The sequence below is a fragment of the Pseudonocardia sp. GCM10023141 genome, assembly GCF_042653605.1.
Genome location: NZ_JBHSIR010000079.1, coordinates 1 through 46,975, shown reverse-complemented (window position 1 = coordinate 46,975; position 46,975 = coordinate 1). Strand labels below are relative to the sequence as shown.

Sequence of the window (46,975 nt, the reverse complement as noted above, 5' to 3'; positions counted from 1 at the left end):
GGCGCGCCGAGGCATCTGCCCAGGTCAGAGGCACAATCGGTAGCTACTTCTTCAGGTCGAAGTAGCTAGAGCCGGGATGCGGCCAGCACGAGGCCTGCGACGGCCGCGGAGCGGCTCTGCGGTGGCCACGCGATCACCGTGGTGACCGTCGGCGCGTCCAGCACGGGTACGACGGCGACGTCGTCGCGTAGCTGGCCGCGGCACGCGTCCGGCAGCAACGCTGCAGCGCGGCCGAGTGCGATCAGCTGCAACAGCTGCGTATGGTCTCGAACCTGCGGACCGGGGCCGTCGGGGTACGTGCCGTCGCGGTCGGGCCAGCGCGGCAACGGCAGGCCGGACAGCTCGATGATCTCGGCCATCCGGACATGGGGCCGGCGGCTGAGGGGATGCCCGGCCGGCAGGACCAGCACCTGTCCCTCCGTGCAGAGGTCCTCGGTGTCGAACCCGGCCGTCGCGTCGAACGGCCGATGCAGCAGGGCCACATCGGCCCGGCCATCGCGCAGCAGCCGTTCCTGCTCGCCGATCCCGCACAGGAGCACGTCGACGGTGCCAGCACCGGGTTCGGCGGCGTAGGCGTCGAGCAGCTTCGCCAGCAGCTCGATGGACGCCCCCGCCTTCGTGGCGAGCACCACCGCGGCGTCGCCCGTACCAGCGAGCGCGGCGCGCCGGGTACGACGCTCGGCCGCCTCCACGGCTGCCAGCGCCGCCCGGCTCTCCCGCAGTAGCACCGCGCCGGCCTCGGTCAGGGTGACGGCGCGGCTGGTGCGTTGCAGCAGGACCACCCCGAGGCGCCGTTCGAGCTGGCTGATCGCCCGCGACAGCGGGGGCTGTGCCATCCCGAGCCGTTGCGCGGCCCTTCCGAAGTGCAACTCCTCGGCAACGGCGAACAGAGGATCGCGCTGGTGACCGGCGCCAACAAGGGAATCGGGTACGAGGTCGCGGCCGGCCTGGGCAGCCTCGGCTGGCGGGTCGGTGTCGGCGCCCGGGACGAGCAGCGTCGCGAGGAAGCCGTGGCGAAGCTACGTGCCGCCGGCGGTGATGCGTTCGGCGTGCCGCTCGACGTGACCGACGACGCGAGCGTCGCGGCGGCGGCCGGGCTGATCGAGGAGCGCGCCGGCGGCCTCGACGTGCTCGTCAACAACGCCGCGATCACCGGTGGCGCGCCGCAGACACCGATCACGGTCGAACCCGCGACGGTGCGCGCCGCCGTGGAGACCAACGTGATCGGCGTCATCCGCACAACCAACGCGATGCTGCCGCTGCTGCGCCGCTCGGCGACGCCGCGGATCGTGAACATGTCCAGCAGCGTCGGCTCGCTCACCATGCAGACCACTCCCGGCGCCGAGACGGGACCGCTGTCGGCTGCCTACGCGACGTCGAAGACGTTCCTCAACGCCGTCACCGTCCAGTACGCCAAGGAACTGCACGACACGATCATCCTGATCAACGCGGCCTGCCCCGGCTTCACCGCGACCGATCTCAACGGCTTCCGGGGTGTCCGCACCCCAGAACAAGGTGCGGCGATCGCGATCCGGCTCGCGACCCTCCCCGCCGACGGCTCGACTGGCGGGTTCTTCGACGACGCCGGAATCGTGGCCTGGTGACCTGAGCGCGCTGGTGGTGACGCCGGGTCTAGTTCTGCCGCACGTCCACCGGGAAGGTGGCCAGCAGCGCCAGTGGCACACCCTGGCGGCGCAGCACGTGCCCCCACAGCCCCGTGTCGCGCTGGGTGAGCACGTCGTCGGGGAGTGCCGGCACGACGATCCAGTCGCCGCGCTCGATCTCCCCGACGAGCTGACCCTCGTCCCAGCCGGAGTAGCCCGCGAAGACCCGAAGGCCCCGCAGCCGGTCGGTGAGCGCCACCGGATCAGTGTCGAGGTCGACGAGCGCGACCGGGCCGCGGACGGGGACGAGGCCGGCAACCCTGGCGGGGTCCTGCCCGGTGCGCACGGCCGCGAGGCACAGTGCCGTCTCGCCCTCCACCGGGCCGCCGACGAACACGGCGTTCGGGTCACTGGCCAGCGCCGCCCACGCCGGCAGGACGTCGCGCACCGCGACCTCGCTCGGCCGGTTCAACACGACGCCGAGGCTGCCGCGTTCCCGGTGTTCGACGATGTAGACGACGGTGCGCTTGAAGTTGGGATCGAGAAGGCCCGGCGCGGCCACGAGCAAGCTCCCGGGCCCCACCGCGGAACCATCGCCGGATGCAGCACCGGAGCGGGCGTCCACCACGGCACCATCGTTGCATCCGCCGGCACGCGTAGCCTTCGCCCGTGCCGTTTTCGCGACCGGCGATCCCGGCCGACACCCCGACTCCCGACGACGATGATCGGGCCGCACCCGTGACCCCTTCCAGCGACTCGACGCCCGAGTCCACACCGGACCCGACCGACGAGGGGAAACACCCCGAACGGCTCGGACTCGCCCGGTTGTTGCGCACCCGCGGCTACCGCCGGCTGCTCGCCGTGCGCTTCGCCACACAGTGGAGCGACGGCATGTTCCAGGCCGCGCTCGGCGGTGCCGTGCTGTTCAACCCGGAGCGCCAGGCCGACCCGCTGGCCGTCGCGGTCGGGCTGGCGGTGCTGCTGCTGCCGTACTCGTTGATCGGACCGTTCGCGGGAGCGCTGCTGGACCGGTGGGACCGGCGGCGGGTCCTGCTGCTCGCGAACCTCGTGCGCGCCGCCCTGATCGTGGTCGTCGCGCTCGTCGTGTTCTTCGGCGTCGCCGGGCCACCGCTCTACATCGGCGCGCTCGCGGTGGCGGGGGTCAGCCGGTTCGTGCTGGCCGGGCTCTCGGCGTCGCTGCCGCACGTCGTCCCGCGGCGCAACATCGTCGAGGCCAACACGCTCGCGGTCACCGCGGGATCGGCCACCACGGCGATCGGCGCGGCCACGACGATCGGGTTGCGGCTGCTGTTCGGCAGCGGCGACGCCGGGTCGGCACTGACCACGCTCGTCGCGATCGTCGGATCGTTGCTGGCAGCGGGCCTCGCGTCCGGCTTCCGGCGCAAGCAGCTCGGCCCGGACCGTACCGACGAGGACCCGCGCGCGTTCATCGCCGTCGCCCGCGGTTTCGCCGACGGGGCCCGGGCCACGATCCGCACGCCGTCGGTGGCCGCGTCGTTCTTCGCGCTCGGTGCCCACCGACTCGTCTTCGGCATCTCGACGCTGCTGACGCTGCTGCTCTACCGGTACGCGTTCACCGATTCCGGGTTCATGAAGGCCGGGCTGGCCGGCATCGGCGAGGCCGTGGTCGTGGCCGCTGCCGGGTTGGGCTGCGCGGCGCTGCTCACCCCGTGGCTCGTGCGGCTGTGGGGCCGACCACGCACGGTGCGGGTGGCGCTCGCGGTCGCCGCCGTCACCCAGGTCGTGCTCGCCGTGCTGCTGAGCATGCCCGCGGTGCTGGTGTCGGCGTTCGTCATCGGACTCGCCGGCCAGGTGATCAAGCTCTGCACCGATGCCGCCGTGCAGAGCGAGGTGGGCGACGAGGTGCTGGGGCGCGTCTTCGCGCTCTACGACGTCGTCTTCAACGCCGGTTACGTGCTGGCGGTCACCGCGGCGGCACTGCTGAGCCCGCTCGACGGGATGGCGCCGTGGCTGTTCGGCGCCGCCGCGATCGTCTACGTCGCCGGCTTCCTCGCCCACGACCAGCAGCTGCGGCGCACCGCCCGCGCCTGAACCGCGGGTGACGCACCTCACCTCTTGACGGGGTCGAGGCCGCGCTCTAGCGTTCCCGCCAATTGTTAGTCAGTCTTCCTAACTATTGGAGGCGCGGCGATGGCCGGCTCGTCCAGCCTGCTCCGAGCGATCAACGTGCGGGCCGCGCTCGCACACCTGCTCGAACGCGGCCGGCTCACCCGAGGTGAGTTGCGCGACCTCACCGGGCTGTCGAAGCCGACGGCGTCGGAGGTGATCCGGCAGCTGCAGGACGCCGGCCTCGCGATCGTCGCCGGGCACACCAGCGGCGGCCCCGGGCCCAACGCCGAGATCTACGCCCCCGAGCCGAACGCCTCGTTCCACGCCGCCTTCTCCGTGCGCGACGTCGGCGGCCGCGACGAGCCCAACCTGCTGGCCGCGATCGCCGACCTGACCGGAACGGTGCGCGCGCGGCTGGCCACCAGCATCGACTTCCGCACCACCACCGCCGTCGAGGCCCTGTCCACCACGCTCGCCACGCTCATCGCCGACGCCGGGGTCCCCGCCGACCGCCTCGACCACGTCCAGCTCGGCGTTCCCGGTTCCTACGATCCGCTCACCGACGTCATCCGCTACGTCGACGTCCCCGGATGGTCGGCGCCGGGGCTGATCACCCGGATCCGGACCGAGCTGGATGTGCCCGTCGACGTCGAGAACGACGTGAACCTCGCGGCCATCGCCGAGCGGGCCCACGGGATCGCCGCCGACACCAGCGCGTTCGCGCTGCTCTGGTTGGGCAGCGAGGGCCTGGGCCTGGCCACCGACCTCGACGGGACGCTGCTGCGCGGCGCGCGTGGGGGAGCGGGCGAGATCGGGTACATGCCGGTCGGGCTGCCGGATCCCGCCAGCACCGGCAGGCGGCGGGACTTCACCGATCTCGTCGGCGGTGACGCCGTGCTGCGGCTCGCCGCCGACCACGGGCTCGTCGCCGCCAGCTCGCCCGCCGCGATGCGCATCGCCGCCGACGGTGGCCACGAACCGTTCCTCGACGAGCTCGCCGAGCGGATCGCGTTCGGGCTCGCCGCCGTCGTCGCCGTGCTCGACCCGCCGCTGCTGGTGCTGGCGGGCGAGGTCGGACAGGCCGGCGGGGAAGCGCTCAGCACCGCCGTCGCCCGCGCCGCGAGCACGGCCAGCCCGCTGCACTGCGAGATCGCACCCAGCGGCGTCTCCGACGACGCCGTGCTGCTCGGGGCCCTGCGTTCGGGGCTCACCACCACCCGCGAGCGGCTGCTCGACACCGCGAGCGGGGCGACCGGCCCGATGCACGACCCGACGCAGGCGGCCCGCCTGCTCCGATCCACGTGAGGAGCCCTGTATGAACCGACGCGCTCGTCTCGTCACCACCGCCATCGCGGCCGTCGCCGCCGTGGCGCTGGCAGGCTGCACCGCCACCGGTGCCACCTCGACAGCGCCCGCCGCGCCCGGTGCCAAGGCCTCCGGCGCGGTGGAGCTCTGGAACTTCTACACCGACCGGGAGGCACAGGTCTTCGAATCCGTCGTCAAGGACTTCCAGGCCAGCCACCCCGACATCCAGGTGACGGTCAAGGGCGGGCAGGACGACGAGCAGATGGGCCGGGCCGTCTCCGCGGGTGAGGGGCCCGACATCGGGCTGTCCTACGACACGCTGGTGGTGGGCAACTCCTGCCGCACCGGCGCGTTCCGCGACCTCACGCCCTACATCCAGCGCGACAACATCGACCTCAACAAGATCCCGGCCACCGTGCGCGCCTACACGGAGTACGACGGCAAGCGCTGCACGATGCCGGCTCTGACCGACACCTACGGCCTCTACTACAACAAGGCGATGCTCGGCTCCCGCACACCGCCCAAGACGTGGAGTGAGCTCACCCAGCTGGCCAAGGACCTCACGAAGCGCTCGCCGAGCGGCGAGATCGAGGTGGCCGGTTTCGTCCCGCTGATGGGCTTCTACGAGAACCAGCCGTCGCGGTTCGGCCCCGGCGTCGAGGCGAAGTGGCTCAACCCCGACGGCACCTCGGCGATCGGCTCCGACCCGGGCTGGAAGCAGTTCCTGACCTGGCAGAAGGAGTTCGTCGACTGGTACGGCTACGACAACCTGCAGAAGTTCGTGGCCGGACTCGGCCAGGAGTTCAGCGCCGACAACGCCTTCCAGACCGGCAAGGTCGCGATGAACATCGACGGGGAGTTCCGCGTCGCGTTCCTCAAGGACCAGGCACCGAACCTGCAGTTCGGCACCGCACCGCTGCCGACGCCCGACGACAAGGCCGCGAACTACGGCGCGGGCTTCATCACCGGCAACATCATCGGTATCACGCGCAGCTCCAAGAACCCCGAGGCGGCGTGGGAGCTGGTGAAGTACCTGACCACCGACACCGGCGCGCTGGTCAAGCTGTCCAACGGACTGCGCAACGTGCCCACCACCACCGACGCGCTGTCCTCGCCGCAGCTGCAGATCGACCCGGCGTTCCAGACGTTCATCGACATCCTCAAGAACCCGAAGAGCAGCTCGACCCCGCCCACGGGCAACGGCAACGCCTACATCCAGTCCTTCACCGACTGGGCGCAGGAGTGGCAGAGCGGCAAGGTCACCGACCTCGGCGCGAGCCTCAAGCAGCTCGACACGCAGATCGACGCGGCGCAGAAGGTCACCGGCTGATGCTGAAGCAGGTCGCGGCGACGCGGCACCTGCCCCGGCTGCGCCGCTTCGGGGTGCTCGCGAGCTTCATGACGCCGGCGTGGCTGGGGCTGCTGATCTTCTTCGTCTACCCGCTGGTGGCAACGCTGTACTTCGCGTTCAACCAGTTCGACATGTTCACCGCGCCGAGGTGGTTCGGGCTGGGCAACTTCGCCTACATGCTCGTGGACGCCAACGTCCAGAAGGCCGCGGTCAACACCCTGTGGCTGGTGGTCGTCATGGTGCCGGTGAAGATCCTCGCGGCGCTGGCCGTGGCGCTGCTGCTGGCACGGCTGCGGCGCTCGGCGTCGATCTGGCGGACGGTGTTCTACCTGCCGGCGCTCGTGCCGCCGGTGGCCGCCACCGTCGCGTTCGTCTTCCTGTTCAACCCGGGCACCGGTGCCGTCAACACGGCGCTGGGCTGGATCGGGATCCAGGGTCCGCTCTGGTTCAACGACCCGAACCTCGCCAAGCCCTCGCTCGTGCTGCTCGCGGTGTGGGGGCTCGGCGACTGGATGATCATCCTGCTCGCCGCCGTCCTCGACGTCCCGCAGGAGCGCTACGAGGCCGCCGAGCTCGACGGCGCAGGCGCCTGGGCGCGGCTGCGGCACGTGACGCTGCCCGGGATCTCACCGGTGCTGCTGTTCTCGGCGCTGGTCGGGGTCATCCAGACGTTGCAGTTCTTCACCCAGGCCGCGGTGGCGGGCGCCGTCGCGTCGGGGAGGGCGACGGTCGGGCAGGGCCGCGGCGCCGAGTTCGGCTACCCGGACCACTCGACGCTGACGTTCCCGATGTGGCTCTACGAGACCGGGTTCGGCCAGTACGCGCTGGGCTACGCGAGCGCGCTCGCGCTGGTGCTGTTCCTGTTCTCGCTGCTGTTCACGGTGCTGCTGCTGCGCCGCTTCAAGAGCTATGTCGCCGACGGGAGCGTGCAGTGACCACCAGCGCAACGACCACCACGGCGCCACCGGTGGCGCCGGTGCGCACCAAGGCGGTCGCACCGGGCGGGACGCATCGCAAGGACCGCGTGCTCGTCGCGATCGGGCGGCACTCGCTGCTGATCGCACTCGGGATCATGGTGCTGGCCCCGCTCGTGTTCGTCGGGCTGACGGCGTTCATGACCAACGAGCAGGCGCTCACCAGCAACCTGTGGCCCACGTCGTGGCACCCGGAGAACTTCGTGGAGGTGTTCCGGAAGGCGCCGCTGCTGCGCTACATCGGCAACACGGTGCTCTACGCGGGCCTCGGGACGCTGTTCATGCTGCTGTCGAGCGTGCCGGCGGCCTACGCGCTGGCCCGCATGAGGTGGAAGGGCCGCAACACCACGTTCCTGATGGTGCTGTGCGTGATGATGCTGCCCCCGCAGGTCACGATCGTGCCGATCTACCTGCTCTGGTCCAACGTGGGTCTCACCGGCACCCTGTGGCCGCTGGTGCTGCCGATGCTGTTCGGCGACGCGTTCTCGATCTTCCTGTTGCGCCAGTTCCTCGTGACGATCCCGGTGGAGTACACCGACGCGGCGCGCGTCGACGGGTGCAGCGAGTGGCAGGTGCTGCGGCGGGTGATCCTGCCGATGGCGCGACCCGCGGTGGCCGCGGCGGCGATGTTCCAGTTCTTCTACTGCTGGAACGACTACTACGGCCCGCTGATCTACACCAACCACATCCAGGGGAACTGGACGCTGTCGCTGGGTCTCGCGACGTTCCGCAACCTCTACCAGGTGCAGTGGAACCTCGTGATGGCCGCGACGTTGGTGGTTCTGGTGCCGGTGCTGGTCGTGTTCTTCCTGGCCCAGAAGGCCTTCGTACAGGGCGTCACGATGACAGGGGTGAAGGGTTGAAGATCGCGGTCGTCGGCGGCGGTTCGACGTACACGCCGGAGCTCGTGGACGGGTTCGCCCGGCTCGCGACGCAGCTGGGGGTCGACGAGCTGGCGCTGGTGGACCCCGACGCCGGGCGGCTGGGCCTGATCGGCCCGCTCGCGGAGCGGATCTTCGCGCGGCACGGCAGCCCGGTGAAGGTGAGCTGGACCGCCGAGCTCGACGAGGGCGCCGCCGACGCGTCGATGGTGCTGATCCAGCTGCGCGTCGGCGGGCAGGCCGCCCGGATCTCCGACGAGACGATCCCGCTGGCCTGCGGCTGCATCGGCCAGGAGACGACCGGGGCAGGCGGGCTCGCGAAGGCGCTGCGCACCGTCTCGGTGGTGCGGGCGATCGCGCGACGGGCCGCGGCCGTCGCCGCGCCGGGAGCGTGGATCGTCGACTTCACCAACCCGGTCGGCATCGTCACCAGGGCACTGCTCGATGACGGCCACCGCGCCGTCGGGCTGTGCAACGTGGCGATCCACCTGGCGCGCCGGTTCGCCGCGATGCTCGATGTCGCACCGGACCGGGTCGTGCTCGACCACGTCGGGCTCAACCACCTGACCTGGGAGCGGGCGGTGCTGGTCGACGGCGTCGACCGGCTGCCCGAGCTGCTGGCCGGCAGGCTCGCCGAGATCGCGGCCGAGGTGGAGCTGCCGCCAGCCGTGCTCGCGCTCACCGGCACCGTGCCGTCGTACTACCTGCGCTACTTCTACGCCCACGACGAGGTGCTCGCCGAGCAGCGGGCCGGTGACATCCGGGGCCGCACGGTCGCCGGGATCGAGGCGGAGCTGCTGCGGCTCTACGCCGACCCGGCGCTGGACACCAAGCCGGACCTGCTGACCCAGCGCGGCGGGGCCTTCTACGCCGAAGCCGCGGTGGGGCTGATCGCCTCGCTGCGCGGCGCGACCGGGCCGCACTCCGCCAACGTCCGCAACGGCACCACGCTGCTCTTCCTGCCACCGGAGGCGGTCATCGAGACCACCTGCACGGTCGGCGTCGACGGGGCCGTCCCGCTGCTCTCGGCGCCGCTCGCGCCCGAGCAGCGCGGGCTCGTCGCACACGTCGCCGCCTACGAGGAGCTCGCACTCGAGGCCGCGATCCACGGCGGGCGCGACCGCGTGGAGCGGGCGCTGCTGGCCCATCCCCTCATCGGCCAGTACGACCGGGCGCAGCGGCTGGCCGACGAGCTGCTGGCCGCCAACGCCGAGCACCTGCCGTGGGCCCGATGACGCAGCAGTTCCTCGCCGTCGACGGGGGCAACTCCAAGACCGACGTGGTGCTCGCCGACACCGCGGGCACCGTGCTGGGCTACGCGCGCGGTCCCGGCAGCTCCCCCCACGTACTCGGGCTGGCGGGCTCCATCGAGCTGCTCGACGACCTGGTCGCCAAGGCGCTCGGCGGCACGCGAGCGCCCGTGGACCGGGTCGAGGTCTACCTCGCGGGCGCCGATCTGGCCGTCGAGGTGGCGGCGCTGACCACCGCCGTCGGGGCCCGTGGCTGGGCCCGGGAGCACCGGGTCGACAACGACACCTTCGCGCTGCTGCGGGCCGGGGTGGACGCGGCGGACGCGGCCGTCGGCGCCGTGGCGGTGGTGTGCGGCGCCGGGATCAACGGGGTCGGCCGCACCGGTGACGGCCGCACCGCCCGGTTCCCGGCGCTCGGAGAGATCTCCGGTGACTGGGGCGGCGGCGAGCACATCGCCGAGCTCGCCCTCTGGCACGCCGCCCGCGGCGAGGACGGGCGCGGCGACCCCACGGCGCTGCAGCCGGCCGTCGCGGAGCACTTCGGTCGCGAAACGGTGGCGGCGGTGAGCATCGGGCTGCACCTCGGTGAGATCCCGCGCGACCGCGTCGACGAGCTGTGTCCGCTGCTGCTCGACGTCGCCGCGACCGGTGATCCGGTGGCCACCGCGGTGGTCGACCGCCTCGCCGACGAGATCGTCGCGTTCGCGCGCGTCGCGATCACCCGGCTCGACCTGGCCGGCACGGCCGTGCCGGTGGTGCTGGGCGGGGGAGTGCTGCGCGCGGGCTGGACGCTGCTGGCCCCGCGCGTCGAGGCGGGGATCCGGGCGGTGGCGCCGCGGGCACGGCCCCGGCTCGTCGAGGACGCGCCGGTGGTGGGGGCGGCGCTGGCGGTGCTGGACTCGCTGGGGGCACCGGAGGCGGCGCACCTGGCCCTGCGAGCGGCGGTGCGGGAGGTGGTGGGGGGCTGACGCCGGCTCGCTCGCCACCGCGCCAACCCCGTGGCCACCGCGCCAACGTCTCGACATCGGCGCCGAGGCCAACTGGTCGGCGCCGTCCGCTGCCGCGCGGCGATGCGGGTCAGCCGACCCCGTTGGCCCCGGCCCAGGCGCGCAGCTCCGCCTCCGCCTCCGCCGCCGTGAGCGGGCCCTTCTCCATCCGCACCGCCAGCAGGTGCTTGTACGCCTTGCCCACCAGCGGCCCGGGCGGGATGTCGAGCATCTTCATGATCGCGTTGCCGTCGAGGTCGGGCCGGATGGAGTCCAGCTCCTCCTGCTCGCGCAGCTTCACGATGCGGTCCTCGAGCCCGTCGTAGGTGCGCTGCAGCGCGGTGGCACGACGCCGGTTGCGCGTGGTGCAGTCCGACCGGACGAGCTTGTGCAGGCGCTCCAGCAGCGGGCCGGCGTCGGTGACGTAGCGGCGCACGGCCGAGTCCGTCCACTCGCCGTTGCCGTAGCCGTGGAAGCGCAGGTGCAGGAAGACCAGCTGTGCGATCTCGTCGACGACGGCCTTCGGGTAGCGCAGCTCGCGCAGCCGCCTGCGCACCATCTTGGCGCCGACGACCTCGTGGTGGTGGAAGCTCACGCGGCCGTCGGGCTCCTTGCGCCGGGTGTCGGGCTTGCCGATGTCGTGCAGCAGCGCGGAGAGGCGCAGCACCAGGTCGGGGCCGTCGGTCTCGCGCGCGATCGCCTGCTCCATCACGACCAGCGAGTGCTCGTAGACGTCCTTGTGCTGCATGTGCTCATCGATGGCCAGCCGCATGGCAGGCACCTCGGGCAGCACGTACTCGGCCAGCCCGGTGTCCACCAGCAGCTCGATGCCGCGGCGCGGGAAGCCCCCGAGCATCAGCTTGGACAGCTCCACCTGCACCCGCTCGCGCGTGATGCGCTCCAGCTGGCCCGCCATCGCGGTCATCGCCTCGACGACGCGCGGTGCCGGGGTGAACCCGAGCTGCGCGACGAACCGGGCCGCCCGCAACATCCGCAGCGGGTCGTCGGAGAAGGACACCTGCGGCGTGCCCGGGGTGTCGAGCGTGCCGGTGGCCAGCGCGGCGAGCCCGCCGTGCGGATCGACGAAGCGGTGCTCGGGTGTGGTCAGCTCCACGGCCATCGCGTTGACGGTGAAGTCGCGGCGCACCAGGTCGGCCTCGATGGTGTCGCCGAACGCGACGACGGGGTTGCGGGTGACCCCGTCGTAGGCGTCGGCGCGGAACGTGGTGACCTCGACGGTCTCCCCACGGCGGCGCGCACCGACGGTGCCGAACGCCATCCCGGTGCCCCACACCGTGTCCGCCCAGCCCTCCAGCAGCGCCAGCACGGCGTCGGGACGGGCGTCGGTGGTGAAGTCGAGGTCGCTGATCCCGCGGCCCAGCAATGCGTCGCGGACGCTGCCGCCCACGAGGAAGAGCCGGTGGCCCGCCGCAGCGAACCGGGCGGCCAGGTCGAGCGCGACCGCCGGGACCTTCACCATCTCCACCACCGCAATCTCCTGAGCGCGGACGAGGTCGGCCGGGATGGCCCCGGAACGGCCGGTGGAGCCTGACGCCAATGCTGTAACGGACACGACGGGCCAGTCTAGGGCGTGCCTGCGCGATCGTCTGAAGGGGTTTGCGTGAGTGCCGTGCGCGCCCTCCCCACGCCGAGCGCGGTGCGGTCCCGGCGGTACACCCGCCGTCCTCGTTACCATCGCCACATGTCCACCTCCCGCGGCCGCTCGGGCGGGCGCCGCGCGGGGCGTCCGTCAGACCGCCGGCGCCGGCTGCGAACCGTCGACGAGACGTCAGCGGGCGGGCTCGTCGTCGACCACGCATCCGGCACCGCCGCCGTGATCGGGCGGCTCGACCGGCGCGGACGGTTGCTGTGGTCGCTGCCCAAGGGCCACATCGAGGCCGGTGAGACCGCGGAACAGGCGGCGGTGCGCGAGGTCGAGGAAGAGACGGGCATCATCGGCCGCGTGGTCGCACCACTGGGCACCATCGACTTCTGGTTCGTCGCCGAGGACCGGCGCGTGCACAAGACCGTGCACCACTTCCTGCTGCAGGCGCTCGGCGGCGAGCTGTCCGATTCCGACGTCGAGGTCTCCGAGGTGGCATGGGTGCCGCTCGGCGAGCTCGAGTCGCGCCTCGCCTACGCCGACGAACGCCGGCTGATCAGGCGGGCCACGGAGCTACTGGAGGAAACGGCGTGAAGCCGGTCGCGGCCGTGGTCGCGATTCTGGTGCTCCTGCTGGCGAGCCTGCTGGCCGGCCCGTTCGTCGCCACCGCGGCAGCAGCACCGGCGCCCGTCGACGACCGCGGGCCGCTGCGACTCGACCTCACCGACATGTCGCCGCGCGTCGTCACCGCCGACGGGCCCGATCACCTCACCGTCACGGGCACGCTCAAGAACACCGGCACCATCCCGTTCGACGACCTCGTGGTGCGCGTGCAACGCGGTGATCCGCTGCAGACCGAGGGCGAGCTGCGCGACGCACTCGACGGCAACAGCCCCACCGATGCGGTCGCGCCCAACTTCGTGCCGCTGACCGACGAGCTCGCACCGGGCGCGAGCATCCCCGTGAGCCTCACCGTGCCACTGCGCGGGGATCGCAAGCTCGGCCTCGCGCTCACCGACGTCGGGGTCCACGAGATCCTCGTCAACATCAACGGGACCCCGCGAGACGGCGCCGAGGCGCGGCTGGCGGCGATCCGGCTGCTCCTGCCGGTCCTGTCCCTGCCGCCGGACCCGTCGTCGGACCGGCCGGACACCCCCGCGTCCACGCCTGCGGTGCCGTTCTCGATGCTCTATCCGATCGCCGACGTCCCCAAGCGGCTGCCGACGCTGCCCGGCGAGCCCGTCCTGCTCGCCGACGACACCCTCGCCGCCTCCTTCGCGCCCGCAGGACGGCTGGGCGGCCTGGTCACCGCTCTGGCCGAGCAGGCCGCTCCCGGGTCCCGGGTGCGGGCCGCCACCTGCGTCGCCGTCGATCCGGACCTGGTCGAGACGGCGTTGGCGATGAAGGGCACCCCGACCGCGCCCGGCTACCAGTTCCTGGGCCCGGACGGGGTGGCCGTGCCCGGTACGGGTGCCGCGGCGGCGAGCGCGTGGCTCGACCGGCTCGGTGCCGTCGCCCGCGGCGGGTGCCTGCTCGCGCTGCCCTACGCCGACGCCGACCTCGTGGCCCTGACCAGGGGCGGTCTCGGCACCACGGCAGCGGCCGCCATCGACGACGGCCGGAAGGTGCTGGCCTCGGCCCTCGGTGCGGCGGTGCTGCCGACCACCACCTGGCCCGTGGACGGCGTCGCCGACGAGCCGACGCTCGACATGATCGCCGGAGCCGGTAGCTCCGCGGTGGTCCTGTCGGCCGACGGCCTCGAGCAGAACCGCACGCGGCGCAGCAGCGGGGTCGTGCCGATCGCCGGCACCACATCCCCCCTGACGGCGGTGCTGACCGATCCCTTGCTCACGCTCGCGGCCGCGGGCCCCGATCCGACCGTGCCGGTCCGCAGCGCCGGGGTGGGGGCGGCAGCGCTGCCGAGCACGCCCGCGGGCTCGGGCACCCCGCTGGCCACGCAGGACACCATCGGCGCGCTGACCTTCCGCGCGCAGGACGCTGCGCCGGAGTCGGGCGCCGTCGTGCTGGCCCCGCCCCATGACTGGGCCGCCGAGGGCACCGGCGCCGCCGCGATGCTGAAGGCCGTCGGCCAGCTGATCGACGCCGGCAGGCTCGCGCCGCGATCGCTCGGAGATGCGGTGGCCCAGGGCGCGCCGAGCGGCACCGCTGCCCGCCCGCCCGTCTACCCGACGAGCTCCGGTGGCCAGGAGATCCGGCAGCCGGTGATCGCGTCGATCCGCACCGGCGGCGAGGACCTCACCGATCTGCGGTCCGCGGTCGTGGACGGATCCGGCGTCGGCATCCCCGTCGACGACGTCTTCGTCCCGCTGCGCCGCGGCCTCGTGCGCCCGGCCTCCGCCGCGCTGCGCGGGCTCCCGGAAGCCGCCCAGGCCGCGGCCGACCGGGCGGCCAACCGGATCCGTGACATCCGCGGCACCGTCCGGGTGCTCGAACCCCCCACCCCGTACTCACTCGGCACCTCCGACGCTCCACTGCCGCTGACCATCGTCAACGGGCTACCGGTCACGGTCCGGGTGATCATCGAACTGTCCAGCACCTCGGGCCTGAAGATGGCCGCCGTACCGGTCGTGGAGGTGCCCCCGGCCGGTCGCCGCCAGGTCTCGGCCAACGCTCAGGTCACCCGTTCGGGGCAGTTCACGGTCTACGCGTCCGTGCGCTCACCGAACGGTGGGCTGCTCGGTCCGTCGAGCCAGTTGTCGGTGCGCTCCACCGCCTACGGCACCATCACGGTATGGCTGACAGCGAGCGCGGGCGTTCTCCTCGTCCTGCTCGCGGGCCGGCGGGTGCTGCGCCGGATCCGTGGGGAACCGGGCCGGCACTCGGGAACGAGCCGGACGACATCGCCGAACCCGACGCCGATCGACCCCAACGCGCGGATCAACCCGGAACCGGCGGCAGGCCCGGCGGCCCCGGGCAGCCGCCCGCCCCAGCCCCCGGACAGCCCCGGCCACCGCACGGGCGACCCGTTCCCGCCCCCCACCCCGCAGCAGGGGCTCCCAACGCAGCAGGGCCCCGGCCCGCACCAGGGCCCACGTCAGGGCAGCGCCCGCCCTGGCCTGCGGCCACTGGCCACCGGCCCGACCAGCCCCGGTTCGGGCAACGGCCACCCGGCCCCGAACGGGGCGGTCCGCCACCGTGGTTCCGGGCTCCCGGCGGCCCCGCAGGTCCCCAGCAGGGGTGGCCCCATCCCGGCGGGCCCCCGCCCGGCGCGCGACCAGGCGGCCCCCCGCCCGCAGGTCCCCATCCTCCCGATCCCCGCCTCGCCGATCCCCGGTACGGCGCCGACCGCCGACCGCGTCCCAGCGGTGGAGGACCTGGCCGCGACCGACCGGTTCCCGGCCAAGCAACCGGGCGGTTCCCACCCGGAGCCGCCCCCGGTGGACCCCCGCACGCCCACGCACCCCTGAGGGAGCGGGTCGCACGCCCGGCATGGGACGCGCCCACCGAGCTCATCCCGATGATCCCGGCTGCCCCCGAGGGTCAGCCCTCGATGGTGTCGGAGCCGTCCATCGGCCGCACCAGCAGCCTGATGGCCGTGGCCAGCCTGGTCAGCCGGATCACGGGGTTCGTCCGATCGGTGCTGCTGTTCACGGTGCTGGGTGCGGGTGTCGTCAACGACTCCTACACCGTGTCCAACACGCTGCCGGTGATCGTCTACGAGCTGCTGCTCGGTGGCGTGCTGAGCAGCGTGATGGTGCCGCTGCTCGTGCGCGCCCAAGGTGAGGACGACGACGGCGGCGAGGCCTACACCCGTCGCCTGATGACGATCGGTGGCGTTTCACTGCTCGCCGCCACCGGTGTCGCGATCGTGGCTGCACCCCTGTTGACCAGGCTCTACCTGGGTGGCAGCACCATCGCCAACGCCGATCTGGCCACGGCGTTCGCCTACCTGCTGTTGCCGCAGATCTTCTTCTACGGCGTCGGCGCGCTGGTCGGTGCGGTGCTCAACAGCCGCAACGCCTTCGGCGCGTTCGCCTGGGCCCCGGTGGCGAACAACGTGGTCGTGCTGGCCGTGCTCGTCGTCTACTTCGCGATGCCGGGAGAGATCTCGCTCGATCCGGTGCGGATGGGTGACCCCAAGCTGCTCGTGCTGGGGCTGGGCACCACGCTGGGCATCATCGTGCAGGCGATCGTGCTGGTGCCGGCCATGCGGACGGTCGGATTCCGGTACCGCCCGCTGTGGGGCTGGGACCCGCGCCTGACGAAGGCGGGTGGTCTCGCGCTCTGGGCGCTGGCGTACGTGATCGTCGGCCTGCCCGGCTACATGATCACGACCCAGGTCGCGGCTGCCGCCACCAAGGGCTCGATCGCGATCTACAACGCCGCGTGGCTCGTGCTGCAGGTGCCCTACGGCGTGCTGGGCGTGTCGTTGCTGACGGCGCTGATGCCCCGGATGAGCCGGGCGGCGGCGGAGGGCCGGTTGGACGACGTCGTCTCCGACCTGTCGCTGGGCAGCAGGCTCTCGGCGATCTTCCTGGTGCCCATCTCGGTGCTGATCACGGTGTTCGGCACCGCCACCGGCATCGCACTGTTCGGGCTGCGCGGCTCGAACCTCGACAGCGCGGTGCTGCTCGGCGCCACCGTGGCGTTCTCGGCGTTCGGGTTGCTGCCCTACGCCATCACGCTGCTGCAGCTGCGCGTCTACTACGCCCTCACCGACAGCCGCACCCCGACGTGGATCCAGCTGTTCTCCCTGATCATCCGGATCCCGATGCTGCTGCTGTGCCCGGTTCTGCTGCGGCCGGAGGACGTCGTGCTCGGGCTCGCCGCCGCCAACGGGCTGTCGTTCATCGCGGGCGCGGCGCTCGGCCAGTTCCTGCTGCACCGCAGGCTCGGCCACGTCCGCACCGGCGAGGTCCTCTCCACGGTCGGCCGCACGCTGCTGGCGTCGCTCATCGGCATGTTCGTGGTGCGGGCGCTCGTCCAGCTGCTCAGCGGCCCGCTGGGGCAGCTCCCGCCGCTCGCGTCGGCCTGGATCCAGCTGATCGCCGCGGTCGTCATCGGCGGTCCGATCATCGTGGTGGTGATGCGACTGCTGCGCGTGCAGGAACTGACCCCCCTGATCGGGCGACTCGAACGACTCGTCGACCGTGGGAAAGCTCGGCGCGGGGGTCCTGGCTGACGTAGGCTCGCCTCCGGAGCGGGGGCCCGAGGTGGCGAGTGTTCGGGGGAGGTCGAGGCGGTGAGTGAGCTGGTGAGCCCACCGTCAGGTGCTGCGGCGCCCGACCATGCCGTCACCGATGATCCGGCAACCGATCACCCGGCACCCGGATCCACCGGGTCCGTCGTTCCCGAGCAGGTGCGCCCCGACGACGTCGCCACGGTCCGCGTGCCGCCCCCGGTCGGCACCCTGCTCGCCGGGCGCTACCAGCTGCGCACCAGGATCGGGTCCGACAGCGCCGCCGGTGCCGAGTTCTGGCGCGCGGAGGACACCGTCCTGCGTCGCGACGTCGCGATCACGGTGCTGCGCAGGCTCTCACCCGAGGACGGCGCGCTCGGCGGCGCCGAAGATCCCACCGGCGACGCGCGGGCGAGCGAGATGGTCGTGCGCGCACTGCGGTCCGGCAGCTTCGACCACGGCGGCTGCGCCCGCCTGCTCGACGTGCTGGGTGCCGGCGCACCCGGCATGCCCACCGGGGTGCTCGGGGCCGCCGTCACCGAATGGGTGCCCGGCCGCAGCCTCGCCGAGATCGTCGCCGAGGGGCTCCTCAAGCCGCTCGCGGTCGCCCGCGCGATCGCCCCGCTCGCGGCCGCGGCGGAGGAGGCCCACCGGCACGGCCTCGTGCTCGGCTGCGACCACCCGCATCGGGTCCGGATCACCTCCGAGGGCAGCGCACAGCTGTGCTTCGCGCTGCCGCGGCCCGACGTCACCCCCGCCGACGACGTGCGCGGGCTCGGCGCGGTCCTCTACACGATGCTCACGGCTCAGTGGCCGCTCTCGAGCGCCGATGCCGCCCGAGCAGGCCTCGCGGGCACCGACGGCGCGCTGCTGCCTCCCTCGGAGGTCCGGCCGGGAGTACCCGTCGAGCTCGACACGCTCGCCATGGGCGCGCTCGGCCCGCCCGAACAGGCCGGCCACGTCCACACGGCCGCCGCCGTGCACCGCCTGCTGTCCGAGGTCGTGACGCAGGGCGAGGAGGCCACGCTCTTCCCTCCTGTCCACGACGGCGTCCCGGCCGGGCCGGGTGACATCTGGCAGGAGCGCAAGCGTGGCCGGGCCGCGCCCGACAAGTTCCGCAGGCGCAAGCTGGTCACCGGCATCGCCGTGCTGTCCGTGCTGGTGCTGTTCGTGCTGGGGTTCATCGGTGTCCAGGTGGCGTCGCTGTTCTCCGACGGCGGCACCCCGGTCATCGTCGTGAGCAACCAGCCCGTCGGGCCTGCCGGTCAGGCGCCCGCGGACGGGCCGGGAGCCGCCGGTCGCGCCGCCACGGTCGCCACCGCCGAGGTGTACAACCCCACCGGTGACAGCGACAACCCGGGCCGCATCTCCCGTGTGATCGACGGCGACAACCGCACCAGCTGGCGTACGCAGGAGTACTGGCAGCAGTTCCCCGCGCTCAAGCCGGGCGTCGGCATCATGCTGTCGTTCGCGTCCGCGGTGCAGCTGTCCCAGCTCACCATCAACTCGCCCAGCGCGGGCTCCGTCATCGAGGTGCGGTCGGCCCCCACGGCCGACGCGGCGCTCACCGACACCCAGCCCATCACCACCACCACGCTGCAGAACGGCGTCACCACCGTCTCGCTGGCCGAGAGCCAGCCGGTGAGCCACGTGCTGCTGTGGATCACCAAGCTCGGCAGCAGCGACGGGAAGAACCTCACGGAGATCAACGAGGTGCGGTTCGAGCGCGCCGGCAGCTGACCGGCCCACACGAGTTCTCCCGAACGCCCACGGGCAGGCCCGCACCCGTCCTACCCTGGCCCCGTGCTCCCGGCGGCCCCCACCGACGAGGAGCTGCTGGCCGCCCATCGCGCGGGCGATCCGGAGGCGTTCGGCCTGATCGCCTGCCGCCACGCCGAGGGGATGTGGGGCGTGGCGGTGCGCACGCTGCACCACCACGAGGACGCCGCCGATGCCGTGCAGGAGGCGCTCATCTCGGCCATGCGCCGGGCGAGCACCTACCGGGGTGAGGCGCCCGTGCGCACCTGGCTGTACCGGATCGTGGTCAACGCGTGCATCGACCGGATCAGGGTCGAACGGCGCCGGCCCACCGTCCCGCTGTTCGACACGGACACCCCGGCGGGGCGCTCCGACCCCGCCACGGAGCTGGCCACCAGGATGGCCGTCGGTGACGCGCTCACCGCCCTCCCGGAGGAGCAGCGGATGGCGGTCGTGCTCGTCGACGTGCAAGGCTGGTCGGTCGCGGAGGCAGCCGAGATCATGGCCGTACCGATCGGCACCGTGAAGAGCCGCTGCGCACGGGGGCGGCTGCGGCTCGCGGCGCTGCTCGGACACCTGCGGGAGGAGCAGTGACACCGATGTCGTCCGACCCGCTGGACCTCGTCCGGCTCGCCGAGCTCGACGCCGGCCTGCCCGACGACAGCACCGCGGCCGAGCAGCACGCGGCGGCGATCGCCGATCCTCGTGCGGCCGCCGTCCTGGAAGCGCTGGCCGCCACCCGATCCGAGCTCGCCGCGCATGCCGCCGGACCGGTGCCGCCCGCGGTCGCGGCGCGATGGGCCGCCGCGGTGGCCGCAGAGCGCCCGAAGCCGCCGGTCGCGACACCCGCTGCCGGCGACCGGCGCCTGCGTCCGCGTCCGGCCCTGCTCGCGGCCGCGGTGCTGGTGGTCGCCGCCGTGGCGGTGGCGGTGCTGCAGGGCGGGTCGGCGCCGGCCGGGCCGACGATCGCGCGCACCGAACTCGTCGCCGCGGCCCGGTCGGCCGTCGGCGTCGGTGATGCGGGGGAGCTGGCCGACCCCACCCGCCGGGCGGCCTGCCTGCGATCTGTCGATGCCGACGGGCCGTTCGAGGCACCGCTGCTCGGTGGCCGCACCGTGGTGCTCGACGGGCGGGCCGGGGTGCTGCTCGTGCTCGGCACCGGACGCCGCACCGACCTGCGGATCGTCGTGGTCGACCGGGGCTGCCGCACGCTGCTGGCGCAGGAGCTCGTGCAGCGGTGACGTCAACCGCCTACCGGTGCGGATCGGAATGCTCGCTGCTGGGATCGTGTTATAGCCCGCGTAAGCAACGAGAGGACGGGATCGAGTGACCACCGACGAGGTGCGTGAGCTGATCATCATCGGATCGGGTCCCGCGGGATACACGGCGGCCGTCTACGCAGCACGTGCGCAGCTGCGGCCGCTGGTGTTCGAGGGAACCCAGTTCGGTGGTGCGTTGATGACCACCACCGAGGTCGAGAACTACCCGGGCTTCGTCGACGGGATCATGGGTCCCGACCTGATGGAGCAGATGCGTGGCCAGGCCACGCGGTTCGGTGCGGAGCTGCGCGCTGAGGACGTCGAGGAGGTCTCGCTCACCGGTGAGATCAAGACGGTCGTCGCCAACGGCGTCACCTACCGCGCCCGCGCCGTCATCCTCGCGATGGGTGCCGCAGCGCGCTACCTGAACGTCCCCGGAGAGCAGAAGCTGCTCGGCCGCGGCGTCAGCGCCTGTGCCACCTGTGACGGCTTCTTCTTCCGTGACCAGGACATCGCCGTGATCGGCGGCGGTGACTCGGCGATGGAGGAGGCCACCTTCCTCACCCGCTTCGCGCGCTCGGTCACCATCGTGCACCGTCGCGAGGAGTTCCGGTCCTCCCGCATCATGCTCGAGCGCGCCCGCAACGACCCCAAGATGCGGTGGGCGCTCAACGCCGAGGTCGTCGAGGTGCTGGGCGACGGCAAGGTGTCCGGGCTGCGGCTGCGCGACACGGTCACCGGCGAGGAGCGCACGCTGGATGTCACCGGCATGTTCGTCGCGATCGGCCACGACCCCCGCAGCGGGCTCGTGAGCGATGCCGTCACCACCGATGCCGCCGGCTACGTCCAGGTCGAGGCGCCGAGCACCTACACCGGTATCGCCGGTGTGTTCGCCTGTGGCGACCTCGTCGACCACACCTACCGCCAGGCCATCACGGCAGCGGGTTCGGGATGTTCCGCGGCCATCGACGCGGAGCGCTGGCTGGCCGACACGCCGGTGTCGAGCGAGTTCGTCGGTGGCGGGTACGCGCCCGAGCCGGTCGCCGTCGCCACGAGCTGAACAGCTTTCACTCACGCAGGTCGCTCTATCGGAGAAAACGGAGTTCACATGGGTAACAACACGGTCGACGTGACGGACGACTCGTTCGACGCCGACGTCCTCAAGAGCGACAAGATCGTCATCGTCGACTTCTGGGCCACCTGGTGCGGCCCGTGTCGGATGGTCGCCCCCGTTCTCGACGAGATCGCGGGTGAGCACAAGGAGTCGGTGACGGTGGCGAAGCTCGACATCGACGCCAACCCGGAGACGGCTCGGGACTACCAGGTCCTGTCCATCCCCACGATGATCGTCTTCAAGGACGGCAAGCCGGTCAAGCAGATCGTCGGCGCCAAGCCGAAGGCCGCGCTGCTCCAGGACCTGGCCGACTACATCAGCTGATCCAACGGTTCACCAAAGGATGCCCCGCCCGGTTCCACCGGCGCGGGGCATCCTCGTTTCGGCGGCACTATCACGTCCCGAACACGCCCGGACACGGCCCGCTGTCCCCCACTCGGGGAGTGGCAGGGCACAATGTGGCGAGCAGGGGGCCGTGACGACTGACGAGCGAGGGGTGCATGCAGCTGCTGCGCCGAGGTGACAGCGGTCCCGCTGTCGTCGAGATCCGGGCCATGCTGCGACAGTTCGGCCTGCTGGCCGATGCCGCGGCACCGCCGATCGACGACCATTTCGACGCCGCCGTCGAACACGCCGTCCGCTCCTTCCAGCAACAGCGCGGGCTCATCACGGATGGTCTCGTCGGCGCGTCCACCTACCGCGCGCTGCGCGACGCGGGCTGGACGCTGGGCGACCGCATGCTGGCCCTGCTGATCTCGGCACCCATGAGCGGTGACGACGTCGTCGTCCTGCAGGAGCGGCTGCTGGAGCTCGGCTACAACCCCGGCCGCCCGGGTGGTGTCTTCGACGAGCAGACCGAGCGCGCGCTGCGCCGGTTCCAGCGGGAGTACGGGCTCGTGCCCGACGGCCTCTGCGGGCCCGCCACGCTCCGCTCGCTGCGCCAGCTGGGACGCAAGGTCACCGGCGGTCGCCCCCACCTCATGCGCGAGCAGGAGTTGCTGCGCCAGGCCGGCCCGCGGCTGCGCGGCAAGCGGATCGTCGTCGATCCCGGACACGGCGGGCTCGACCGCGGTGTGGTCGCCGCCGGCGTCGCCGAGGCCGATCTGATGTGGGATCTCGCACGCCGGCTCGTCGGCCGCATGACGGCCACCGGCATGGACGCGATGCTCTCGCGCCAGGAGCACACCTGCCCGGCCGAGGCCGAGCGCGCCGCGTTCGCCAACACCGCGGGTGCCGACCTCGTGTTGTCGCTGCACACCGACGCCAACCACAGCATGCATGCCAACGGCATCGCCACGTTCCACTTCGGCAACGGCTCGGGCGCCACGTCCACCGTGGGGGAGGCGCTCGCCGGCCTGATCCAGCGCGAGCTGCTCACCCGCACCGCGATGCTCGACTGCGGCAGCCAGGGCCGTACCTGGGAGCTGCTGCGCCTGACCCGGATGCCCACTGTCCGCGTCGAGGCCGGCTACCTCACCAACATCGGCGACCGCACGCGGCTGCTCGACCCGAACTTCCGCGATGTGCTGGCCGAGGGCATTCTCGTGGCCGTCAAGCGCCTCTACCTGCTCGGGCAGGACGATCAGCCGACCGGAACGTTCACTTTCTCGGATGTACTGGCCCGTGAGCTCGAAAGAGGCGGCGCGCAAGCAATGTGACGCGGGCGCGGAGATCGACTCTCAGCGCCGCTCTCAGGACGCCCTGAGTGCGGCGTAGGAGGCGGAGCCGGCCCGGCTCGGTACCTCCCCAACGGGGGCGGCCGTCTGCAGCGGAATCGTGATCGTGCCGAGCAACTGCTCCAGCGCGGCCTCCACGTCTTCCTTCCACGTCATCGCCGAGCGCAGCTCCATCCGCAGCCGCGGCCACCGCGGGTGCGGGCGGATCGTCTTGAACCCGACACCGCGCAGGAAGTCGGCCGGCACGAGGCAACCGGGCTCGGTGCCGGGGCGCTGCTCGCCGAAGACCTCGATGGCCTTGACCCCGCGGCGCGTGAGGTCCTTCACCACGGCCTGGGCGAGCATGCGACCGAGGCCCTCACCGGAGAACTCCGGCATAACCTGCATCGTGGTGAGCAGCACGGCGTCGGCGCTGACCGGACCGGTCGGCATCTCCGCCGCGCGCGGCACCGCGGACGGCGGCGCGTACATGACGTATCCGGCGGGGACACCGTCCATGTGGACCACGCGCCCGCAGGAGCCCCACTCCAGCAGCACCTCGGAGACCCAGGCCTCCTTCTCCAGCTCGGTGGAGCCGAAGTCGGCCGCCTGCTTGCCGAGCTGCTCGGAGAGCTCCCAGAAAACGCACCGCCTGCAACGTTTGGGAAGATCGTCCAAGTTGTCCAGGGTGAGCGCCGCCACGTGCCAGGACAAGTGCAACCTCCGGCGGCCGAGCAGGTTTTGAGGATGCCGCCGCGACGCGCCGACACCCGACGATAGATCGATCCAGCTCCGAATGACACCCGTCCTGCTGCGACCGGCGTCTCATCTACGACGAACAGCAGGTCATTCGCCCATCCCGGTTACACTCGGTCGGTTCCATTCACTCGATGAAGCAGGAGATCTGCCGTGCACGAGCCGGTCCAGCCACTGTTCCCGTCCCGCGCCGTCACCCCGGCTACGGCGGCAGCAGCGGCGGCGGCGGCTCCGGCCGGGGTTCCGGTGGCTCCCACCGAACGCTTCGCCGCCCGCACGGCAGGCATGACCGCCTCGGAGATCCGGGCCCTGTTCGCGGTGGCGAGCCGGCCCGAGGTCGTCTCGCTGGCGGGTGGCATGCCCAACCTCGCCGCGCTGCCGCTGGAGTCGCTCGCGGCCGAGGTGGCCGATCTCGTGGCCCGCGACGGCCAGGTGGCGCTGCAGTACGGCTCGGCACAGGGCACGCCCGAGCTGCGCGAGCAGATCTGCGAGGTGATGGCGCTCGAGGGGATCCAGGCCGACCCCGACGACGTCGTGGTCACGGTCGGATCGCAGATGGCGCTCGACCTCGTCACGCGCATCTTCTGCGACCCCGGCGACGTCGTGCTCGCGGAGGGGCCGTCCTACGTCGGTGCGCTCGGCAGCTTCGCCGCGTACCAGGCCCGGGTCGTGCACGTCGCGATGGACGAGCACGGCCTGGTCCCGGAACTGCTCACCGACGCGCTGCGAACGCTCGCCGCGCAGGGGATCACGCCGAAGTTCCTGTACACGATCCCCAACTTCCACAACCCGGCCGGCGTCACGCTCGCGGTGGAGCGCCGCGCGGAGGTCCTCGAGATCTGCGCGCGGTTCGGCGTCGGGGTGGTGGAGGACAACCCGTACGGGCTGCTCGGGTTCAGCGGCCGCACGTACCCGGCGCTGCGCTCGATGGACCGCGACGTCGTGTACCTCGGCTCGTTCTCCAAGACGTTCGCGTCCGGGCTGCGCGTGGGGTGGGCGCTCGCGCCGCCCGCGGTGCGCGACCGACTGGTGCTCGCCGCCGAGTCGGCCACCCTGTGCCCGCCGAGCTTCACGCAGATGCTGGTGTCGCGCTACCTCGCCGGGCACGACTGGCGCAGCCAGATCAAGACGTTCACCGAGGCCTACCGCGATCGCCGCGACGCGATGCTGAGCGCGCTCGAGACGTACCTGCCCGACGGTTTCACGTGGAACATCCCCGACGGCGGGTTCTACGTCTGGGTCACGGTTCCCGAGGGGATCGACACGAAGGCGATGCTGCCGCGAGCGGTCACCGCCCGCGTGGCCTACGCGTCGGGCACCGGCTTCTACGCCGACGGCTTCGGGAGCCGGCAGCTGCGGCTGTCGTACTGCTACCCGACGCCGGAGCGCATCACCGAGGGCGTTCGTCGGCTCGCCGGTGTACTGGAGGCCGAACTGGACGTGATGCGCACGTTCGGTACCCCCACCCGCACCACCCTCGGTCCGGGGCGCAGCGGCCCGCAGGCGCCGTCCCCACACACGCCCTGAGAGGCGATCGGGCCGCCGGCCGACCCCGGGCACCCCGCCGTTGCTCATCGCTCCACGGAACCTCGTGGCCGCCCGTGCCGGGTCGCGGGGTTCCGTGGGGCGGGTGATCGGCCCCGTGCAGCACAATGCGTCACGTGAGTGAACGAACCGTTGCGGTGCTGGCCGGAGGACTGTCCCACGAGCGCGAGGTGTCGCTGCGATCCGGACGGCGGCTGGCCGCCGCGCTGCGCAAGGTGGGCGCCGTCGTGTTGGAGTGGGACGTGGACGCGGCACTCGTCGAGCGCCTGCGCACCGATCCCCCCGACGCCGTCGCGATCGCGCTACACGGCGGCGAGGGGGAGAACGGCTCCGTGCAGGCGGTGCTGGAACTGCTCGACATCCCGTTCGTCGGCACCTCGGCGCGGTCCTGCCGGCGGGCGTGGGACAAGCCGACCGCGAAGGCGGAGCTCGCCCGGTCCGGCCTCGACACACCGGACTGGGTCGCGCTGCCGCACACGACGTTCCGCGCGCTCGGTGCCCAGGCGGTGCTCGATGCGATGGTCGACCGGCTCGGGCTGCCGCTGATGCTCAAGCCCGACCAGGGTGGCTCGGCGCTCGGCGCCCAGGTGGTCGCCGATCGCGCAGACCTCCCGGCGGCGATGGTCAGCTGCCTGGCCTACGCCGACACGGTGCTCGCGGAGCGCTTCATCGTCGGCACGGAGGTCGCGGTGTCGGTCGTCGAGGACCGTGGCGAGCCACGGGCGCTCCCGCCGGTCGAGGTCGACGCGGTCGGCGGCGTGTACGACTACACGGCCCGCTACACGCCGGGCGCCACCACGTTCCACTGCCCGGCCCGGCTGGACGCCACCGTGCTGGCCGCGTTGGAGGAGGCCGCTCTTGCGTCCCACCGCCTGCTCGGGCTGCGCGACGTCTCCCGCATGGACGCGGTGGTCGACGCGGACGGGCGCGTGCAGATCCTCGAGGTGAACGTCTCCCCGGGACTGACCGAGACCTCGATGCTGCCCATCGCGTCCGCCGCCGCCGGCACGGACCTGGGGGAGCTCTACGCCGCGCTCGTCGAGCGGGCGGTGGAGCGGGGCTGACCGCGGTGTTTCACGTGAAACGCCGCCGTGCGATGTTTCACGTATAACCGGCCGGTGCTGTTTCACGTGAAACACGACCGGCTTCCACCACGACCCACCGCGCCAACCCAGTAGCCACCGCGCCGATGCTGCGACGTTGGCGCCGCGGCCACCTGGTTGGCGCGGCCGCCCGATTCGGGACTGCGGAACGATGGCGCCAACTCCGTGGCAGCTCGACACGCACCCGACCCCCCATGTCAGCAGGGTGGCCCTCCAGAAGTGCGGGGCGGGTTCCCGGATCGCAGCATGGTGGCCATCCTGCGATCTGACGCTGGGATGGCCACCATGCTGCGGCAGGGGAGAACGGCCCAGGCCCGGAACGACGTACGAGCGGGGGGGAGTGGCTGTTTCACGTGAAACAGCGGCGAGCTCAGTCCTCCGCGGACCGCTCATCGGCGGCGCGGTTCATGAGCATGGCGATCCGCTCGAGGTCCTCGACCGATCCGAACTCGACGACGATGCGTCCCTTGCGCTGGCCGAGCTCCACCTTCACGCGGGTGTCGAACCGGTCGGAGAGGCGCTCGGCGAGGTCCTGCAGACCCGGCGCCTGCATCGGGCGGCGACGGGCCGGCTTGCCCGGCGTGGCCGGAGCCTCGCGGCGCAGCACGAGCACCGCTTCCTCCGTGGCGCGCACCGACATCCCCTCGGCGATGATGCGCGTGGCGAGCTCCTCCTGCTGGCCCGCGTCCTCCAGGCCGAGCAACGCACGAGCGTGACCCGCCGACAGCACGCCGGCGGCGACGCGGCGCTGCACCGAGACCGGCAGCTTCAGCAGCCGGATGGTGTTGGTGACGACCGGGCGGCTGCGGCCGAGCCGGTCGGCCAGCTCCGTGTGCGTGACGCCGAACTCGGCGAGGAGCTGCTCGTAGGCGGCGGCCTCGTCGAGCGGGTTGAGCTGGACGCGGTGGATGTTCTCCAGCAGCGCGTCGCGCAGCATCGCGTCGTCGCCGGTGTGGCGGATGATGGCCGGGATCGTGGCGAGCCCGGCCCGCTGGGACGCGCGCCAGCGGCGCTCGCCCATGACGAGCTCGTAGGAGCCTGGGGTGAGCTCGCGGACGACGATCGGCTGCAGGAGCCCGAACTCGCGGATCGAGTGCTCCAGCTCGGCGAGGGCCTCCTCGTCGAACGCGGTGCGCGGCTGCTTCGCATTGGGCTGCACCGCGGACGGGTCGATCTCCCGCAGCATCGCGCCACCGGCGATCGGCTCGGCAGGCGCCGGCTCGGGATCAGCGGACACCGGTGGTACCGGACGCAGTCCCGGCGCCGGCGCAGCAAGGGCCACCCTGGCGACGTCCGGCGCTGCCGCCGGCCCGGTCGGGATGAGCGCGGCAAGGCCGCGCCCCAAGCCACCCTTGCGCTCAGCCACTGGTGTCACCGTCCATCCCTGTCACGCGGCACGTTCATGGCCGCGCCGCGATCGGCGATTTCCCGGGCTGCATCGACGTAGCTCATCGCGCCCCGTGAACCGGGGTCGTACGCGAGCACCGTCTGGCTGTACCCGGGCGCCTCCGACACTTTGACGCTCCGGGGGATGACGGTACGCAGAACTGTGGGTCCGAAGTGGGTACGTACCTCGTTGGTGACCTGATCGGCGAGTTTCGTGCGCCCGTCGTACATCGTCAGCAGGATCGTGGACACGTGCAGCGACGTGTTGAGGTGCGATCGGACGAGGTCGATGTTGCTCAGCAGCTGACCGAGTCCCTCCAGTGCGTAGTACTCGCACTGGATCGGGATCAGCACCTCGTTGCCCGCCACGAGCGCGTTGACGGTGAGCAGCCCCAGCGAGGGCGGGCAGTCGATGAAGACGTAGTCGACACCGAGCTCGTCGAGCGCCTCCGTGGACAGCGCCTGCCGCAACCGGTTCTCCCGAGCGACCATGCTGACGAGCTCGATCTCGGCGCCGGCGAGGTCGATCGTGGCCGGCACGCACAGCAGGTCGGGTGACGCCGTGCTCGGCACGGCGGCCTCGCCCAGGCTGATCTCGCCGAGCAGCGCCTCGTAGACCGACGGCGTGCCCAGCCGGTGATCGACGCCGAGCGCGGTGCTGGTGTTGCCCTGGGGGTCCAGGTCGATCACGAGCACCCGGACGCCGTGCATCGCCAGCGCCGCGGCGAGGTTGACGGTGCTCGTGGTCTTGCCGACGCCACCCTTCTGGTTGGCGACCGTCATGATCCGGCGATGGCTGGGACGCGGCATCCCGTGCCGGTCCGGGTGCAGTACCCGAGCCGCCCGTTCGGCCTCCTCCGCGATCGGCGTCCAGCCGGGGCCCGCCGGTTCGTGCGGGCCTGAAGTTTCACGTGAAACATCGCGCTCGGACACGTTGAAGGTCACTCTCACCCTCTCTTCCGCCGGGCGCGGTCGGCCTTGACGACCCGCTCGACGACGACCACCGTGCTCGGGGGATCAACAACCCCCGCGCCGCAACTCTCGACCCTCGGCATGCCACCGCCGAGCCTGCGGACGCCATCGGCGTCCCGCTCGACCTCGTCCGGCGCACTCGAACCCTTGATCGCCAGCATCACGCCCCCTGGACGCAACAATGGCAGGCACCATCCGGCGAGCCGGTGCAGGGGCGCAACAGCACGTGCCGTGACCACGTCGGCGCCCTCCCATCGCTCGCGGACCGTCTTCTCCTCGGCCCGTCCGCGCTCGACCTCGATGTCGAGCCCGAGCACCTCGATCACCTCGCGGAGCCAGTCGACCCGGCGCGCAAGAGGTTCGATGAGGACGACGCCGAGATCCGGGCGGGCCAGCGCCAACGGTAGTCCGGGAAGTCCCGCACCCGAACCCACATCGACGAGACGCGCGCCGTCCGGCACGAGATCCGCGACGACGGCACAGTTGAGGATGTGCCGGTCCCAGATCCGCGGCGCCTCACGGGGACCGATCAGGCCGCGTTCCACACCGGAGGTGACGAGGTGATCGGCGAACCGCTGCGCGAGTGGCAGCCGATCACCGAACACCGTGCGGGCCGCCTCCGGTGCGACCGCGGGTGCCTGCGGGTCGTCAGGCACCACGGAAGACGACGACCTGGCGGCGCGGCTCCTCGCCCTCGCTCTCGCTGGACACACCCTTCACCCGAGCGACGGCGTCGTGCACGACCTTGCGCTCGAAGGGAGTCATCGCGCGGAGCCGCACGGACTCGCCCGACTCCAGGACCTCTTTCGCGGTGCGGGTGCCGAGCTCGGTGAGCTCGTCACGGCGCGACTGGCGCCAGCCTGCGATGTCGAGCATGAGCCGGCTGCGGTTGCCCGACGCCTGCTGCACCGCCAGTCGGGTGAGCTCCTGCAGCGACTCGAGGACGGATCCGCGGTCGCCGACGAGCTTCTCGAGGTCCTCGCCGCCGTCGATGCTGACGATCGCGCGGCCGGCCTCCACATCGAGATCGATGTCGCCGTCGTAGTCGAGGACGTCGAGCAGCCGCTCGAGGTAGTCGCCTGCGATGTCTCCCTCACGAACGAGCTGGTCTTCCGCTGTGACGGGCACGGTGGCGGCCGGTGGGGTGGCCGGGCTCGCCTCGGTCACGCTCTCCGCCCCGTCCTGCGCAGTCTTCGGCACGATGCGTCTCCTCTCCCGAAACTCCTGAGGTGACGCTCCGGGTGAGCCCGGCGCGCCACCACGGTCGCCGACGCGGGCGACCGCTCGTGGTTCGTGGTCAGCGCCGCTTACGGGGGCGCCGCGCGGACGGCCGCTGGCCGCCTCCACTGCTGGCACCCGCACCGTTGTTGGCACCACCGGAGCCGTTGACGGCCGCACCGTTGCGCCCGGAGCCGTTCGTCGAGCTCGTGGGCTTGCGCGGGCTCCGCGCGATCGGCTTCGCACCGGGGGTCTTCGGCTTCGGCTCATCGACGGCGGCGTCGGCATCCGCGACCGTCTCCGGGCGGACCGGCTTCTGGCCGACCTTCGGTGCCAGCGCCTGCCGGGTGACCGTGGTCTGCTCGCGCTTCTCGGCCTGCTCGGCGTCGATCTTCTTGTAGACGATGTACTGCTGGCCCAGCGTCCACAGGTTGTTGGAGACCCAGTAGAGGAGGATCGCCAGCGGCAGGAACGGCGCACCGACGACGACACCGACGGGGAAGACGTAGAGCATCAGCTTCTGCATGATCGCGGTCTGCGGGTTCTCCGCCTGCGCCGCGGTCTGCCGGGCCACCGAGTGCCGGGCCGTGATGTGGGTGAAGACGCCGGCCGCGATCATCAGCGGGATCATCACGATCAGCATGCTCGTGATGGACGTGCCGGCCGCCTCGAGCGCTGCCGGACCCTGCGTGACCCAGGAGCCGAGCTTCGCCCCGAACAGGCTCGCGTTGTTGAACGAGCGGACGCCCTCGAGGTCGAAGCCGTAGTTCTGCGTGCGCGGCGAGCCGTCACCGTTGAGGGGGCCGAACTCGCGGAGCACGTGGAACAGGCCGATGAACACCGGAACCTGGAGCAGGACGGGCAGGCAGCCGCCGAGGGGGTTGACGCCGTGTTCCTTCTGCAGCCGCTGCATCTCCGCAGCCTGCTTCTGCTTGTCGTTCGCATACTTCTTGCGAACCTTCTGCAGTTCGGGCTGGAACTCCTGCATCTTCCGCATCGAGCGGACCTGGCCGACGAACGGCTTGTACAGGATGGCGCGGAGGGTGAAGACGAGGAAGACGACACTCAGTGCCCAGGAGATGCCACCCGGCACGCCGTCGCCGACGAAGACGAAGCTGAACGCCTTGTGCCAGAACCAGAGGATCCAGGACACGGGGTAGTAGATGAAGTTCAGCACGGAGCCTGCTCCTCGCGGTGTTCCTGGGCCGGGCGGTCATCACGAGCGGGCGGCACCAGGTCGATACCACCAGGGTGCCACGGTGCGCAGCGCAGCAGGCGCCGGACCGTGAGCCACGTGCCCCGCAGTGCACCGTGTACCTGCAGCGCTTCGACGGCGTAGGCGCTGCAGGACGGATAGAAACGACAGCTCGGGGGCAGCGCCGGGGAGACGTGGCGCTGGTAGCCACGCACAACCGCGATCAGGGCCCTGACCAGTATCGGACGCCGTGCCTCGATCGGTGTGCCGGCAGCTGCCTCATCGGCTGTGACATCGCCCGCGTCGCCGGTGCTCACCGAGCACCCGCGGCGAGCTTGCGGACGGCGGAGCGCAGACCGGCCTCGAGATCGAGGCCGAGCTCGGCCGATGACGCCGCAGCGGCCGGGGGCAGTGCCCTGACCACGAGCAACGCACCGGGCGGCAACGTCGGCAGCAGAGGAGCCACCAGGTGACGCAGTCGCCGGGTGACGCGGTGTCGCACCACTGATCCTCCGACGGCCTTGCTCACGACGAAACCGGCCCGTGCCTCTGACCCGTCACCAGATCGATGCAGATGCACCACGAGGCTGGACCGGCCCGCGCGCCGCCCACGCCGCATGACGGAGGCGAACTCGTCCCGGTGTGTGAGCCGGGAACCGGCCGGCAACACCGGGCTACCGAATCAGGCCGAGAGCCGATCGCGGCCCTTGCCGCGGCGGGCGGCCAGGATGGCGCGCCCGGCACGGGTACGCATACGCAGCCGGAACCCGTGCGTGCGTGCGCGGCGGCGGTTGTTCGGCTGGAAGGTGCGCTTGCCCTTGCTCACGGTCGCTCTCCTGGTCGACGGCGATCGGAGCCGGCCGTCGATGATCATCGTGCATGGTCTGTCGGACGATGGTGCGGTACTGCTCTGGTGCCCGCACGCGTCATCGGCCGTCGAGAGGACGGCACGCGACGCGCAGGCGCGGACACGGTTGTCTCCAGGGTACGCAACCCCGCGAAGGAGGGTCAAACCAGGCCCCGCGCCCCCGCGCCTGTCAACCCGATGCACCTTGCGCCGGGGGTGCGGGTTGTGACAAGCGGCTGACGTTGTTAGCGTGCCCCCTTCATCGCGATCCGGGGGGATCGCCGCACATGTCGCCCGGCACGGGCCGCACGAGTATCACTCGGCGGGCCCGCGTACGGTCTTGCGCACAGGTGTGGACAAGTCTGGGGATGATCCGTCTCGAACGAGACGGGAGATTTGTCCGAAAATGGCGACGACCGGAGAGGAGTGCCGACCGGTGGCCGACCAGCCAGGCGATCTCGGACAGGTGTGGAACCGCGTGATCGCCGATCTCTCCGGTGCATCCGCGGGTTCGGGGGCGCAGACGCTCTCACCGCAGCAGCGCGCGTTCCTCAGGCTCACCCGCCCGCTCGGTCTCATCGACGGCACCGCGCTGCTCGCGGCGCCGAGCGAGTTCGCGAAGGACGCGATCGAGCGGATCCTGCGCCACCCGATCAGCGACGCGCTCGGCCGCCACCTCGGTGTCGCGGTCAACCTCGCCGTCGTCGTCGACGCCTCGGCGGCCTCCGGTGGCACCGAGGTCCCCGATCCACCCGGCCGCGGTCCCGGCCAGAACTCCGGCATGCACAACTCCGGCATGTCGCACTCCGGCATGTCGCCGATGCCCATGGGCAGCAGCAACGGGGCGGGCGACATCGGGGTGGGGGATCCGGTCGGCAACCAGACCGCTGTCCTCCCCGGTCTCGACGGCGCCGCGCTGCCGACCACCGGCCCGCTCCCCGTCGACGACGGTTCCGATGCTCAGCGCGTCGGCAACGGGCGCGGGGCCGATGGCCGGGGCAGTGACGGACGAGGCGGCGACGGACGAGGCGGCGACGGACGAGGCGGCGACGGCCGGGGCGATGGCCGTGGCGGCGACGGGCGCGGTGCCGAGGTCTGGCCCACCTACGTCGGTCCACCTGCCAACGAGCAGGTGCAGCCGCGGTCGCAGACCCGGCTCAACGAGAAGTACACCTTCGACACGTTCGTCATCGGCGCCTCCAACCGGTTCAGCCATGCGGCCGCGGTTGCGGTCGCAGAGGCGCCGGCGCGCGCCTACAACCCGCTGTTCATCTGGGGCGACTCCGGACTGGGCAAGACCCACCTGCTGCACGCGGTCGGTCACTACGCCCAGCGGCTGTTCCCCGGGATGCGGGTTCGGTACGTCAGCACCGAGGAGTTCACCAACGACTTCATCAACTCGCTGCGCGACGACCGCAAGGTGGCGTTCCAGCGCCGCTACCGCGACGTCGACGTGCTGCTGGTGGACGACATCCAGTTCCTGGAGGGCAAGGAAGGCACCCAGGAGGAGTTCTTCCACACCTTCAACACCCTGCACAACGCCAACAAGCAGATCGTCGTCTCCTCCGACCGGCCGCCGAAACGCCTCGAGACGCTCGAGGACCGGATGCGCACGCGGTTCGAGTGGGGCCTCATCACCGACATCCAGCCGCCCGAGCTGGAGACGCGGATCGCGATCCTCCGCAAGAAGGCCGCACAGGACCGGCTCGCCGTTCCCGGTGACGTGCTGGAGTTCATCGCCGAACGCATCGAGCGCAACATCCGCGAGCTCGAGGGCGCGCTGATCCGGGTCACGGCGTTCGCGTCGCTCAACCGCCAGCCGGTGGACACCCAGCTCGCCGAGATCGTGCTGCGGGACCTGATCCCGGATTCGGGCGCCTCCGAGATCACGGCGCCCACGATCATGGCCGTCACGGCCGACTTCTTCGGCATCACGATGGACGAGATGTGCGGACCGGGCAAGACGAAGGCGCTCGCGCAGTCGCGCCAGATCGCCATGTACCTGTGTCGGGAGCTGACCGACCTCTCGCTGCCGAAGATCGGGCAGACGTTCGGCGGCCGCGACCACACCACCGTCATGCACGCGGACAAGAAGATCCGCAACGAGATCGCCCAGCGCCGCAAGACCTTCGAACAGGTCCAGGAGCTCACGGCGCGCATCAAGCAGCGCGCCCGCCACTGAGGGGCCTTCGCACCCCGCACGCCTGAACGCGCTCCCTATATAAGGGAGCGCGTTCTGCTGTCCGGGGAGAAGCGGGGGCCGCTGGGGCCGGCCCGAACGCCAGGAGAGCCACCCTGCTGACGTCCGGGCCGCCGCCTCGGGCCGCCGCCCCCGATCCCATCCACAGCGCCCGGTCGTCAGGGGCGGATCTTCGTGTCGATCACCGAAGATCTGCCCGTAGATCAACCTGGAGATCAACGCGGAAAGCACCCGGACGTGCCGACCGAGATGCTGGGCGCAGCTGCACGACGCTCCCGGGTGCCGCGACGCGCACCGCTCGACGGCTCCGGACGGCGATTCACCGCTCCGGGGGTGCCTGCAGCACGTCGACCGTCACCGTTTTCGTCACGGAGCGTTCTCTCTCATGTGCCCTGAGGGACTTCAGTGAGTTCATCACCGCCCCCGCACCGTGCTCCGCCCGACGAAACCGGGCACTCTGCGTTCCCGCGCGACCACTCTTCACCCACATCTGGGGACAACTCTGTGGATGGACGGCCATCGGCCCGTGGACGGATGGCCCTCAAGTCGTGGACAACCGGTGTTCATCTCGGGGACAGGTTGGCCTCATCGCCGTCCATCCACCGCTCGCTCGATCCACCCACCGGCCATCCCATGGCTGGATCCACACCACGCCACACCCTCTGAGCTGCATAAACGGCGTCCATCCACACTATGCACAGGTGTTAGTACTACTGCTGGATCTCTCTTCATGAATAACTAAAAGAACAACAACGGTGTGGATCGAGTGATCGGGTCGTACCGGATCGAGGACACACCGGCCGGGGTGACACCCGCCGATGGCAGGCTCTACGGTGGGTCTCCCAGCTCGGAGTCGGCTCGAGTCGACTCCGGCCGCACGACCCGTCCCGGTTGCTTCCAGGCAAGCTCGTGGAACATCAGGACCGCACGACGTCACGACCCGACCGGCAACGCACCTCGGTGCCGGTCACGCCATCTGCCCCGTCACCGCCAGCGCCGAGAGGTCCCCGCCCATGAAGTTCCGGGTCGAACGCGACGTACTGGCCGATGCCGCCGCGTGGGTCGCTCGCAGCCTCCCGGCGCGACCGCCGGTTCCGGTACTGGGCGGCGTTCTGATCGAGGCCACCTCCGGAGCCGATGGCGATCGCCTCACCGTGGCCGGTTTCGACTACGAGACCTCGGCACGGGTCGAGCTCGACGCCACCATCGGCGATCCCGGCCGGGTGCTCGTCTCCGGCCGGCTGCTCGCCGACATCACCCGCGCACTGCCGTCGAAGCCCGTCGACCTCGTGGTCGACGGCTCCCGCGCCACGATCAACTGCGGCAACAGCCGGTTCAGCCTCCCGACGATGCCGGTCGAGGACTACCCGCAGCTGCCGTCGATGCCGCAGCTCGCCGGCTCCGTCGCCGCCGATCAGCTCGGACAGGCCGTCGCGCAGGTGGCCGTCGCCGCCGGTCGGGACGACACCCTGCCGATGCTCACCGGCATCCGCCTCGAGATCGAGGGCTCGCGCCTCACGCTCGCGGCCACCGACCGGTTCCGGCTCGCGGTGCGCGAGATCGAGTGGACGCCGGAGGACACCGAGCAGTCCAGCGCCGTGCTCATCCCGGCCCGCACCCTCGCCGAAGTCGCCAAGACCCTCGCCGGGGCCGGCACCGTGCAGCTCGCGCTGTCGGCGGGTGACGGGATGCTGGGCATCACCGGCGGCGGCCGCCGCGCCACCACCCGGCTGCTCGACGCCGAGTTCCCGCGGTTCCGCCAGCTGATCCCGGCCGAGCACACGAGCGCCGCGATCGTCGAGGTGGCCGGGCTCATCGAGGCCATCAAGCGGGTCGCGCTCGTCACCGACCGCGTCGCGCAGGTCCGGATGGAGTTCGGCGAGGACGGGCTGCGGCTCGCCGCGGGTGGCGACGACGTCGGCAGTGCCGAGGAGGAGCTCTCCTGCGAGCTCGACGGCACGGCGCTGACCATCGCGTTCAACCCGGGCTACCTGCTGGATTCCCTCGGGGCGCTCCACACCGAGCGCGCCCAGCTCACGTTCACCACCCCCAACCGGCCCGCGCTCGTGCGGCCGGTGCCGGCCCCCGCACCCGACTCCGAGGCGGGGTCGGATGCCGGGGGAGTGGATACTGCGGAACCGGTGCCCGGCTACCTGCACCTGTTGATGCCCGTCCGACTGCCCGGCTGACCCCGGCCACTGCTGGCCGGCCCGCACGGGCCACCTCCACCCGAACGACGAACCAGGAGCGACACCGTGCAACTCGGACTCATCGGGCTGGGCAAGATGGGTGGCAACATGCGTGACCGCGTGCGTGCCGCCGGCCACGAGGTCATCGGCTACGACCCGCGGCCCGAGGTCACCGACGTCGAGTCGCTGGCAGCGCTCGCGGCCGCCCTCACGGCGCCGCGCGTCGTCTGGGTCATGGTGCCCTCCGGTGATCCCACCCGCAGCACCGTCAAGGCGCTGTCGGAGGTGCTCGAACCCGGCGACCTGGTGATCGACGGCGGCAACTCGCGCTACACCGACGACGCCCCCAACGCGGCGCTGCTCGCCGAGAAGGGCATCGGCTACGCCGACTGCGGCGTCTCCGGCGGCATCTGGGGCAAGGACAACGGCTACGGCCTGATGGCCGGTGGCGCCCCCGAGCACATCGAGCTCGCCATGCCGATCTTCGACGCGCTGCGCCCGGAGGGCCCCCGCGAGGAGGGCTTCGCGCACGCAGGCCCGGTCGGGGCGGGTCACTTCTCGAAGATGGTGCACAACGGCATCGAGTACGGCCTGATGCAGGCCTACGCCGAGGGGTTCGAGCTGCTGTCGGCCGTCGACATCGTCACCGACGTGCCCGCGGTCCTGCAAGCCTGGTCGCGCGGCACTGTCGTGCGCTCCTGGCTGCTCGACCTGCTTGTCCTCGCGCTCAAGGACGACCCGGGCCTGGCGAAGCTGGACGACTACGTCGACGACTCCGGCGAGGGTCGCTGGACCATCGAGGAAGCGATCACCCACGCCGTCCCGCTGCCGGTGATCTCGGCAGCGCTGTTCGCGCGGTTCGCGTCCCGGCAGGACTCCTCCCCCGCGATGCGCGCGGTCGCTGCGCTGCGCCACCAGTTCGGCGGCCACGCCGTGAAGACCGCGGCCGGCCCGTCGGGCACCCCGGGTGAGCACGCCGGCCCGAGCTCTGGCACGGGCTCCACCCAGAGCTAACGGATGCACCTGCGCCGCCTGGCCGTCGCCGACTTCCGATCGTGGGAGAAGGCGGAGCTGGATCTCGAACCGGGCGTCACGGTGCTCGTCGGCTCCAACGGGGTGGGCAAGACCAACCTCGTCGAGGCCGCGGGCTACCTCGCGACGCTCGGTTCGCACCGCGTCGCCACCGACGCACCGCTGATCCGCCGAGGTGCCGAGCACGCGGTGGTGCGCGGCCAGGTCGTGCACCACGGGCGCGAGCTCACCGTCGAACTGGAGATCACCGCAGGTCGGGCCAACCGGGCCCGGCGCAACGGTGCTCCGGCCAAGCCGCGCGACCTGCTGGGCATCCTGCGCACCGTGCTGTTCGCCCCCGAGGATCTCGCGCTGGTGCGCGGCGATCCGGGTGAGCGCCGTCGGTTCCTCGACGACCTGCTGGTGTCGCGCTACCCGCGCTACGCCACGGTCCGATCCGACTACGACCGGGTGCTGCGGCAGCGGTCCGCGCTGCTCAAGACCGCACGCAACGGGCGCGCCGACCTGAGCACCCTCGACGTGTGGGACGGCCATCTCGCCCACCACGGGGCGGCGCTGCTGGCCGGCCGGCTGGACCTGGTGGGCGCGATCGCGCCCTTCGCCGTTGCGGCGTTCGCCGAGGTGGCCCCGTCGTCGGACCCGATCGCGCTGGGATACCGGTCGAGCCTGCTCGCGGACGGTCAGTCGGGCGAGCTGCCCCGCTCGGCTGCCGAGCTGGAGCCGATGCTGCTCGAGGCGCTGGTCCGGGTGCGGCGCCAGGAGGTGGAACGCGGGGTGTGCCTGGTCGGTCCGCACCGCGACGACCTGGAGCTCTCGCTCGGTGCCGGGCCGGCGAAGGGCTATGCGAGCCACGGCGAGTCGTGGGCGATCGCGCTGTCACTGCGGCTGGCGTCCTACCGGCTGCTGTGCGAGGACGACGTCGAGCCGGTGCTGATCCTCGACGACGTCTTCGCCGAGTTGGATACGCGCCGTCGCCGAGCGCTCGCAGACGTCGCCGAACGGGCCGAACAGGTGCTGATCACCGCTGCGGTCGACGCGGACGTGCCCGGGGGCCTGCGCGGCGTCCGTTTTGCGGTGGGTGACGGTACCGTCCGAGCTGCAGCGGATCCGAGCACGTCAGAGGATCCACTGTGATCCAGGCCACCTGGGGACAAGGTTGTGGATACTGTGGATAACTCGCGTCGCACTGGTGATGACGAGCGCAAACGACCGCCCGCCGTCCGAAGTGAACCGCCCAACGCAACCCCATCGGGGCCGGTTGTCCCCAGCCCTGGGGATGGCGAGAGCTCAACCGGTCGTCGCGGAGCCGACATCGCGCGCGACGCGCTGCGGGCCGCCCGGGAGGCCTCGGCGCAGCGGTCAGCAGAGCGCAACGCGCAGCACACAGGGCGTAAACCCGCCGGCCGCGGTCGCAGGCGGCGCTGGTCGGGTTCCGGACCCGACGAGCGCGATCCGCAGACGTTCGGCAGCCTGGTGGCCCGGGTATCGCTCGACCGCGGCTGGTCCCCGCGCCTGACCGACGCCACGGTGCTGGGGCGGTGGCCGCAGCTGGTCGGGCCCGACATCGCCGACCACTGCACGCCGATGTCGCTGCGCGACGGCGAACTGGTGCTGCAGGCGGAGTCGACCGCGTGGGCCACGCAGCTGCGCACCCTGCAACGCCAGATGCTGAGCAGGCTGGCGGCGGCAGTCGGCAAGGACGTGGTGCGGCGGATCCGCGTCGTCGCGCCCACCGGTCCGAGCTGGCGGCACGGCCCGCGCACGGTGCGGGGACGCGGCCCGCGCGACACGTACGGCTGATTTTGTCCAGCCCCGTACGCCGGAAGCACCGCTCGGGGCCGTCAGGTGGCATCTCAGGGCGCCGTGACGACGTCGCAGCACGTTCGAAGGACCGCCGCAGCCTTGCGGACTCGTCCGATTCCACGATCGGCGTTCTCCGACCCTTACAGGGGTGTCCTAGCCGCGTTCCTGTCGGGCCGCACCGGTATGATGATGGAGTGTTCCGGGCATTCCCCGATCGCGCCCGGTCGAGCAGGCTCCACATCCGCGGTTCCGGCCGCGTCAGCTGGAGCTTTTCATGGCGAGGAGACAAGGCAGCCCGTGGCGGAGAAGAAGAGCGGCTACAGCGCATCGTCGATCACCGTTCTCGAGGGCCTCGAAGCGGTACGCAAGCGCCCCGGCATGTACATCGGCTCCACCGGTGAGCGCGGTCTGCACCACCTGATCTGGGAGGTCGTCGACAACGCCGTCGACGAGGCGATGGCGGGCTACGCCACGCGCGTCGACGTCACGATCCAGGCCGACGGCGGCATCAAGGTCGTCGACGACGGCCGCGGCATCCCGGTCGGGATGCATCCGGTGGAGAAGAAGCCGGCCGTCGAGATGGTCATGACGATGCTGCACGCCGGCGGCAAGTTCGACAGCGATTCCTACGCCGTGTCCGGTGGCCTGCACGGCGTCGGCATCTCGGTGGTCAACGCGCTGTCCACCCGGCTCGACGTCGAGATCAACACCGACGGCTTCGAGTGGCGCCAGCTCTACACCCGGTCGGTTCCCGGCCCGCTGTACAAGGGCGAACCCACTCGCAAGACCGGCACCACGATCACCTACTGGGCCGATCCGGACATCTTCGAGTCCCTCGTCTACAACATCGAGACGATCCGCCGCCGCCTGCAGGAGATGGCCTTCCTCAACAAGGGGCTCACCATCACCCTGCGCGACGAGCGCAACGGCGACACCGCCGACGCCGAGGAGCCCGACGCCGAGGGCTACGTCGCGAAGGTCAAGGAGTACACGTTCTGCTACCCGAACGGGCTCGAGGACTTCGTCGCGCACCTGAACAAGAGCAAGGACCCGATCCACAAGAAGCTGGTGTCCTTCACCGGTGAGGGCGAGGGCCACGCCGTCGAAGTGGCGATGCAGTGGAACTCGGGCTACACCGAGTCGGTGTACACGTTCGCCAACACCATCAACACCCACGAGGGCGGCACCCACGAGGAGGGCTTCCGCTCCGCGCTGACCACCACGGTCAACAAGTACGCGCGCGACAAGAAGCTGCTCAAGGAGAAGGACGCGGCGCTCTCGGGCGACGACATCCGCGAGGGCCTCGCCGCGATCGTCTCGGTCAAGGTCAAGGAGCCCCAGTTCGAGGGCCAGACCAAGACCAAGCTCGGCAACACCGAGGTCAAGTCGTTTGTGCAGCGCGTCAGCAACGAGTGGCTGGCCGACTGGTTCGAGCGCAACCCCACCGAGGCCAAGGTCATCGTCAACAAGGCGGTGCAGTCGGCGCAGGCCCGTGCGGCGGCGCGCAAGGCGCGCGAGCTCGTGCGCCGCAAGAGCGCAGGCGACATCGGCGGCCTCCCCGGCAAGCTGGCCGACTGCCGCTCGACGGACCCCTCGAAGTCCGAGGTCTACATCGTGGAGGGCGACTCCGCCGGCGGTTCGGCCAAGTCGGGCCGCGACTCGATGTTCCAGGCCATCCTCCCGATCCGCGGCAAGATCATCAACGTGGAGAAGGCCCGCATCGACCGGGTGCTCAAGAACACCGAGGTCCAGGCCATCATCACGGCGCTGGGCACCGGCATCCACGACGAGTTCGACCTGTCGAAGCTGCGCTACCACAAGATCGTGCTGATGGCCGACGCCGACGTCGACGGCCAGCACATCCGCACCCTGCTGCTCACCCTGCTGTTCCGCTTCATGCGGCCGCTGGTGGAGCACGGGTTCGTGTACCTGGCGCAGCCGCCGCTCTACAAGATCAAGTGGGGCGGCCGGGGCGCCGAGCCGGAGTTCGCCTACACCGACCGCGAGCGCGACGGGCTGATCGAGGCCGGCCGCGCAGCCGGCAAGAAGATCCCGAAGGAGGAGGGCGTCCAGCGGTACAAGGGCCTCGGCGAGATGAACGCCAAGGAGCTGTGGGAGACCACGATGGACCCGGCCTATCGGGTGCTGCTGCAGGTCACCCTCGACGACGCCGCCACCGCCGACGAGCTGTTCTCGATCCTGATGGGCGAGGACGTCGAGTCGCGCCGGTCGTTCATCACGCGCAATGCCAAGGACGTGCGCTTCCTTGACGTGTAACAGCCTGGACGTCTTCGCACCCGCCTGCACAGAAGGACCACGTACGTGACGGACACTCTCGATCCCACGTTGCCCCCGCCGCCGGAGGGCGACCGCACCGAGCCGGTCGACATCCAGCAGGAGATGCAGCGCTCGTACATCGACTACGCGATGAGCGTGATCGTCGGCCGCGCGCTGCCGCTCGTCGAGGACGGGCTCAAGCCGGTGCACCGGCGTGTCCTGTACTCGATGGGGGAGAACAACTTCCGGCCCGAGCGCAGCTACGTCAAGTGCGCCCGCGTCGTCGGCGAGGTGATGGGTAACTACCACCCCCACGGCGACTCGTCGATCTACGACGCACTCGTGCGGCTGGCCCAGCCCTGGTCGATGCGCTACCCGCTCATCGACGGGCAGGGTAACTTCGGGTCCCGGGGCAACGACCCGGCTGCCGCGATGAGGTACACGGAGTGCCGACTCACTCCGCTGGCCATGGCGATGCTGCAGGACATCGACGAAGACACCGTCAACTTCTCCGACAACTACGACGGCAAGGCGCAGGAGCCCGACGTCCTGCCGGCCCGGGTGCCCAACCTGCTGATCAACGGCAGCTCCGGCATCGCCGTCGGCATGGCCACCAACATCCCGCCGCACAACCTGCGCGAGGTCGGCGACGGCGTCGTGTGGGCGCTGGACAACTGGGAAGCCACCGACGACGAGCTGCTCGCCGCTCTGATGGAGCGCATCAAGGGCCCGGACTTCCCGACGGCCGGCCTCATCGCCGGCCGCGACGGCATCGAGCAGGCCTACCGCACGGGCCGCGGCTCGGTGCGGATGCGCGCGGTGGTGGAGGTGGAGGAGGATGCCAAGGGGCGCACCATCCTCGTCGCCACCGAGCTGCCCTACCAGGTCAACCCGGACAACTTGATCGAGTCGATCGCGAGCCAGCACCGCGACGGCAAGCTCGCGGGCATCGCCGAGATCAACGACGAGTCGTCCGACCGCATCGGCATGCGCATCGTCATCACGCTCAAGCGGGACGCCGTCGCGAAGGTCGTGCTCAACAACCTCTACAAGCACACCCAGCTGCAGTACAGCTTCGGTGTCAACATGCTGGCCATCGTCGACGGCGTGCCCCGCACGCTGCGCCTGGACCAGGTGGTGCGCAACTACATCCGCCACCAGATCGAGGTCATCGTCCGGCGCACCCGCTACCGGTTGCGCAAGGCCGAGGAGCGGGCCCACATCCTGCGCGGCTACGTCAAGGCGCTGGATGCGCTCGACGAGGTCATCGCGCTGATCCGGGCGTCGGCCACCGTCGACGTCGCGCGGGTCGGCCTGATCGAGCTGCTCGACATCGACGAGATCCAGGCCACCGCGATCCTGGACATGCAGCTGCGGCGCCTCGCCGCACTCGAGCGCCAGAAGATCATCGACGAGCTGGCCGAGATCGAGCTCGAGATCGCCGACTACCTCGACATACTGGCCAAGCCGGAGCGGCAGCGGCAGATCGTCCGTGACGAGCTGAGCGAGATCGTCGAGAAGCACGGCGACGAGCGGCGCACGCAGTTCGTGCCCGACGACGGCGAGGTCACCAACGAGGACCTCATCGCGGTCGAGGACGTCGTGGTCACGATCACGCAGACCGGCTACGCGAAGCGCACCAAGACCGACCTGTACCGGGCGCAGAAGCGCGGCGGCAAGGGCGTTCAGGGCGCCACGCTGAAGCAGGACGACATCGTCGCCCACTTCTTCGTCACGTCCACGCACGACTGGATGCTGTTCTTCACCAACAAGGGCCGCGTCTACCGGCTGAAGGCCTACGAGCTGCCAGAGGCCAACCGCAACGCGCGTGGCCAGCACGTCGCCAACCTGCTCGCGCTGCAGCCCGACGAGCAGATCGCCCAGGTCATGAAGATCAAGGACTACCAGGCCTCGCCCTATCTCGTCCTGGCGACGAGAAATGGTCTGGTCAAGAAGTCCAAGCTCACCGACTTCGACTCGCCGCGCTCGGGTGGCCTCATCGGCATCAACCTGCGTGAGGACGACGAGCTCGTCGGCGCGGTGCTGTGCTCCTCGGACGACGACCTGCTCCTCGTGTCGGCCGAAGGTCAGTCCATCCGGTTCACCGCGAGCGACGAGGTGCTGCGCCCGATGGGCCGGGCCACGTCCGGTGTGCTCGGTATGCGGTTCAACGCAGGCGACCGGCTCCTGTCGCTCGCCGTGGTGCAGGCCGACATGTTCGTGCTGGTCGCCACGGCGGGCGGCTACGCGAAGCGCACCCCGATCGAGGACTACCCGGTGCAGGGTCGCGGCGGTAAGGGCGTTCTCACGCTCCAGTACGACCGCAGACGTGGCACGCTGGTCGGTGCGCTCATCGTCGGGATCGACGACGAGCTGTACGCGATCACCTCGACCGGCGGGGTGATCCGGACGTCGGCGCGGGAGGTCCGCAAGGCTGGGCGGCAGACCAAGGGTGTTCGTCTGATGAACCTCGGTGAGAGCTCCACGTTGCTGGCGGTCGCTCGCAACGCCGAGGATGACGAGGACGAGACCGAGAGCTGACGCGGGCGGTTGCCCACCCGCCGATCGATCACCCTGGTCCACCGACCCACCGACCCACCGACCCACCGACCACCGAGCCGGCGTTCGACACGGCACCCGAGGAGACCTGCACCTCGTGAACGACACGACGAGCACACCTGACGAGCCCGACGGCCACGGCACCGTGGCCACGGGCGATCAGGCCGGCGCCGCCCCTGCGGGCAAGGCCGCGGCGGCCGGCAACGGCACTCCGGCCACACCCGATCGGGTGGTTCCGCAACCGTCGCCGCGCACCGAGCAGGGCACGGAGTCGGGCGCTGCGGTTCCGGGCGCTGGGGGATCGGGCGCTGGGGGATCGGGCGCTGCAGGCTCCAACGGAGCCGGATCGGCCACCGATCCGGCTCCGGCCGGCACTCCGGAGGCCGAGACCGCTCCGGTGGTCACGGGCGGTTCCGGCGAGCCGGCCCGCAATCCGTCACCCGGTCCGAGCTCGGCGAAGCCGGCGGCGGGGGCGAACTTCGCACCGTCCTACGGCGGCGACGAGATCACCAAGGAGATGCGGCTGCCCTCGCCTGCCAACGGCACGGCTTCCGCGGGCCACGACGGCGCCGGCACGCAGCAGCGGCCGGCGACGGCGCAGGTCACCCGCCCGGTGAACGCGCCGTCCCCGGCCCCCGGCCCGGTGCCGGGTCCGGGTCCGGCCGCGGCCAACCCGCCGCCGTGGGCCCGTGTTCCCGGCCAGGAATCGATGGACGCCGCCACCGTCAGCGTGCCCCGCCCGGCCGGTGGCCTGCTCGACGAGGGACCCACCACGTTCCTCGACGCACCTCGCCCCGCCGCGTCCAACAGCGGTGCCGAGGAGTCGGAGCCGGAGGGCTGGTCACCGGTCCGCGCGGTGCGCAACCGGGCCCCCCGCCAGGCCTCCCTGCAGCTCAAACGGCTCGATCCGTGGTCGGTGCTCAAGCTGGCTCTCGTGCTGGCCGTGGTGCTGTTCCTGGTGTGGCTCGTTGCCGTCGGCGTGCTCTACGGCGTGCTCAGCGGCATGGGCGTCTGGGATCGGCTCAACGGCACCTACGCCGACCTGGTCTCCGGCGACACCCCGTCGGGCAGCCCGCTGATCAGTGCCGGCCGCGTGTTCGGGTTGGCCGCGATCGTGGGGGCCATCAACAGCCTCCTGTTCGCCGTCGCCATGACGGTCGGGGCGTTCGTCTACAACGTTTCCGCTGATCTCGTGGGTGGCATCGAGGTCACGCTCTCGGAGCGGGACTGATCGATGAGGGATCACCGACGCCGAGGGGTATCCGGTTGTCGGCTGCCGGAGGCGTTGGGGTAACCTCGTCTTCGCCGCAGGGGGCCTATAGCTCAGTTGGTTAGAGCGCGTCACTGATAATGACGAGGTCGCTGGTTCAAATCCAGCTAGGCCCACTCCCACAATCCTCGGGGACAAAGGCAGGATCACATGAAGAAGCTTCTTCTCGTCGTCGCCGCCCTCGCAGCGGGCGCTCTGGTCTTCTCGAAGATCCGTGCGTCCCGCTCGGAGAACGACCTCTGGCACGAGGCCACCAACAGCTGAGCCGCAGCGCCCAGCCGCTCCAGCCGAGCGGGCTCGCCCCGATCGGTAAGGGGACGTAGCTCAATTGGCAGAGCACCGCCTTTGCAAGGCGGGGGTTAGGGGTTCGATTCCCCTCGTCTCCACCACACTTGACCAGCATCTTTGCTGGTTTCAAGATCACTATGCCATGTTGATGGCATTGACCGTGGCAATGGCTACCGTCGCTGCGTGGCCAAGAACCCGCCGAAGCCCCGCACGGAGGGGATGATCCGGCGCCGCGGCAACTCGTTCCAGGCGAACCTCTACGTCGGAACGGACCCGGTGACCGGACAGCAGCTCGACCTGCGCGGATCCAGCACCGACGAGGCCGAGGCCAAGAGGATCCTGCGCGGCTTCCGTGCCCAGGTGACCGAGCAGCGCCACGTCAAGACCCGCGCCTCGCTGCGCACGACGATCGAGTCCTGGCTCGAGACCCTCGAGCTCCTGCTCGCCACCATCGGAACCAGCTGCCCGCAGGACACGATGCGGTCGGGACCTTGGGCCCTGACCGGCGGAGGCGGGTCGGGCAAGCGTGGACCTGGACGGTCCGGCCGGGGATGCTCACGCCGGATGCCGGCCGGCGTCTCAGACCGCGTGCCACGCGCGCAGGAGGATCGACATGCCGACGCACTCGCTGCGGAGATGGACCGCGACATCGGCCTTCCTACGGCTCCAGAGCCGGACCATGAACCGAGTGACGCGGCCGCTGGCCCGCGCCGGCATCGGCCCGTGGTCGCTGGTCCGCCACGTCGGACGGCGAACGGGCCGGACCTACGAGACACCGCTGCTGATCGCCGGGGTCCCCGGCGGTTTCATGATCGAGTTGACCTACGGGCCAGACGTGGACTGGTACCGCAACATCGTCGCAGCCGGGCGCTGCATCATCGTGCACCGGGGCATCGAGTACCCGATTGACCGATCGAGACCCGCTCCGCCGAAGACGGCCGCACTTCCGCTTCCTCCACATGGCGCCGGGGGGCGTCGGTCAGGGGGATCCTGCGTCCCGGTGAAGGTGGATCAGCTCGCGCCGACGGGCCGTCCGTCTTGTCACCTGCACCGCTTGTCGCCTGCACCGCGGCGAACCCCGAGACCGGTTCCCCCACAGCGCGGCCACAGGGAAGATACGAGGTGCCGTCGAGAAGCGGACCCAAAAGCCCGCCCACGGTCAGGTAGGCGGGCTCTCGTACCGAGGCGGAACTCGGGTCAGATGACGCGGACGCCCTGGGCCTGCGGGCCCTTCTGGCCCTGTCCGATCTCGAACTCCACGCGCTGCCCCTCGTCGAGGCTGCGGAAGCCGCCGGTGTCAACGGCCAAGTTGTGGTCCCCGCTGGTGGCCAAGTTAATGTCTCCACCCCTCGGGGTTGATCAGG

At 71.2% G+C, this 46,975-nt stretch carries 41 protein-coding genes, 2 tRNA genes and 1 pseudogene; 30 read left to right on the top strand and 14 right to left on the bottom strand.

What is annotated here, in order from left to right:
- Positions 1-65: 65 nt before the first annotated feature.
- Positions 66-890, bottom strand: coding sequence for a LysR family transcriptional regulator (locus ACFPFQ_RS43450; protein WP_379629133.1), 825 nt, complete (start codon positions 888-890; stop codon positions 66-68).
- A 12-nt stretch (positions 891-902) separates the two neighbouring features.
- Between ACFPFQ_RS43450 and ACFPFQ_RS43445 the strand changes: the two genes are divergently transcribed.
- Positions 903-1,604: an SDR family NAD(P)-dependent oxidoreductase gene (locus tag ACFPFQ_RS43445; RefSeq protein ID WP_379629127.1), complete on the top strand. Its 702-nt coding sequence runs from the start codon at positions 903-905 to the stop codon at positions 1,602-1,604.
- Between the two features lie 28 nt (positions 1,605-1,632).
- Here ACFPFQ_RS43445 and ACFPFQ_RS43440 read toward each other — a convergent pair whose 3' ends face one another.
- Complete coding sequence (locus tag ACFPFQ_RS43440; protein ID WP_379629126.1) at positions 1,633-2,187, bottom strand: YqgE/AlgH family protein; 555 nt, start codon at positions 2,185-2,187, stop codon at positions 1,633-1,635.
- 242 nt (positions 2,188-2,429) lie between these two features.
- On the opposite strand from ACFPFQ_RS43440, the gene ACFPFQ_RS43435 reads away from it, so the two are divergent.
- The 7 genes from ACFPFQ_RS43435 (at position 2,430) to ACFPFQ_RS43405 (ending at position 10,424) form a co-directional block, all read left to right on the top strand.
- Entirely contained in the window at positions 2,430-3,677 is a 1,248-nt protein-coding gene (locus tag ACFPFQ_RS43435; RefSeq protein ID WP_379629132.1) for an MFS transporter, read from the top strand.
- Between the two features lie 99 nt (positions 3,678-3,776).
- A complete protein-coding gene (locus tag ACFPFQ_RS43430) occupies positions 3,777-5,000 on the top strand; it encodes an ROK family transcriptional regulator (RefSeq protein ID WP_379629125.1) in 1,224 nt (407 codons plus the stop codon).
- Between the two features lie 10 nt (positions 5,001-5,010).
- Complete coding sequence (locus ACFPFQ_RS43425) at positions 5,011-6,330, top strand: ABC transporter substrate-binding protein (RefSeq protein ID WP_379629124.1); 1,320 nt, start codon at positions 5,011-5,013, stop codon at positions 6,328-6,330.
- Positions 6,330-7,286 (top strand): carbohydrate ABC transporter permease, encoded by a 957-nt coding sequence (locus ACFPFQ_RS43420; RefSeq protein ID WP_379629123.1) that lies wholly within the window; start codon positions 6,330-6,332, stop codon positions 7,284-7,286. The genes ACFPFQ_RS43425 and ACFPFQ_RS43420 overlap by 1 nt, the downstream gene beginning before the upstream one ends.
- Positions 7,283-8,188, top strand: a complete 906-nt coding sequence (locus ACFPFQ_RS43415) for a carbohydrate ABC transporter permease (protein WP_379629122.1) — start codon at positions 7,283-7,285, stop codon at positions 8,186-8,188. The genes ACFPFQ_RS43420 and ACFPFQ_RS43415 overlap by 4 nt, the downstream gene beginning before the upstream one ends.
- Positions 8,185-9,441 carry a 6-phospho-beta-glucosidase gene (locus ACFPFQ_RS43410; protein WP_379629121.1) on the top strand — a complete coding sequence of 419 codons (1,257 nt, stop codon included), beginning with the start codon at positions 8,185-8,187 and terminating at the stop codon, positions 9,439-9,441. The genes ACFPFQ_RS43415 and ACFPFQ_RS43410 overlap by 4 nt, the downstream gene beginning before the upstream one ends.
- The gene (locus ACFPFQ_RS43405; protein ID WP_379629120.1) at positions 9,438-10,424 is read left to right on the top strand and encodes an N-acetylglucosamine kinase; all 987 of its coding nucleotides are present in this window, start codon (positions 9,438-9,440) and stop codon (positions 10,422-10,424) included. Before ACFPFQ_RS43410 ends, ACFPFQ_RS43405 begins: the two co-directional genes overlap by 4 nt.
- 109 nt (positions 10,425-10,533) lie before the next feature.
- Here ACFPFQ_RS43405 and ACFPFQ_RS43400 read toward each other — a convergent pair whose 3' ends face one another.
- Positions 10,534-11,922, bottom strand: coding sequence for a CCA tRNA nucleotidyltransferase (locus ACFPFQ_RS43400; RefSeq protein WP_379629131.1), 1,389 nt, complete (start codon positions 11,920-11,922; stop codon positions 10,534-10,536).
- A gap of 222 nt (positions 11,923-12,144) precedes the next feature.
- Here ACFPFQ_RS43400 and ACFPFQ_RS43395 point away from each other — a divergent pair, with 222 nt between their 5' ends.
- From ACFPFQ_RS43395 to ACFPFQ_RS43355, 9 genes are all read left to right on the top strand, one after another.
- Entirely contained in the window at positions 12,145-12,639 is a 495-nt protein-coding gene (locus tag ACFPFQ_RS43395) for an NUDIX hydrolase (protein ID WP_379629119.1), read from the top strand.
- A complete protein-coding gene (locus ACFPFQ_RS43390) occupies positions 12,636-15,473 on the top strand; it encodes a DUF6049 family protein (RefSeq protein ID WP_379629118.1) in 2,838 nt (945 codons plus the stop codon). The genes ACFPFQ_RS43395 and ACFPFQ_RS43390 overlap by 4 nt, the downstream gene beginning before the upstream one ends.
- A 50-nt stretch (positions 15,474-15,523) precedes the next feature.
- Positions 15,524-17,188 (top strand): murein biosynthesis integral membrane protein MurJ, encoded by a 1,665-nt coding sequence (murJ, locus tag ACFPFQ_RS43385; protein ID WP_379629117.1) that lies wholly within the window; start codon positions 15,524-15,526, stop codon positions 17,186-17,188.
- 60 nt (positions 17,189-17,248) lie between these two features.
- Positions 17,249-18,925, top strand: a complete 1,677-nt coding sequence (locus ACFPFQ_RS43380) for a protein kinase family protein (RefSeq protein ID WP_379629116.1) — start codon at positions 17,249-17,251, stop codon at positions 18,923-18,925.
- A 63-nt stretch (positions 18,926-18,988) separates the two neighbouring features.
- The gene (sigM, locus tag ACFPFQ_RS43375; protein ID WP_379629115.1) at positions 18,989-19,537 is read left to right on the top strand and encodes an RNA polymerase sigma factor SigM; all 549 of its coding nucleotides are present in this window, start codon (positions 18,989-18,991) and stop codon (positions 19,535-19,537) included.
- Positions 19,538-19,542: 5 nt separating this feature from the next.
- On the top strand, positions 19,543-20,184 hold the full coding sequence (locus ACFPFQ_RS43370) for a hypothetical protein (protein ID WP_379629114.1): 642 nt from the start codon (positions 19,543-19,545) through the stop codon (positions 20,182-20,184).
- Between the two features lie 85 nt (positions 20,185-20,269).
- Positions 20,270-21,262 carry a thioredoxin-disulfide reductase gene (gene trxB, locus ACFPFQ_RS43365; RefSeq protein ID WP_379629113.1) on the top strand — a complete coding sequence of 331 codons (993 nt, stop codon included), beginning with the start codon at positions 20,270-20,272 and terminating at the stop codon, positions 21,260-21,262.
- 48 nt (positions 21,263-21,310) lie between these two features.
- Positions 21,311-21,640 carry a thioredoxin gene (trxA, locus tag ACFPFQ_RS43360; RefSeq protein WP_379629112.1) on the top strand — a complete coding sequence of 110 codons (330 nt, stop codon included), beginning with the start codon at positions 21,311-21,313 and terminating at the stop codon, positions 21,638-21,640.
- A 176-nt stretch (positions 21,641-21,816) separates the two neighbouring features.
- Entirely contained in the window at positions 21,817-22,974 is a 1,158-nt protein-coding gene (locus ACFPFQ_RS43355; protein WP_379629111.1) for an N-acetylmuramoyl-L-alanine amidase, read from the top strand.
- 33 nt (positions 22,975-23,007) lie between these two features.
- Here the strand turns inward: ACFPFQ_RS43355 and ACFPFQ_RS43350 are convergent, their stop codons facing one another.
- Positions 23,008-23,685 carry a GNAT family N-acetyltransferase gene (locus ACFPFQ_RS43350; RefSeq protein ID WP_379629110.1) on the bottom strand — a complete coding sequence of 226 codons (678 nt, stop codon included), beginning with the start codon at positions 23,683-23,685 and terminating at the stop codon, positions 23,008-23,010.
- A 288-nt stretch (positions 23,686-23,973) separates the two neighbouring features.
- On the opposite strand from ACFPFQ_RS43350, the gene ACFPFQ_RS43345 reads away from it, so the two are divergent.
- Together ACFPFQ_RS43345 and ACFPFQ_RS43340 are read left to right on the top strand one after the other, a co-directional pair.
- Entirely contained in the window at positions 23,974-25,254 is a 1,281-nt protein-coding gene (locus ACFPFQ_RS43345; protein ID WP_379629130.1) for a PLP-dependent aminotransferase family protein, read from the top strand.
- A 134-nt stretch (positions 25,255-25,388) separates the two neighbouring features.
- Entirely contained in the window at positions 25,389-26,336 is a 948-nt protein-coding gene (locus ACFPFQ_RS43340; RefSeq protein ID WP_379629109.1) for a D-alanine--D-alanine ligase family protein, read from the top strand.
- Between the two features lie 409 nt (positions 26,337-26,745).
- Here ACFPFQ_RS43340 and ACFPFQ_RS43335 read toward each other — a convergent pair whose 3' ends face one another.
- The 8 genes from ACFPFQ_RS43335 to rpmH form a co-directional block, all read right to left on the bottom strand.
- Positions 26,746-27,741 carry a ParB/RepB/Spo0J family partition protein gene (locus tag ACFPFQ_RS43335; protein WP_379629129.1) on the bottom strand — a complete coding sequence of 332 codons (996 nt, stop codon included), beginning with the start codon at positions 27,739-27,741 and terminating at the stop codon, positions 26,746-26,748.
- 5 nt (positions 27,742-27,746) lie between these two features.
- Positions 27,747-28,544: a ParA family protein gene (locus ACFPFQ_RS43330; protein WP_379629108.1), complete on the bottom strand. Its 798-nt coding sequence runs from the start codon at positions 28,542-28,544 to the stop codon at positions 27,747-27,749.
- A gap of 164 nt (positions 28,545-28,708) precedes the next feature.
- Entirely contained in the window at positions 28,709-29,392 is a 684-nt protein-coding gene (rsmG, locus tag ACFPFQ_RS43325; RefSeq protein ID WP_379629107.1) for a 16S rRNA (guanine(527)-N(7))-methyltransferase RsmG, read from the bottom strand.
- A complete protein-coding gene (locus ACFPFQ_RS43320) occupies positions 29,382-29,900 on the bottom strand; it encodes a protein jag (RefSeq protein ID WP_379629128.1) in 519 nt (172 codons plus the stop codon). Before ACFPFQ_RS43320 ends, rsmG begins: the two co-directional genes overlap by 11 nt.
- A gap of 130 nt (positions 29,901-30,030) precedes the next feature.
- Entirely contained in the window at positions 30,031-31,128 is a 1,098-nt protein-coding gene (yidC, locus tag ACFPFQ_RS43315; RefSeq protein WP_379629106.1) for a membrane protein insertase YidC, read from the bottom strand.
- Positions 31,122-31,463 (bottom strand): membrane protein insertion efficiency factor YidD, encoded by a 342-nt coding sequence (yidD, locus tag ACFPFQ_RS43310; protein ID WP_379629105.1) that lies wholly within the window; start codon positions 31,461-31,463, stop codon positions 31,122-31,124. Before yidD ends, yidC begins: the two co-directional genes overlap by 7 nt.
- Positions 31,460-31,816 carry a ribonuclease P protein component gene (rnpA, locus tag ACFPFQ_RS43305; protein WP_379629104.1) on the bottom strand — a complete coding sequence of 119 codons (357 nt, stop codon included), beginning with the start codon at positions 31,814-31,816 and terminating at the stop codon, positions 31,460-31,462. Before rnpA ends, yidD begins: the two co-directional genes overlap by 4 nt.
- A gap of 12 nt (positions 31,817-31,828) precedes the next feature.
- Positions 31,829-31,972: a 50S ribosomal protein L34 gene (gene rpmH / locus ACFPFQ_RS43300; RefSeq protein WP_379629103.1), complete on the bottom strand. Its 144-nt coding sequence runs from the start codon at positions 31,970-31,972 to the stop codon at positions 31,829-31,831.
- Between the two features lie 457 nt (positions 31,973-32,429).
- Between rpmH and dnaA the strand changes: the two genes are divergently transcribed.
- From dnaA to ACFPFQ_RS43245, 11 genes are all read left to right on the top strand, one after another.
- Positions 32,430-34,175 (top strand): chromosomal replication initiator protein DnaA, encoded by a 1,746-nt coding sequence (gene dnaA / locus ACFPFQ_RS43295; protein ID WP_379629102.1) that lies wholly within the window; start codon positions 32,430-32,432, stop codon positions 34,173-34,175.
- A gap of 1,031 nt (positions 34,176-35,206) precedes the next feature.
- A complete protein-coding gene (gene dnaN, locus ACFPFQ_RS43290; protein WP_379629101.1) occupies positions 35,207-36,382 on the top strand; it encodes a DNA polymerase III subunit beta in 1,176 nt (391 codons plus the stop codon).
- Positions 36,383-36,448: 66 nt separating this feature from the next.
- A complete protein-coding gene (gene gnd, locus ACFPFQ_RS43285; protein WP_379629100.1) occupies positions 36,449-37,396 on the top strand; it encodes a phosphogluconate dehydrogenase (NAD(+)-dependent, decarboxylating) in 948 nt (315 codons plus the stop codon).
- A gap of 3 nt (positions 37,397-37,399) precedes the next feature.
- Positions 37,400-38,548: a DNA replication/repair protein RecF gene (gene recF / locus ACFPFQ_RS43280; protein ID WP_379629099.1), complete on the top strand. Its 1,149-nt coding sequence runs from the start codon at positions 37,400-37,402 to the stop codon at positions 38,546-38,548.
- A 339-nt stretch (positions 38,549-38,887) separates the two neighbouring features.
- Entirely contained in the window at positions 38,888-39,214 is a 327-nt protein-coding gene (locus ACFPFQ_RS43275; protein WP_379629098.1) for a DUF721 domain-containing protein, read from the top strand.
- A gap of 300 nt (positions 39,215-39,514) precedes the next feature.
- Positions 39,515-41,494: a DNA topoisomerase (ATP-hydrolyzing) subunit B gene (gene gyrB / locus ACFPFQ_RS43270; RefSeq protein WP_379629097.1), complete on the top strand. Its 1,980-nt coding sequence runs from the start codon at positions 39,515-39,517 to the stop codon at positions 41,492-41,494.
- Between the two features lie 45 nt (positions 41,495-41,539).
- Positions 41,540-44,035 (top strand): DNA gyrase subunit A, encoded by a 2,496-nt coding sequence (gene gyrA / locus ACFPFQ_RS43265; RefSeq protein WP_379629096.1) that lies wholly within the window; start codon positions 41,540-41,542, stop codon positions 44,033-44,035.
- Positions 44,036-44,150: 115 nt separating this feature from the next.
- Complete coding sequence (locus ACFPFQ_RS43260; protein ID WP_379629095.1) at positions 44,151-45,284, top strand: DUF3566 domain-containing protein; 1,134 nt, start codon at positions 44,151-44,153, stop codon at positions 45,282-45,284.
- 81 nt (positions 45,285-45,365) lie between these two features.
- A tRNA-Ile gene (locus ACFPFQ_RS43255) sits at positions 45,366-45,439 on the top strand.
- A gap of 34 nt (positions 45,440-45,473) precedes the next feature.
- Entirely contained in the window at positions 45,474-45,587 is a 114-nt protein-coding gene (locus ACFPFQ_RS43250) for a DLW-39 family protein (RefSeq protein ID WP_379629094.1), read from the top strand.
- 49 nt (positions 45,588-45,636) lie between these two features.
- Positions 45,637-45,712: transfer RNA gene (locus tag ACFPFQ_RS43245), tRNA-Ala, on the top strand.
- Positions 45,713-45,746: 34 nt separating this feature from the next.
- On the opposite strand, the gene ACFPFQ_RS43240 is transcribed toward ACFPFQ_RS43245, so the two are convergent.
- Both ACFPFQ_RS43240 and ACFPFQ_RS43235 read right to left on the bottom strand, forming a co-directional pair.
- Complete coding sequence (locus tag ACFPFQ_RS43240; protein ID WP_379629093.1) at positions 45,747-45,989, bottom strand: hypothetical protein; 243 nt, start codon at positions 45,987-45,989, stop codon at positions 45,747-45,749.
- Between the two features lie 819 nt (positions 45,990-46,808).
- A pseudogene (locus ACFPFQ_RS43235) lies at positions 46,809-46,958 on the bottom strand (cold-shock protein); the annotation flags it as partial.
- Positions 46,959-46,975: the final 17 nt, after the last annotated feature.

Excerpts from the sequence above, each read along its gene's own strand:
- murJ (WP_379629117.1), top strand. The coding sequence starts at position 15,524 with ATGATCCCGGCTGCCCCCGAGGGTCAGCCCTCGATGGTGTCGGAGCCG.
- ACFPFQ_RS43400 (WP_379629131.1), bottom strand. The coding sequence starts at position 11,922 with ATGGTGAAGGTCCCGGCGGTCGCGCTCGACCTGGCCGCCCGGTTCGCT.
- ACFPFQ_RS43370 (WP_379629114.1), top strand. The coding sequence starts at position 19,543 with ATGTCGTCCGACCCGCTGGACCTCGTCCGGCTCGCCGAGCTCGACGCC.
- ACFPFQ_RS43250 (WP_379629094.1), top strand. The coding sequence starts at position 45,474 with ATGAAGAAGCTTCTTCTCGTCGTCGCCGCCCTCGCAGCGGGCGCTCTG.
- ACFPFQ_RS43405 (WP_379629120.1), top strand. The coding sequence starts at position 9,438 with ATGACGCAGCAGTTCCTCGCCGTCGACGGGGGCAACTCCAAGACCGAC.
- ACFPFQ_RS43430 (WP_379629125.1), top strand. The coding sequence starts at position 3,777 with ATGGCCGGCTCGTCCAGCCTGCTCCGAGCGATCAACGTGCGGGCCGCG.
- ACFPFQ_RS43330 (WP_379629108.1), bottom strand. The coding sequence starts at position 28,544 with ATGACGGTCGCCAACCAGAAGGGTGGCGTCGGCAAGACCACGAGCACC.
- trxA (WP_379629112.1), top strand. The coding sequence starts at position 21,311 with ATGGGTAACAACACGGTCGACGTGACGGACGACTCGTTCGACGCCGAC.
- ACFPFQ_RS43425 (WP_379629124.1), top strand. The coding sequence starts at position 5,011 with ATGAACCGACGCGCTCGTCTCGTCACCACCGCCATCGCGGCCGTCGCC.
- ACFPFQ_RS43420 (WP_379629123.1), top strand. The coding sequence starts at position 6,330 with ATGCTGAAGCAGGTCGCGGCGACGCGGCACCTGCCCCGGCTGCGCCGC.
- ACFPFQ_RS43355 (WP_379629111.1), top strand. The coding sequence starts at position 21,817 with ATGCAGCTGCTGCGCCGAGGTGACAGCGGTCCCGCTGTCGTCGAGATC.
- recF (WP_379629099.1), top strand. The coding sequence starts at position 37,400 with ATGCACCTGCGCCGCCTGGCCGTCGCCGACTTCCGATCGTGGGAGAAG.
- ACFPFQ_RS43395 (WP_379629119.1), top strand. The coding sequence starts at position 12,145 with ATGTCCACCTCCCGCGGCCGCTCGGGCGGGCGCCGCGCGGGGCGTCCG.
- dnaN (WP_379629101.1), top strand. The coding sequence starts at position 35,207 with ATGAAGTTCCGGGTCGAACGCGACGTACTGGCCGATGCCGCCGCGTGG.